Annotated in this window: 46 protein-coding genes and 1 tRNA gene (1 of these 47 running past the window's edge); 24 read left to right on the top strand and 23 right to left on the bottom strand. The window is 56.2% G+C overall.

The features are described 5' to 3' along the window. The 3 genes from VN577_22990 to VN577_22980 all read left to right on the top strand — a co-directional run. Nucleotides 1–198, top strand: the 3' portion of a protein-coding gene (locus VN577_22990; GenBank protein ID HWR17714.1) for a hypothetical protein. The gene continues 513 nt to the left of window position 1, outside the view; the window shows 198 of its 711 coding nt (coding positions 514–711); the start codon falls outside the window, past its left edge; it ends in the stop codon at nt 196–198. A gap of 997 nt (nt 199–1,195) precedes the next feature. Further along, on the top strand, nt 1,196–1,921 hold the full coding sequence (locus VN577_22985) for a sigma-70 family RNA polymerase sigma factor (protein ID HWR17713.1): 726 nt from the start codon (nt 1,196–1,198) through the stop codon (nt 1,919–1,921). Nucleotides 1,922–1,972: 51 nt separating this feature from the next. Beyond that, on the top strand, nt 1,973–3,283 hold the full coding sequence (locus VN577_22980; protein HWR17712.1) for a zf-HC2 domain-containing protein: 1,311 nt from the start codon (nt 1,973–1,975) through the stop codon (nt 3,281–3,283). Here the strand turns inward: VN577_22980 and VN577_22975 are convergent. After that, a complete protein-coding gene (locus tag VN577_22975) occupies nt 3,253–3,432 on the bottom strand; it encodes a hypothetical protein (GenBank protein ID HWR17711.1) in 180 nt (59 codons plus the stop codon). The genes VN577_22980 and VN577_22975 overlap by 31 nt on opposite strands. Before the next feature lie 97 nt (nt 3,433–3,529). Between VN577_22975 and VN577_22970 the strand changes: the two genes are divergently transcribed. The 3 genes from VN577_22970 to VN577_22960 all read left to right on the top strand — a co-directional run bounded on the left by VN577_22970 (nt 3,530) and on the right by VN577_22960 (nt 10,618). Beyond that, the gene (locus VN577_22970; GenBank protein ID HWR17710.1) at nt 3,530–6,610 is read left to right on the top strand and encodes a TonB-dependent receptor; all 3,081 of its coding nucleotides are present in this window, start codon (nt 3,530–3,532) and stop codon (nt 6,608–6,610) included. A gap of 64 nt (nt 6,611–6,674) precedes the next feature. After that, nucleotides 6,675–9,002 carry a prolyl oligopeptidase family serine peptidase gene (locus VN577_22965; GenBank protein HWR17709.1) on the top strand — a complete coding sequence of 776 codons (2,328 nt, stop codon included), beginning with the start codon at nt 6,675–6,677 and terminating at the stop codon, nt 9,000–9,002. Between the two features lie 803 nt (nt 9,003–9,805). After that, the gene (locus VN577_22960) at nt 9,806–10,618 is read left to right on the top strand and encodes a helix-turn-helix transcriptional regulator (protein HWR17708.1); all 813 of its coding nucleotides are present in this window, start codon (nt 9,806–9,808) and stop codon (nt 10,616–10,618) included. 94 nt (nt 10,619–10,712) lie between these two features. On the opposite strand, the gene VN577_22955 is transcribed toward VN577_22960, so the two are convergent. Beyond that, nucleotides 10,713–11,129: a luciferase family protein gene (locus VN577_22955; GenBank protein HWR17707.1), complete on the bottom strand. Its 417-nt coding sequence runs from the start codon at nt 11,127–11,129 to the stop codon at nt 10,713–10,715. Between the two features lie 197 nt (nt 11,130–11,326). Here VN577_22955 and VN577_22950 point away from each other — a divergent pair, with 197 nt between their 5' ends. Then, nucleotides 11,327–12,859: a hypothetical protein gene (locus VN577_22950; GenBank protein ID HWR17706.1), complete on the top strand. Its 1,533-nt coding sequence runs from the start codon at nt 11,327–11,329 to the stop codon at nt 12,857–12,859. Nucleotides 12,860–13,286: 427 nt separating this feature from the next. Here the strand turns inward: VN577_22950 and VN577_22945 are convergent, their stop codons facing one another. From VN577_22945 to VN577_22875, 15 genes are all read right to left on the bottom strand, one after another. Next, complete coding sequence (locus VN577_22945; GenBank protein HWR17705.1) at nt 13,287–13,718, bottom strand: c-type cytochrome; 432 nt, start codon at nt 13,716–13,718, stop codon at nt 13,287–13,289. Between the two features lie 532 nt (nt 13,719–14,250). After that, nucleotides 14,251–15,234 (bottom strand): SMP-30/gluconolactonase/LRE family protein, encoded by a 984-nt coding sequence (locus tag VN577_22940; GenBank protein HWR17704.1) that lies wholly within the window; start codon nt 15,232–15,234, stop codon nt 14,251–14,253. Between the two features lie 59 nt (nt 15,235–15,293). Further along, nucleotides 15,294–15,620, bottom strand: coding sequence for a hypothetical protein (locus tag VN577_22935; protein ID HWR17703.1), 327 nt, complete (start codon nt 15,618–15,620; stop codon nt 15,294–15,296). Beyond that, nucleotides 15,617–16,045: a hypothetical protein gene (locus tag VN577_22930; GenBank protein ID HWR17702.1), complete on the bottom strand. Its 429-nt coding sequence runs from the start codon at nt 16,043–16,045 to the stop codon at nt 15,617–15,619. Before VN577_22930 ends, VN577_22935 begins: the two co-directional genes overlap by 4 nt. Before the next feature lie 92 nt (nt 16,046–16,137). Further along, nucleotides 16,138–17,847 (bottom strand): FAD-dependent oxidoreductase, encoded by a 1,710-nt coding sequence (locus tag VN577_22925; protein HWR17701.1) that lies wholly within the window; start codon nt 17,845–17,847, stop codon nt 16,138–16,140. A 41-nt stretch (nt 17,848–17,888) separates the two neighbouring features. Further along, entirely contained in the window at nt 17,889–18,815 is a 927-nt protein-coding gene (locus VN577_22920) for a cytochrome c (protein HWR17700.1), read from the bottom strand. 76 nt (nt 18,816–18,891) lie between these two features. Further along, complete coding sequence (locus VN577_22915; GenBank protein HWR17699.1) at nt 18,892–22,035, bottom strand: TonB-dependent receptor; 3,144 nt, start codon at nt 22,033–22,035, stop codon at nt 18,892–18,894. Between the two features lie 77 nt (nt 22,036–22,112). After that, a complete protein-coding gene (locus VN577_22910) occupies nt 22,113–23,297 on the bottom strand; it encodes a hypothetical protein (protein HWR17698.1) in 1,185 nt (394 codons plus the stop codon). A gap of 310 nt (nt 23,298–23,607) precedes the next feature. Next, on the bottom strand, nt 23,608–25,008 hold the full coding sequence (locus VN577_22905) for an MFS transporter (GenBank protein ID HWR17697.1): 1,401 nt from the start codon (nt 25,006–25,008) through the stop codon (nt 23,608–23,610). 58 nt (nt 25,009–25,066) lie between these two features. Then, entirely contained in the window at nt 25,067–26,170 is a 1,104-nt protein-coding gene (locus VN577_22900) for a hypothetical protein (protein ID HWR17696.1), read from the bottom strand. Nucleotides 26,171–26,274: 104 nt separating this feature from the next. Then, complete coding sequence (locus VN577_22895; GenBank protein HWR17695.1) at nt 26,275–26,595, bottom strand: cytochrome c; 321 nt, start codon at nt 26,593–26,595, stop codon at nt 26,275–26,277. A 31-nt stretch (nt 26,596–26,626) separates the two neighbouring features. Further along, nucleotides 26,627–27,721 (bottom strand): hypothetical protein, encoded by a 1,095-nt coding sequence (locus VN577_22890; GenBank protein ID HWR17694.1) that lies wholly within the window; start codon nt 27,719–27,721, stop codon nt 26,627–26,629. Nucleotides 27,722–27,750: 29 nt separating this feature from the next. Next, entirely contained in the window at nt 27,751–28,932 is a 1,182-nt protein-coding gene (locus VN577_22885; protein ID HWR17693.1) for a peptidyl-alpha-hydroxyglycine alpha-amidating lyase family protein, read from the bottom strand. 65 nt (nt 28,933–28,997) lie between these two features. Then, on the bottom strand, nt 28,998–30,236 hold the full coding sequence (locus tag VN577_22880) for a substrate-binding domain-containing protein (GenBank protein HWR17692.1): 1,239 nt from the start codon (nt 30,234–30,236) through the stop codon (nt 28,998–29,000). Nucleotides 30,237–30,242: 6 nt separating this feature from the next. Further along, entirely contained in the window at nt 30,243–31,547 is a 1,305-nt protein-coding gene (locus tag VN577_22875) for an MFS transporter (protein HWR17691.1), read from the bottom strand. Between the two features lie 209 nt (nt 31,548–31,756). Here VN577_22875 and VN577_22870 point away from each other — a divergent pair, with 209 nt between their 5' ends. From VN577_22870 to VN577_22830, 9 genes are all read left to right on the top strand, one after another. Then, nucleotides 31,757–32,596: an IclR family transcriptional regulator C-terminal domain-containing protein gene (locus VN577_22870; GenBank protein ID HWR17690.1), complete on the top strand. Its 840-nt coding sequence runs from the start codon at nt 31,757–31,759 to the stop codon at nt 32,594–32,596. Between the two features lie 206 nt (nt 32,597–32,802). Then, on the top strand, nt 32,803–33,660 hold the full coding sequence (locus VN577_22865; GenBank protein ID HWR17689.1) for a CoA transferase subunit A: 858 nt from the start codon (nt 32,803–32,805) through the stop codon (nt 33,658–33,660). Beyond that, the gene (locus VN577_22860; GenBank protein HWR17688.1) at nt 33,653–34,435 is read left to right on the top strand and encodes a CoA-transferase subunit beta; all 783 of its coding nucleotides are present in this window, start codon (nt 33,653–33,655) and stop codon (nt 34,433–34,435) included. Before VN577_22865 ends, VN577_22860 begins: the two co-directional genes overlap by 8 nt. Beyond that, complete coding sequence (gene pcaH / locus VN577_22855; GenBank protein ID HWR17687.1) at nt 34,432–35,160, top strand: protocatechuate 3,4-dioxygenase subunit beta; 729 nt, start codon at nt 34,432–34,434, stop codon at nt 35,158–35,160. The genes VN577_22860 and pcaH overlap by 4 nt, the downstream gene beginning before the upstream one ends. After that, on the top strand, nt 35,157–35,729 hold the full coding sequence (gene pcaG / locus VN577_22850; protein HWR17686.1) for a protocatechuate 3,4-dioxygenase subunit alpha: 573 nt from the start codon (nt 35,157–35,159) through the stop codon (nt 35,727–35,729). The genes pcaH and pcaG overlap by 4 nt, the downstream gene beginning before the upstream one ends. Before the next feature lie 5 nt (nt 35,730–35,734). Next, nucleotides 35,735–37,096: a 3-carboxy-cis,cis-muconate cycloisomerase gene (pcaB, locus tag VN577_22845; GenBank protein ID HWR17685.1), complete on the top strand. Its 1,362-nt coding sequence runs from the start codon at nt 35,735–35,737 to the stop codon at nt 37,094–37,096. After that, the gene (pcaD, locus tag VN577_22840) at nt 37,083–37,871 is read left to right on the top strand and encodes a 3-oxoadipate enol-lactonase (protein ID HWR17684.1); all 789 of its coding nucleotides are present in this window, start codon (nt 37,083–37,085) and stop codon (nt 37,869–37,871) included. Before pcaB ends, pcaD begins: the two co-directional genes overlap by 14 nt. Continuing rightward, nucleotides 37,864–38,238, top strand: a complete 375-nt coding sequence (pcaC, locus tag VN577_22835; protein HWR17683.1) for a 4-carboxymuconolactone decarboxylase — start codon at nt 37,864–37,866, stop codon at nt 38,236–38,238. Before pcaD ends, pcaC begins: the two co-directional genes overlap by 8 nt. Before the next feature lie 395 nt (nt 38,239–38,633). Next, a complete protein-coding gene (locus tag VN577_22830; GenBank protein HWR17682.1) occupies nt 38,634–38,909 on the top strand; it encodes a hypothetical protein in 276 nt (91 codons plus the stop codon). Nucleotides 38,910–39,120: 211 nt separating this feature from the next. Here VN577_22830 and VN577_22825 read toward each other — a convergent pair whose 3' ends face one another. Then, a complete protein-coding gene (locus VN577_22825; GenBank protein ID HWR17681.1) occupies nt 39,121–41,100 on the bottom strand; it encodes a winged helix-turn-helix domain-containing protein in 1,980 nt (659 codons plus the stop codon). A gap of 203 nt (nt 41,101–41,303) precedes the next feature. On the opposite strand from VN577_22825, the gene VN577_22820 reads away from it, so the two are divergent. The 3 genes from VN577_22820 to VN577_22810 all read left to right on the top strand — a co-directional run bounded on the left by VN577_22820 (nt 41,304) and on the right by VN577_22810 (nt 44,042). Continuing rightward, the gene (locus VN577_22820) at nt 41,304–41,873 is read left to right on the top strand and encodes a hypothetical protein (protein ID HWR17680.1); all 570 of its coding nucleotides are present in this window, start codon (nt 41,304–41,306) and stop codon (nt 41,871–41,873) included. 439 nt (nt 41,874–42,312) lie between these two features. Continuing rightward, on the top strand, nt 42,313–42,738 hold the full coding sequence (locus tag VN577_22815) for a helix-turn-helix domain-containing protein (protein ID HWR17679.1): 426 nt from the start codon (nt 42,313–42,315) through the stop codon (nt 42,736–42,738). Nucleotides 42,739–42,767: 29 nt separating this feature from the next. Then, a complete protein-coding gene (locus VN577_22810) occupies nt 42,768–44,042 on the top strand; it encodes a tyrosine-type recombinase/integrase (protein HWR17678.1) in 1,275 nt (424 codons plus the stop codon). A gap of 70 nt (nt 44,043–44,112) precedes the next feature. Here the strand turns inward: VN577_22810 and VN577_22805 are convergent. Continuing rightward, nucleotides 44,113–44,188 (bottom strand) — tRNA-Lys (locus VN577_22805). A 205-nt stretch (nt 44,189–44,393) separates the two neighbouring features. On the opposite strand from VN577_22805, the gene VN577_22800 reads away from it, so the two are divergent. Continuing rightward, a complete protein-coding gene (locus VN577_22800) occupies nt 44,394–46,268 on the top strand; it encodes a glycoside hydrolase family 15 protein (protein ID HWR17677.1) in 1,875 nt (624 codons plus the stop codon). Beyond that, nucleotides 46,265–46,756: a hypothetical protein gene (locus VN577_22795; protein HWR17676.1), complete on the top strand. Its 492-nt coding sequence runs from the start codon at nt 46,265–46,267 to the stop codon at nt 46,754–46,756. Before VN577_22800 ends, VN577_22795 begins: the two co-directional genes overlap by 4 nt. A gap of 3 nt (nt 46,757–46,759) precedes the next feature. Here VN577_22795 and VN577_22790 read toward each other — a convergent pair whose 3' ends face one another. The 4 genes from VN577_22790 to VN577_22775 form a co-directional block, all read right to left on the bottom strand. Next, a complete protein-coding gene (locus tag VN577_22790) occupies nt 46,760–48,172 on the bottom strand; it encodes an amidase (protein ID HWR17675.1) in 1,413 nt (470 codons plus the stop codon). Continuing rightward, nucleotides 48,169–48,537, bottom strand: a complete 369-nt coding sequence (locus tag VN577_22785) for a hypothetical protein (protein HWR17674.1) — start codon at nt 48,535–48,537, stop codon at nt 48,169–48,171. Before VN577_22785 ends, VN577_22790 begins: the two co-directional genes overlap by 4 nt. A gap of 115 nt (nt 48,538–48,652) precedes the next feature. Beyond that, complete coding sequence (locus VN577_22780) at nt 48,653–50,338, bottom strand: carboxypeptidase-like regulatory domain-containing protein (protein ID HWR17673.1); 1,686 nt, start codon at nt 50,336–50,338, stop codon at nt 48,653–48,655. Between the two features lie 44 nt (nt 50,339–50,382). Next, complete coding sequence (locus VN577_22775; GenBank protein ID HWR17672.1) at nt 50,383–52,089, bottom strand: GWxTD domain-containing protein; 1,707 nt, start codon at nt 52,087–52,089, stop codon at nt 50,383–50,385. Nucleotides 52,090–52,505: 416 nt separating this feature from the next. Here VN577_22775 and VN577_22770 point away from each other — a divergent pair, with 416 nt between their 5' ends. The 3 genes from VN577_22770 to VN577_22760 all read left to right on the top strand — a co-directional run bounded on the left by VN577_22770 (nt 52,506) and on the right by VN577_22760 (nt 57,128). Beyond that, nucleotides 52,506–53,900: an efflux RND transporter periplasmic adaptor subunit gene (locus VN577_22770; protein HWR17671.1), complete on the top strand. Its 1,395-nt coding sequence runs from the start codon at nt 52,506–52,508 to the stop codon at nt 53,898–53,900. Nucleotides 53,901–54,027: 127 nt separating this feature from the next. Beyond that, a complete protein-coding gene (locus tag VN577_22765) occupies nt 54,028–54,798 on the top strand; it encodes an ABC transporter ATP-binding protein (GenBank protein ID HWR17670.1) in 771 nt (256 codons plus the stop codon). Between the two features lie 173 nt (nt 54,799–54,971). After that, the gene (locus VN577_22760) at nt 54,972–57,128 is read left to right on the top strand and encodes a hypothetical protein (protein ID HWR17669.1); all 2,157 of its coding nucleotides are present in this window, start codon (nt 54,972–54,974) and stop codon (nt 57,126–57,128) included. The last annotated feature ends 543 nt before the right edge of the window (nt 57,129–57,671 follow it).

Below are 57,671 nucleotides of genomic sequence, written 5' to 3'. Positions count from 1 at the left end.
CTTATCGCGAGCGCGCAGGACATCATGTCCGAGCAGGACATCAAGACTAGTGTAACCCTCAAGGCCAGGCTAAAAGGTATTCTGGAGGAGCTGCGTGGCCTGGCGGCAGCGGAGGCAGAGCTAGCCGGTACGGCTAGAGCTTGTCTTCTGAAATCAGGAATTGGGTGGGTTACCAAACTGGTCAGCGATGTCAACTAGTCCTGCGTACCGGTGTTTTGGCGCACAAAAATTCATGCACCAAACGGGCCAGGGATCATACGTCGCGTTTGGGTTTCCGAGGCGTTCGAGCTTTCAGATAAGAATGTGAGATTAGCTTCCAAGAGGGGGAACGCTTCGCCACAAATATTCGGACCGTTCCTGTTTGCCAGACTGCGCAGCGCCAAGGTCTCGGCCCACACAATTCAGGAATGAGGCGAGGGCGAACTTCGAAATCGATTCGGGGTTCGTGCCTACGGTCTTCTGGATATCGGCGACGAGTCCGTCCGGAACCCCGGCGCCCCGAAAAGAACAGCATGACTTCCTGCTTGGAGCGGCAAAGAAGCGGAATGGTGTCTTTCAGTAGTTGCAGTAATTCCGGAGGGTAGTGAACCTCCGCCCCCTGGTGCCGAAGGTGCTCATTGCTGGTCTCTCCCGAAGTGAGTTAACTCTAGAGACCTCTTAGAAGATTCTCCATCGTGGTGTTCAGGCCGCGGGCGATCACTTGGAGTGTAATTAGCCCCACTTCGCGTTTGCCTAATTCAATATCTGAGATGTGTCCCCGATTTATATCTAGCGCAACTGCCATATCAGTTTGCGTCCAACGCTTTTGGCGTCTGCGTGCTCGGATGCGCTTCCCCAACTGCACCAGAAGAGCGTGATTGCCGCTGGACATGCTCTCATCTTGGGCGTACTATTTTGCCGTTGTGTCTGGCATGCCAGACATTCAGTTCTGTGAACTCATCCGGTAACGATGCCGTACAAAAAGCACGAATGAGACAAAGGGCGTAGCGAGGATTGCGGTAATAAGGTAAGACTGAGTCCGCTCTCAGGGCGAGATTTGGTGTAAGTCATTGAAAACAAAGACTTAATGTGCATCGCAGTGTGCGAGTCGCGGTGACTGCTGCGGATAAAGTCCAGCGACTCAAGGGGTTGCAAGAGCTTAGCAGAAGGAGGTGGAAGACGGTTTATCCCCGGGGATCAGTCCGTCGCGGGCCTTATGGACGTTCCGTTCCCGATTCGCCTCCCTTCCCTGATCTCCCCTGCGGAAGAGCGTCCACTACCGGCAACCGCCGGCGTTGATGATCCCTGCGACCCCGCTGCGAGCACTGGTTCCTCAACGATTTTCTTTCCGCCGACTCTCTCTGAGGCCACGGCTGAACCGTCCTCCGAAATTCTGCTGGCTCGCATCACCGCAGGAGACAAAGAAGCCCTATCCCTGCTCTTTCGGCGCTACGCTCGCATGGTTCGGGGAGTGGCGTACCGCATTCTCGGTGACGCGGCAGAAGCCGACGATATGGTGCAGGAAGTCTTCCTCTGGGTGCACCGTAAGTGCGGGAGTTTCGACCGTTCGCGGAGCCCGGTGCAGTTCTGGATCCTGCAGCGGACCTGCCACTGTGCCATATCCCGCCGCCGTTATCTTGCTTCCCGCCACTTCTATAAGCAAGTCGATCTGGAAGACGTGGCCCACGAGCTGGCCGGACCAGGCGCAAGCGCCGGACGAGGGGGGAATTCGATCGACGAGGTATTGGGAAACGGCGCCCTGGAGAAGCTGTTTGCTGCACTTTCTGAGGGCCAGCGACAAACGCTACGGCTTTATTTCTTCGAGGGGTACAACTTCGAGGAAATTGCGGCGAAACTGAACCAGACGCGGGGAAACGTCAAGCACCACTACTTCCGGGGGCTGGAAAAGCTGAGAAAGCAGATTTTTGGCAGTAAGCCTTAGGGCGATTGAGCAGTATGATTACAACCTACGTGGGTCCCAGGAGCCGGGGCGTTGTCGCACATCGAACCCCATGACGAGTTCCTCGAGCTCTGTGCCGTTGCAACCACAGGCCAGCTAACCGGCGAGGAACAGCAGAAGCTGCGGGAGCATCTCGCGGCCTGCTCTTCGTGTCGCGCGGCCATGCAGCAGTACGAAGCCGTGGTTGGCCACGCGCTCCCTGCCATAGCCGCGCGTGAGATTCCAGAGCATATTGATCCGGGACCCGGCTGGTCGATGGACCGGGCCGAAGCGGCGCTTTTTGCGCGCATCGCGCGCGAAGACGAAGCTTCACGGCCGGCTCAGAAAGAGCGACGGGAAACCGCGCGATCGACTGACACTCCACGCGTGCTTCCTTTCGCGGGCGCCGCCACCTGGAGTCGGGTGTGGACTCTTTATGCTGCTGCAATCCTGCTCTCCGTGGCGCTCGGGATCTGTGCCTATCAGGTTGGCATTCGTCGGGGAGTGAGTACCGCCATCCTTACACCTCCACCGCCCAGCCCGCAACGTAACCTCGCCTTGGAAGAACAGTTGAGCGATGCCGGCCATGAGCGGGCAATTGCGCGCACCCAGATCGAAGAACGCGACCGCCAGATCGCGGAGCTCCGCCGGCAATTGGAGCGGCAGTCGGCTGACATGAGCGTGATGAGGCTGGCGCAGCAGCGGCTGGAGCGGGACTTCAGCGCCGGGAACACTGGCCAGCCGGATCTCATCCGCCAGCGCAACGAGTTGGCGCGGAAGGTCGAAGCGGCGCAGACGAATGCTCAGGCGCTGCAGAACCAACTCGACTCACTGGCAGAGCAGTCCTCCCAGGACGCCGTACAGGCAAAGGCACTGGAAGCCAAAGTCAACTACCTCACGCAACAGTTACATGAGCGCGATGCTGCCCTCGAACAACAGCAGGAGTTGCTGGCGCACGACCGTGATATTCGCGAGCTGATGGGGGCGCGCGATCTGTTGATTACCGAGGTCTACGATGTCGCCCGCACCGGCGAGACGCAGAAGCCTTACGGCCGGGTGTTCTACACCAAGGGCAAGTCGCTGATCTTTTACGCCTACGATCTGGATCAAGCCAGCCTGAAGGCCGCCAGCACCTTTCAGGCCTGGGGACGGCGCGGGCCGGACCACAAGCAGGCCCTCAATCTCGGTATCTTTTATGTCGACAGTGCCACCAAGAAACGCTGGGTATTGAAGTTTGATGACTCCCGAACGCTGGCTCAAATCGATGCGGTGTTCGTGACCGTCGAACCGAACGGCGGAAGCCATAGGCCCAGCGGCAAGTCTCTCCTCTTCGCTTACTTGAAGGTGGATTCGAACCATCCCTGATCATTTTCCGGCGAACCGGCAGTTCTCATCACCCGATTGGGATGCGACAGGATTAGCGGCACGCTGATCGCAGGCTGTACTCCGCCGCCAGTCACCATACGCGCGTTTTTCCGGAATCTGCGAATCGCAATCCCTGCTTCCTTTCTCATGGTTTTTTCGGCCTAGAATCTCGACGTGGTACCACCACGTCCTTTCCTGCGTACTACGAACAGCGCAACGAAATATGTTGCGCACAGGAGAATCAACGTGCGCCCCATCTTGCTTGGCCTTCTCATTGTTCTTGCTTGCGCTGTGCTGTGGTTTCTTCCGCTGCATGCCCAATCCCCGAATGGAACCATCAGTGGGCTCGTGGTGGACCCGACGAATCGAGCGATTGTTGCTGCTGAAATCGTGATCGTTAACGACGCCACCGGGGTGAAGTACCTCAGCCAGACGAATGCCGAAGGCATCTATGTGGTACCGAACCTGTCTCCTGGCCCTTACCGGGTTCAGGTTTCCAAGTCAGGCTTCAAAACGCTGATCAAGCCGGACGTCGTGGTTCAGGTTCAGGATGCACTGGCGATCAACTTTACACTTCCTGTCGGCGCAGCTATCGAGTCGGTGACTGTCGAAGGTGGCGCACCGCTGATGAACACAGAATCGGCGGCCGTCAGCACCGTGATCGACAAGAAGTTCGTCGAGAGCCTGCCTCTGAATGGCCGCAGTTTCAACACCCTGCTGCAACTGACGCCGGGCGTGGTCATCGCTCCCTCGGTTCCGGGCTCACCTGGACAGTTCAGTATTTCCGGCCAGCGGACGACTGCCAATAACTTCTTGGTTGATGGAGTCTCTGCCAATTTCGGCGTTTCTCCCACACTCGCCCTCGGTCAGTCCGGCAGTGGCGCCGGGCAGGCGTTCAGCGTGTTGGGTGGAACCAGCAGTCTGGTGTCAGTAGAGGCTCTCCAGGAATTCCGGGTGGAAACCTCCTCCTTTGCGCCGGAGTTTGGCAAGACGCCGGGAGGCCAGGTATTGCTGACCACCCGCTCCGGTACCAACGACCCCCACGGCGGAGTCTACGAATACTTTCGCAACGATGCCCTCGACGCCAACGATTGGTTTGCCAACGCACTTCCAGGCCGTCCGCATGCGCCGGAGCGGTATAACAACTTTGGCGGGTATTTTGGAGGCCCCCTCTGGAAGAACCACACATTCTTCTTCTTGTCCTATGAGGGAGCGCGCTTGCGCCTGCCTCAGACCAAAATCATTAAGGTGCCGTCGCTGCAGGCGCGCTCCGACGCAAGTCCAGAAGTGGCGCCGTTCTTGAAGGCTTATCCACTGCCCAACGGACCGTCAAGTGGCGCTACCGGGGTCTTCACCGGGGTATTCTCGAATTCGGCCGCCCTCAATGCCGGAAGCATTCGCTTGGATCACCGATGGGGCTCGAAGTGGGCGCTTTTCTCGCGCTACAGCGATGCCCCCTCCGTCGGAATCCAGCGGCAGAACAGTCTCAGCAACCTATATACATCCGAGGTGAACACCCGGACATTGACGGTGGGAGTCGACGTGCTCTTGTCCCCGCGGATGGCAAACTCGTTGCGAGCGAACTACTCTTCCCAAACCTCGAATTTCGTAACCTCGCTGGACTCCTTCGCAGGCGCGGTCCCCTTGCCGGCTTCGGCCATCCTCAACAACTTATCGTCTGCCGACCACGAAGCGGCGTTCATAACCTACGACACTGCCTACTATTCCATAGGTCCGCAGGCACGAAACCTTTCCCGGCAACTCAACTTCAGTGACGACCTTACTCTGATTATGGGAAGCCACCGAATCAAGCTGGGAGGTGATTATCGCGCTCTTTTCCTCAACAGCAAACCGTACCGAGGCTTTGTCGAGGTCGCTGCGCCGACGGTGCAATCTCTGGTAAACACGAATGAAGCCAGCTTATATGTTGCATCCGGTAACTACTCGCAGCTGCTCACGCACTCACTATCGTTGTATGCGCAGGATATGTGGAGAGCCAGCGCGAATCTTGCTGTGACCTATGGGTTGCGCTGGGAACTGAGTCCCGCGCCCGCGGCCCGTGGCGAAACCCGTTTAGCCGCTTGGGAGAATGTGTTCGATGCCGCAAAGATATCGATCGCGCCGCCGGGAACATCGATCTGGCAAACTCGTTACAGAAACTTCGCGCCGCGTATTGGTCTGGCCTACAATCCGACCCACGATCTCGTCTTGCGCGCTGGAGCCGGAATCTTCTATGACCTCGGAATGGGTGCATCTGCTCAATTGGCCACTTCCTATCCCAACATCGCACCAGGCTTCGTTGCCAATGTAGCGCTGCCTCTCTCCGATGCTGGCCAGTATCTGCCTCCGATCACGTTTTCACCGCCCTTCACCTTCGATGTGCTTGCGTTTGATCCAGCGATGAAACTGCCGCGGTCCTACCAATGGAATGCAGCGGTCGAGAAGTCTTTAGCAGGAGAACAGACCGTGTCCATGACCTATGTTGGCCAGGTGGGCAAGAGCCTGCTGCGACAGCAGGTCATGTATCAGCCAAACCCGGATCTTCGCGCCGACTTTCTTCTCACCTACAACGGCGCATGGTCGAAGTATGATGGCTTGCAGCTGCAATACCGGAGACCTATGTCATCAGGGCTCCAGGTCCTCCTCAACTATACCTTTGCTCACTCACGTGACAATAGCTCGAACGATGTCGTCGCCGGCTTGGCCAACACTACCATTTCCGCTGCCGGCGATTCCGCATCCTCTGATTTCGATGTACGGCACAGCTTCTCCGGAGCCCTGACCTTTGATATGCCACAAATTCGCGGACACCGTGTGTTAGCGGCGATCGCCGGCGGCTGGTCGATCAATGCGGTGGTCGTTGCGCGAACTGGATTTCCGTTCAACGCGGCTCTGTATTCGACTTCGCCTGATCCCCGTGGGTATGCTCTTTCTCGGCCGGACTTAGTGTCAGGACAGTCTCCCTGGATTGCCAACTCATCTGCCCCGGGAGGAAAGAGCCTCAATCCGGCAGCTTTCTCTGTTCCAAATACCACGCGGCAAGGCACCGAGCCACGCAATGATATATCGGGTTTCGGCCTTAAGCAGGTGGATTTATCAGTTGCACGCAAGATCCGAGTGACCGACCGCCTCTCAACGCAGGTGCGGGTCGACGCTTTCAACATCTTCAATCATCCCAATTTCGCCAATCCACGAGCAATCCTGGACTACGGGTCGGCCTATCTGAGTTCAACTCAGATGCTGAATCAAGGACTCAGTGGCTTGAACCCGCTGTTCCAACAAGGAGGGCCTCGGTCACTCCAACTGTCTTTAAAACTTACGTTCTGAAGGGCAGAAAGCGGACACGTCTGTTCACTCACCACATCGTCACGTGCACCTCAGGGACTCTCGCATGCCCTCTACTATCTCTGCCCGCTTCCGACTTCCCCTAGTGTTTGGAACTGCCGCTGTGCTGTTGTTGTGGGGGTATGCCTGTTTCGCGCAGGCGGCAGTTCCACTTCCTGTCGAAGTACTCTTGCGTCTCCGCTCCTTTGAAGCCTACGACCCATTTGCGATTTCTGCCGATGGCCGATGGACTGCCTTCGTGGTGAATGAGAAATCTGCGAAGGCTTCTACCATCGGACGCGTACAAACTAACGATAGTGTTCTCAGAGTCCTCGATCTCGAAACCCAGGCTGAAAAGGAATTGGCTCTTCCCGATTCAAGTCCTTCCATGCCAGACTGGTCTCCCGATGGAAGGTATCTGGCCTTCTGCAGTCGGAAGCTCATGCCGGATGCGCCGCCGGTCAGGACCGTCTCCGTATGGGATCGGCTCTTGGGAAAGCACTGGGAACTGGTGCGGGTCGAAGAGTGCATAATCGGCACTTTTCGCTGGGCGCAGGACAGTCGGCACATCTACATACGCACCGGACCGCGACAAGCAACACGAGAGACAGCCGAGCGAAGTGTTGTTCAGACGTTTGCTGACCCGGATGAACGGTCTCGCGCGCCTGAGGGTGTCTCGGTACGACTCTACACCGCGGAAAAAGAAGACTCTGACCAATCCCGTCAAGCCGACCCCTGGGATATAAGCGCGTCTTACGATTTGGTGGACGTGGATGTCCTGCAGGGACATTCCGAGCGCTTGCTGGCCGACGTGCGAATTGGAGCGTTCTGGGTGTCCCCTGACGGCGAACACGTCGCCGTGGCTGTCCGAAAACGGTTTGCCCAGCCCGGTACGCAACAACTCCTCTATGACCTTGCCGTCCTGGACGTTTCCCGCCGCAGTTTTCGCGTGCTCGCCACTGATGTAAAGCTCGGCCCTACACCTTTTACGGTAACCTGGTCTCCCGATGGAAAATTTCTTGCCTGCCGTTCTGCCGGGATGCTGTCCGCAAGCGAGCTCCTAATCATCGATGTGGACGCTAGTCGACGGGTGACCTTTCAGCTCCCGAGTGAGGGGCATGCGCTGAAAGCCGGCTTCGCCGGAAGCGTGGTTCAGTTGCCGCTTTGGGATGAAACGGGTCATTCGGTGCTGGTTGCATCGAAGGAGACAATTTGGAAAGCCTCGGTCGCGGACGGCCGACTGCGGGCGCTCGCACGCTTTCCCGGCAAAGTGGTGGAGACGATACGCAAGGGTAGCAATCTGACTTGGAGCACTGAGCGGGGCTCTGCAATTGTTTTGATTGCTCGCGATGAGAAGACACAAAAGCGATCCTTTCACAAAGTGAACTTGAACAGCGGCGAGCACGTCGAGCTGTTCGCGGGAGAATTTGACGTGGATAGCCCCATCAATATGTTTGCACCAGAGCGGGGAGGTTCCGTGTTCTACGTGGCGGAAAGCTCTGCACGCAGTCGCGATCTTTGGGCGTTTGCTGCCCACGACCGAGAACCGCACTCGGTCACCCACCTGAATCCCGAGCTAAATCGCTATCCGATGGGTTCGAGCCGGATCATCGAGTGGATGGGGATGGATGGACAGCGGCTACGCGGCGCTTTGTTATTGCCTTCAGATTTCCAGTCTGGAAAGAGATACCCGCTGATTGTGGGCGTCTATGGTGGTCACTTCCTCTCCGCGAATTTGCCGACGTTTGGTTTCTCGGGATGTATCAGCCCGATGAATATGCAGCTGTTTGCCACGCGCGGTTATGCGGTGCTTTGCCCGGATGCGCCGCAGTCTGTCGGCACTCCCCTTTTCGACCTTGCCAAAACCGTGTTGCCGGGGGTCAACAAGGTAATTGAGTTGGGAATCGCCGACCCCGATCGGGTTGGCATTATGGGACACAGTTACGGTGGTTACAGTGTCCTCTGCCTTTTGGTGCAGACGAAGCGGTTCAAAGCTGCCGTGGTGAGCAGCGGGTACAGCGATCTCTTCTCTCACTATGCTGCCATGGACAAGCTCGGGAATAGCTTTGGTGTTGCTGCAGACGAAGGCGGACAAGGACTGATGGATGGTACGCCGTGGGCCTTTTATCGCCGATACGCCGAGAATTCGCCTTTCTTGTACCTTAATCGGGTTGAGACTCCTCTCTTGATCCTTCACGGCCTGAACGACGACACGGTCCCTAGTTTTCTGGCTGACCAGATCTTCGTGGGCCTCAGACGGCTTGGAAAAAGAGTTTTCTATGCTCAATACGCCGGAGCAGGACACTCGGCAGAAGCGTGGGGATACGAGAATCACAAGGATTATCTGACTCGGATTCTGGACTGGTTCGTGAAAGCAGTCCCCCCGAACAGCTAGAGAATCCGGCTTTCTCGGGGAGCACCCTCTTTCACAGTGGAGTGCCCCCCGGTTGTTTTACTCATCTGCCTCGTATGGGGGTATGGTCGCATTGGAGTAATGTCTTCGATGTCAAAGCCGAAGACGCGCAGCCAGTCCTCAAACCGGTAACCTGTGATGCGGCTGAGTGCCAGAACCTGTAGATACTCGGTCCAAAGGTCGCAATTTTCAGATCGAAGTACAAATTGTGAGGAAGGAAATAGGGCGAGGAACGACCGTACAGGCGCTCGGACATCCGCGACGCCTTCGAGAGAGTAAGACCTTTATTTGCCAAGATCGATCGAACGCGGGCCACACATCTGCCTTGTTTCGCGAAACCGACTCGGGACACACGGGCAAGCCTCTCGCTGAGTTTTTCCCCCACGGAGACCTGGTCGACCCCGGTTAAACTCAACATCTTCTTCCCAACCGTACGAAACCGTACGAGGGCAATCCTGATCCAAACTCCTCCAGGAGCCTCCTGCACAGCGATGCAAGCTGTATAACCGAGACACGACTCCACCGGCGCAAGTATCTGGGGTCTGCCCGGAGTTGTGACCAACCTGACCACTTGCATCAGAGACCTTGCGGAGATTGAGGCGCATCGGCCACCGCCGATGCCGCCATGGAAGTGGTCGGAATTGCGACCAAAGAGGGGAGAATTTTACCGGGAATGGTGCATTCGACTCAGGTGACCTTCTCATCGAGCTTGTCGCGATATTGAAAATATTCAGAGTCGCCGCGAATGAAGAGCGCGTTTTGCGGTAAGATACGCCCCTTCGAGGATGGCACGTTCGATGTTGCCGACGACATCGAGCCCGGAAGCAGGTCAGTGGCTTCGCGCCCAACGCGAACGTCTGCGCCTTTCCACCCGGGATGTGGAACGGTTGAGCTTCAAGATTGCCCAGGACAAGAACAGTCAGGATTTTTGCATCTCTCACAACTGGCTCACTGAAATTGAAAACGGCAAGTTTACGCCCAACTTCTGCAAGCTTTACAGCCTTTGCGTTATCTATAAATGCGATCTCGACCAGATTCTTGCGTTCTTCGGTTTCCGCCTCCGCGACATCAGCAAAGAACAAAGATCAGTGACCCTGCCGCATACACACCTGCTTGAAACTGCACCCAGAAGCAGCACGGCTACGATGGTGGCACCCGTCGAACTGCGCGCTAAAGTTCAGCTGGAGCACACCAATCTGGTGTCCCGAATGTTTGAAAGCTGGGGCGAAATTCCCCTTCCCCTACTCGAGCAGATGAACTTGCGCAACTCACTGTACGGCTACATCGGCATGGAGGACTACACGCTCTACCCGCATATCCGCCCGGGCTCGTTCGTCCAGATTGACGACCGTCAACGAAAGATCAGGCGAGGGTATTGGCAGAACGAGTTCGATCGGCCGATCTATTTTGTTGAACTGCGCGACAGTTACGTCTGCAGTTGGTGCGAATTGGATGGAAGCCAGTTGATCCTCATTCCCTCCGCCCAATCGCGTGGACAGGCAAGGCATATTCGCTATCCGGGAGATGCAGAGGTTCTCGGCCGCGTCACTGCCGTTACCATGCGGATTGCGGACATGCAGCCCAACGATGCCCACTAGGATCTCAACGGTGGGCAAAGGCGGGCAGCTCGCCTGAACGATGCCCGCGCGGGAACGCGGCAACCCTGCCGCGCCCTTTATGTGGTAGTGAAGATCAAACCGGATTCTCAGCCGAGACGAACTTTTCCAGCAGGGATCGGAAGCGCGGCGCCAAATGTAGTTTCTCGCTTTCGCTCTCTAGCAAGGAACGAGGATCGCTGTCCGTCTTCAACGCATAACGCAGGTACGACAAGCGCATGAGCCACAGGGCGTGCTGAACGTCCCGCTCGCTGCGGATAGCAAAAGTAACCCAACCCGAATTCGGAACCCAGCGGTGCTGTTCAGCAAGCCCCTCCGCCAGAAGCGCATCGCGAACCGAGCGAGGGAATGGAATGTCCAGAACCCCGCCTTGATGCAGATGCCCGACTTCTGCTTTGTCAAACCGGAACTCCTTGGCCTGAAATCGGTGTGGATGAACCGAGATATTCGGCCATGCCGAAACTGCGTCTTCGAACTCCTTTAGGTTTTTCATGAGCCCAAAATTCCAATCAATCGTTTTTTGGATGTTCCCATTCCTCGGTCCGATTCAGCTGAGGTCTCGGAAATTGCAAAGCTAAAGACGTCCGCGTCTCGTGCCTCCATACAGCGCCGATGAAGACCAGTTCCGGGGGCGCGGGTCGCTGCCCTATTCGACCACTCGTTGAATCCGGCCTAGAATGCGTCGACGCTATGGCTGCGCCCATCACTTGCTCGAACCCGGTGTGCTGCGAGCGCGTGGTGAGCGTTCTGCGCCAGGTCGATCCACCCTGTTGTGTGCTTGCGAATCGGGCCAAGGTCCGTCTGCCTCAATTTCTCGCCCCCTATCTAACGCCCGGGGATGAACTCGCGTTTCCTGTCCCTGAGGATCAAGCGAAAGGAGCAGAGATCTACGTCCGCAAGAGAACGGCGTCGACAACTGAGGGTAACCTGTACTTGGCGCCGATTGGATATGTCACGCCGCCCAAAACGGATAAACGCGACCGTTGGTTTGTCTCCGCCGAGGTTCAGCGTGGAGGTCTTGGCATCTCCGGTATTTACCTGCCCTGCCATCTCCTCCGCGAATACTTCTATTGCCTGCCGCAGTCCGGCGGCAAAGCCAAGTACCCCACCTTTTACGAACTTCTTGGTGTTTCACCGGGTTCGTCGCCCGCGGAAATGCGGGTCGCATTCAAGCTGCGCTGCCTGGAACTTCAGTCAGCCGGGTCCGGTGGCAAACTCCGGACCATGCTGGAGCGCGCCTTCAACATCTTGGCCCAGCCCGAGTTGCGGACCTGTTATGACACCTTGTTGCTGGACGCCGAAGCAGCCGCCGTCTTTCCTTACGGCGGCTTTGGATCGCTCTTGGTCAGCGGGGCGCCCTCACATGACGGCGTTACCTTTTTTGCGCGCCGTATCTTGGCGTATCGCCCTAATAGCCGGCCGAGGCGCTTTCATGTCCAATTGCGCAAGTGCGAGTTTTATCAGAACCACGCGCTATGCCGCGACGTGGCACGTCACCTCGAGTTCTGGATCAATCCCGCCGTCGTTCCGCTGGTTTGGGACGCCAGCTGGAACCGCTGGAAGCACCTGCTCGGCGTGAAGATGGAAGTGGAGGGCTGGTTCATTGAAAGCGGGCGTTATCGCAAGCGACTGGGGGAATGGGGCTTGGTGAGCTGGGAGGCGGCACTGCCCAGCCGCTTGCACGTGCGTCTGCCGCCTGGTGCTACCGAGCAAATCGCGCATGCGCACAACACCTATCAACGCTTCGGCCAGTATTCCCGGGCGCTCGATCAGGTCCGGCTGCTTCTGGAGCATCGCGCCGTGGAGAAGACGGATTTGGAACGCATCTGTGTTGGCCTGAAGATTCCCTCCGACTTCGATATCGCGCAGATCAACTGGCGCCCTGATTACGACCCCTTCTTCTATGGTCAACTTTCGCGACGTGCCCGCCGCATCTATCTCTTTCGCGGAGAATACATCTTCGATCTGGAAAAGGCGGTGGCGGTCGAAACTCCACAACTCGGCCACGCCACTTACGTCTTCGCCAAGCCCCGCAACATGGAAAGTTTTCTCCACCTCTACACCCACGTCAGCAAGGAAGACATTCGCCGGAACCAAGAGAACGTCGCCGAGCGGTTGGGCTTTTTGAAGCGGGTGATACACGGAGACAATGCCCGCGCTTGGCTCAAAGACATTAAGCAGCAACTGGGCGAAGCGCTCGACTTTACTTCCGCCGACGAGTAAAACGTAGCTATTCGGAACGGATCGTGTCAGTCAAAGTGCAATCGATGAAATCTTGCCGCGCGTAAATTCTGCACCGGTTTCAGGAAATAGATACCATCCCCGTACCCACATGCCGTGAACGCACGGCTACAGTGCATGGTGCACATTGGCGTCGAGGTCGAACCGTGAGCTGCCAAACCGCGTGACGATAGAAGCTCAGCCGCTGCTGTTGCCGCTAACAGCGCGCGACCTCTATAAGCTACTGGATGTGACGGTGCTGGGCCTTGCCGCGGCATCTGCTCGCACAACTTCCTGCGACTGCTGGAGCGTTTCGTTATTTCCTGACATGAGCAAGTCAGAAAACAAGCCGGGAGTAGCAGAATCGTCGTCCTTGCTCAGTGCTCAGTGGATAGCGGACGTTTCAAACCCCGCTACTCTCGGCGAATCTCTATTTGCTTGAACTGTCGCTCACCTGCAACGAGCGGAGGTACTCCGTAAGGTTGTGAACCCGAAGGTTTGCTTGAGCTTCGTCCCCCATGCCGCTGAAAACGGAGCCCCAGCTTGGCATATCCTTCTTGTTGAGGTGAGAAGTGCTCGTCGGCGTCTTGAGGGTCTTGTTAACAAGTTCAGCCGGGAACTTGCCGCCATGTCGTTTTGAGAGTGTCGTAAGATCTGCCGCCGGTTTCTTCAACGAAGACGCGGCCGCACCCTTGCCTTTGCCGTCCGTACCGTGACAGGACGCGCAGTAGGTCGCAAACATTTGCTTTCCGTCGGTCGCCGGCACCACCTTCGCGGATTTGTACTTCACCGAGGAATCCTGAGCCAGTGCACCGAACGCAAGTGCACTTGCAATCACAAGAACAGCGAAACTTCTCTTCATAAGCTACCCTCCAATCGGTTGCTCACTGATTTGCCTTGCGGAATGAGTCCGGAGTACTTGGTTTGGCTGTATTGCCTAGCGTTTTTACGTAGCTGACCAGTGCATCGATCTCAAATGGCGTTAGCAGCGCGCCAAACGGAGGCATGTTGCTGGATCCGTTGATGATCTGGCTGCGGAGCTTCGCTGGGAGGCTTTTTTGTACCTTCGAAGATCGAAGGTCTGGTGCTCCCAAACTTCGCCCCGTCTTAGTTGGGCTCCCATTCGCCGAGTGACAAGTAGCGCAGGTCGTCTCAAATCTACGCTTGGCCTGGCCGAGACTCGCCGCCGAAGGCTTAACTTCGGTTTCAGTGCCGGTCAGAGACACGGAAACTAAGAGCCCAAGTGCGAGAATTGCGGCGCTATGGATGCACGCGAAAGTGCGACGACGATTCGACTTTGTGGTTCCCTGTACCGCCAAAATTCGGTACCTCCAGATCACTAGAAATGCCAGCACTTGTTAATGCGAAGTCTCTCTGTTGCACATTGCGAAGATCTACGGAGGGCCAATTCCCGCGATCTCGACCGGGAGCCGGAAGAGCCCTGTGCGCGCTGTAATAAAGAGCAGTTTCTTGTCTGACCCTCCGAACGCAAGATTCGTAGCCCGCCCGACTGCAATCGTGCCCAGATGCTTGCCCTCGGGAGAAAGGACCCACACTCCGCCAGGACCAGCACAGTAGACATTTCCTTGTTCATCAACCTTGATGCCATCAGGATGTCCGCTACCGTGAGTGACTTTCTTATCCGGATCCATATGAATGAAAATCCTGCCGTTTTCGATTGTGTCGTCAGGCATGACGTCAAAGCGCCACACCGTCATCTGCGCCGTACTGGCCATGTACAGGTATTTCTCGTCGGGTGAGAATGCGAGACCGTTCGGCCGATTGAGATCTCTTGGAAGAGCAAGCAAACTGAGTTTGCTTCCTTTGAGCATGAGCACTCTTGGCTGGTCTGGATAGACCGTCGGTAGGTCCTCACGTATTTGAGCGCGCCCCGGATCGGTAATGTACAGAGTGCCATTCGATTTGAAGACGAGGTCGTTGGTGGCATTCAAAGGGCGGCCTAGGTAGCCCTCAACAATCAGCGTGCGGCTGCCGTCCTTTTCCAAACGGATTACCTGGCCGGAAGGCGGGCCCATCATGTCGCCATGGGCAGCCCAAACCAACCTTCCATCACTATCCAGGGTGATCCCGTTGGCGTTAGTCTGCTCCAGAAAGGTTGTTACCCGCTCATCCTCAGGGTTCCATTTCAGAATGGTTCCGGCGCTCAGATCGCTGAATAACAAATATCCCCCATCCTCAATCCAAACCGGGCCCTCGATGCGTGGTGGAGCTTCGGTCACCTTGAACGTCGCATCTCTCGTAACGATCCGGTCCAAGGCAGGATCGTGCCTATCGATACGCCCTTGCTTCTTTTCCTGAGCGAGGCAAGACAGCGCCACCAGGATGACCACGATTCCGGATACGTGCCGTCTCACCATTGCCGTCTTAACCTAAAGCCCTGCTCGCAAGTGCAACTTTCTCCCGAATCAATACATAGTCACCAAAGATTGAAACGATACCCATAAACGACAGCTAGAAATGGAACCGCTATGAGCGGGATGATCCACACCCAAGCGGATGACACTGACCACTTCACTCGGTCGATGAATGGCGTGCAAAGCAGACACACGAGCAACGCCCCCAGTGTGCCCATCACAATCCAGCCGTAGTAATACATGCCGGGCTGAGGTTGATTGGGGTCGAGTGCAAGTCGCCAAACGTGTGACTTCGGGTAATACACGAGATATCGCATACGCAGGAAGAAGACGAGCGAATATACGACGGCGAAGGAAACCGTGAAGATCGGGAGAAGGCGTGGGCTCATACGCCGACCCCAGCCAGATTATTCACGACGTGTCCTACTAGGAACGCCCACCAGACGATCACGGTGAGCACAAGTGTTAGTGCTCGTCGTGGAACGACTGCTTCCGACGGAGCTACTTTGCGCCAGTAATACCAGTAGCCCGGTAAGATTCCGAGACCGATCGCGACGAATTGTTCCTTGATATCGAAAATACCGACCATCAACTGTCCCCGGCGCAAGGCTACGATTAGGTCATGTGAACCGATGCGGTAGTTGGGGTAAATGATTAGTCCCATGACGACAGTTAAGAGGTAGAGAACGATGATGGCGCTGGTATACCCGGCAGGACGCACACGTCGAAGGCTAGCGACAAACGAATTCTGACCTGCTCGGGACGGGACACAGACCGCTAGCGCCTGATGAGTAATCGCCCCAAGAAGTGCCACTGCCAATAATCCATGAACAATCAATAAAAGTGTGATCATCATCAACAATCTGAGACCGCAAGTGGCCACTTTAGCCACGGCATGTCACGCCATTACGCCGAGGACTTCTCCGCGGCCGCATGGATGCCTGCCATCCGCCCATAAAACGAGTAGATACCGAGAGTTCCGTGCCCGCGGTAACGGCCTAGGTAGTGTGCGCATTCACCAGCCGCATACAGGCGAGGAATAACTCTTTCGTCATCGATCGAGCCCACTTTGCCCTCGTCATGCAGTCCCGCGCGATCGAGTACTTGCCCACGCGTATTCACACGAATACCGTTCCGGCAAGTGTGTTTGAGAATCGCCAACTTTGCTGCGTAGAAGGGCCCTCGAACTATCTTGCTCGACAGCACCGGCCTGCCAAAATCGGTGTCTTTCCCACTATCAACAAACCCGTTGTACCGAGACACTGTAGCGTCCAGTCCGGATGCATCGACCATCATGATCGAGGCGAGTTCGCGCAGTGTCCCAGCCGTGGCGACCATGCCCGGGTATAAAGCGATGCCCGACTTTGGGTCTGGATTACTAATCTCATCAAGGTGGCGGGTCCAGCCGAGTGCAGCAGCACCGTCGCCATCAGTCACGGCCCACACGTTCCGTGGCCGCTCTTTCAGATTTAGATAAGATTGGAAAAATGGATGTTCAGGAACGCTATGTAACTTGATGCTGAACTTTGGATTCTTCGGAGAGGGATTTTCTTCCTTGCCCAGCATCTCGTTCAGGTAGCGATTCCCATCGCTCTTGACTAAGACGACCTTCTGAAAATCCGGGATCTTCAGGCCGGTGTGGATACTGGGAACTGTGTCGAAATTCTGGGGCTCCCATATTTGGTACACACGCGAGCCCCAGCGCGGGACCAGATATGGGCCGAATGCCATGTTGCTCAACTCGGCGCCCACATCGGACGCTGCAATATGTCCTTCGCCGAGGCAAAGCCGATAAGGCCAACAGTCGGGATAGATATCGTCAGTGAGACGTGGATCCTCGGCTAATCCCATTCGCAGGTTTCCCGACCAGCCGCCCGTGGTGACCACAACCGCTCGTTTCGCTCTGATCGCGAGCGGTTTACCTTCACTCTCAGCAGCAACACCGATAACGGGACCGCTCCCCTCCGATCTCAACAAGCGAGTCATCTTGTGCTTCAACAAGATCGAAACGCCACGCTGTTCCGCGGCTCTGAGCAGCATCAACATCATTCCGAGACCGCCGGTGTGCGGGCCGCCTGGATAGTCCGGAGATGCCGCGATTTTATGACCTCTGGACTTGCCATTGCCGATACGATCCGCATTCGATGTGGACTGGAATTGGTCGGCGAACCTGATTCCCTTCTGTTCCAGCCAGAGAATATGTTCCGCTCCCCCTTCGGAATACTTACGAATGAGTTCCGGGACAGCGGTCCATTCGCTGTCTGCCATCATGTCTTCGTACAGCCATTCTGGCTTGTCTTCGATGCCATTCCGCTTCTGCACATGCGTGGCAGCCACAGTCATGTGGCCTCCGGACAATTTTCCGCAGCCCGCCGGAACAGCATCTTTCTCCAAGACCACCACCTTTGCTCCGGCGGTGGCGGCTTCGATCGCTGCGCATGTGCCCGCGATACCGGAGCCGATGACGACGACGTCAGCAACCATGTTCCATTTTCGGGGAATGCCGGCGGCTTCTGCTGAAGTATTCGCGAATGCCGCACCGGTGGCTACTGCCGCGGTTGTGACTGCAGTGCCCTTGAGGAACGATCGCCGTGTCGGCTGCTTGGGTTTACTCATCTATATTTCTCCGTTCGCAGTCCACGCCCGACAGCTTTACCCTAGCGGACGCCTTGGAGCGAAACTCCGTTCCCTAGGCCATCCTTCTTCAGACTCATCTTCAACATCTGCTTAGGATCCGTCGGCAGCTCTCTTGCGCCGGTCGGATATCCGTTTTCGCTCAGGACAAACGCAGTCAAGTCCACATACTGCTGATCAGAGAGACTGCCAGGATTCTCCACGGGCATTGTTGCCTTGAGCTTGCCATGAAATGCAGCCACACTGCCGTTCTCCCAATGCAGCCGAAAGAACGGGCCGGTGAGTGGCGGACAATATTCGCCATCGTTGAGCGCTTCACCATGGCAGTCTGCGCAGTAGGTTGCGTAGGCTTCTTTACCGCGTTCGACCTGCTCCGAAGTGAATGACGGATGCACGGATACGGTAGTAGCATCCGTGGTATGCGGCCCCGGCGTTGCCGCCATGATCTTCTTGCGCAGTGCAAAAACCTCAGACGAGCTCATCTTCTTCGCACGCGCTGCGGCTATCTCTGAGGGCTGAACTGGGTGAAAATCAGCCGGAAGCAGCTGGTCATTGCCCCACGCCGTGAATATGTAATTCAGAACTGCTGCGAGCTGCTTGTCATCGAGGAGAGCCCACCCTGGCATTCCGCCGTCAAACGCTTCTCCCTGCACAACGATTGGCCCTTCCACTCCATACAAGGCCATTCGAAGCAGATAGTCACGCCCTTCTGGCTTCGCGAAAGCTTCTGGTACGTGGCCAGCAAGAGGAGGAAATGCACTCGATATTCCTTTGCCGTTCTTCTGGTGACATGCACTGCATCTTGCGCCATACACTTGCTCGCCCTCTCCCGAATTGCCTTTGGGAGCGGCCGGCTGCCCGGATGGGGTCGAAGGGCCCTGCGCTTTGGTCGAAATAAACGGAATAAGCCCCAATACGATTGCCAGAGTTGCCAGTGGAAGTTTCTGCATGCCCGTCGTCTTTATTATTAGGTTATTGGAGCGACCGAGGTTTGCTGCGCGCGGCCGCTCCTTAGGTAACAAATCTCTAGAAGCCTATACGCAGGCCAAACTGAAGCTGTCGGGCACTGGTCGTCGTGTACGTGATTACGCCAGCCGATGGGCTGGGTGTTCCATTACCTGCCAAGCCGACCGTGTTGGGGAGGCCGAAATTAGCGTGGTTGAACACGTTGAACATTTCCGCTTTGAATGTCACTTCCGCCCGCTCACCCAAATCAAACGTCTTTCCCAACGCAAGATCGAGATTGGTTAGCCCCGGACCAATGACGGTGTTCCGACCTAGCTTTCCGTAGGTTCCGGCAGCCGGACGAGAAAATGCGCACGGATCAAACCAGTTCTGTGGAGTACCCAGTTGGACTGGACTCCCATCGGGGTTTGTCAGACACGACGATGTGCCACTCGTGGGATTGTTGCTGGCTCCCGCGTTCAGGTTCGGACGCTCGGAGAGGAACTGAGCTCCGTCACGAGAAACAGCGCTGGTGAGGCGAACCGTAAACGGCTGACCCGACGTAATCTGAGCGATTCCATCGATGCTCCATCCGTTAACCAACGCACCCAGGCCGGTAGAGTTAACTTTCCACGGCAAAGGATAGCTGAAGTTGAACCCCAGCGCGTGCGTCTGGTCGAAGTCCGAGCGGCCCCAATCTGCTCGGATGTCGTATGGATTCTGCACCAACTGCGGAGAGCGACGACTGTCGGCACCGCTGATGGTGGAGTTGATATCGAGCGATTTCGAGTAGGTGTAGAAGATCTGGCCTGTCAATCCACTGGATGTCTGCTTACGCAAAGTAATCTGACCGGCGTTGTAACTCGACGTACCGTTCATTTGCAGGTGAAGGATTGACGAGAAATTGGGATTTATCTTGGGAGTAGCGGACGGGTAGAACACTTCTCCGTTCACAAATGTTGGGTTCGGAGTGTTCGCTTCGCGGCTAGTCTGAAGGTGGTAGCCACGGTTTCCGATGTACGCAACCTGAAGGACCGTGTCCTTAGTGAGCTGCTGTTGGATGGACAGGTTGTACTGATGAGTGGTCGGGGTGTCCTGTGGCCCAAACAGCGTGGTCGCGGAGGCTCCTGCTGTCAGACTGCCTGAGGCGTCCGGAAACGGCGGGTTGTTGGTGATGAATCTGCCATAGAACGGAGGGAGAGAAAGGTTCAGCGAGTAGACCCATGGCAGGATGAGATTGTGGTACATGCCATAGGCGGCTCGTACAACCGTCGACCCACTCTCGTTAACGCTCCACGCCAGACCAACGCGCGGTTCCAGGTTCTTCTTCCCGGTACTGAACAGCCTGTCCGTAACTACCATTGCAGGAGCAGTGAGAGAAGGAAGAGTCGATGTCTGTCCTCTCCCATCGATCGGATCGGTTGAGATTTCCCACCGCAAGCCAAGATTCAACGTCAAGCGAGAATTGACCGCGAAATCATCTTGACCATACAAGGCGACGATGTTCTGCCGCCAGTTCCAGGTCGGGAGGGCGCCCAACGGAGCCGAAACCGTTAACCGGTTTGAGATTCCCTGCAGCATGTTGGCGAACGACGTGAACTGATAACCGCCTCGCACAAAGTTCCCGAGGGCCAGATTATCTTGGACGCGCTCGAAATTGAACCCTGTCTTCAACGTATGCTTCCCAGCGATGTAAGTGAAGTCGTCACTCCACTGGAAAACGTTGTAGGCCCAGATTCTCTCTGCTGTGCCCTGGCTGGGTGAGCCAAGGAACGTAATGGCTGCAGAAGCCGAAGCACCACCGATAATCAAGCCGCCCAGCTTCTGACCAGGGACGAAGGACAGGGAATCAGGCACACCGATCAAAGCCGGATCCCACAGGCTGTATGACCGATTGAAAGCGAAACGGAAATTGTTTACGGCTTTGCTGCTCAGGATGCTCGTCGCTTGTAACGTGCCATAGTGCCTGCGGCCTACCTGTGCCAGAGCACGATGCGGGAGTTCACCGGGTTCATTGGTGTTGTCCTTATCGTAGGTATAGCGACCAAACAAGCTGGTGCCCGAGGTCAGCTGGTGATCAAGCCGAACCATGAAATTATCCTGGTTAGTAGTGACTGTAGGATTGGTCCGATACTCGCCAAATCCATCACCGAAATCTCTTCCGTTCGGCAACGGATACAAGTCGAGATAGGGCTGCATCACGGGGTTCACCGTCACGTTTCCACTGGGCAGAATTCCCTGCTTGGCCGCCGCGGTGGGAACGATCGCAACCTGCGTTCGCGAGAGACCCTGCCGCAGCCCTTCATATCCACCAAAGAAGAAGGTTTTGTTTTTGACAATAGGCCCTCCGATCACTCCACCAAATTGACCTCGACGAAACGGTGGCGGACCGGTTTCGGGATCGAAATAGTTGCGTGCGTCGAAGGCGCTGTTGCGAATGTATCCGAAAGCGGTGCCATGAAGGTCGTTGGTTCCAGAGCGGGTTACCGCTGTGGTTACGGAACCACTTGCGCGGCCATACTCCGCCTTGAACGAACTGCTCAGGATCTTGAACTCTTGGATTGTTTCAACCCCCAAGTTCGTTCCGGCAGCGCCGCCGGGCGTGCCATTACCCTGGTCGTTGATGTCGGTCCCGTCCAGCAGGAACGCGTTCGAGGTACTACGTTGTCCTTGCACGGAAAAGCGTTTCCCCGTACCAAAGGACTGCGCGGCTGTGAGCTCGCCCGGAGACGTGGAGACGACCCCTGGCTGAAGCAGCCCGAGTTGGTCCCAGCTCCGTCCGTTCAAGGGCAGCGACCGCATCGTGCGAGCATCAACGAGCGACCCCAAGCTTGCGGTCGTCGATTCCACGAGTGGAGCTTCGCCCATTACTTCGACGTTTTGCTCAACTGACCCCACCCCAAGGGACACGTCAACCACGGCCTCTCGTCCGACCGTCAGCACGATGCCGCTCCGGGTGACTCCACGCAGCCCCTGATGTTTTGCCGTAACCCGATAGCTGCCGAGGCCAAGCGAAGGAGCAGAATAGCGCCCCGTACTATCAGTTAGGAGAGTACGAGAGATGCCGGTTTCCTCGTTAAGAACAACAACGCTGACGCCGGGCAAGGCCGCGCCGGTACTGTCGGTCACGGTACCTGAAATGGTGCCAGTGCTCACCTGTGCGGACGCGAGCGCAGAAAACATGATCATCAGCATTCCAACGAGAAAGAGGTTGCGTGTCTTCATGGACGAACTCCGCTCTTTGTTAATCTCTGTCAAGAAAGTGTCACTGCTACAGCAAGGGAAACATTCGCTCGCTTGAGCTACCTCTTTGCTTCGGACTTGCCTTTCATACTCGTCTTCACTGGCTTACCGCTGGAGAGCTCTGCCGGCAACGCCAATGTCCAAACATGGTCGGGCTGTTTGCCGACTGGGATTCGAGCCACTTCTTTTAGGCTCTTGACGTCGATGGCCTGCACAACTCCAGCAGCCGCGCAGGGGACATAAACCGTCTTACTGTCGGGAGTCCAGGTGACCCAACCCGGATCGCTGCCATTGGCAGGAGGCGTTGCGCTTTCGATCGTGGGTGCTGGTACGTACCCAACGAATTTCAAGTCTGGCAAGGTGTAAAAGAAGACAGCGTTCGATCCCCTACTGACCACAGCAAACATCTTTCCGTTAGGAGAAACTGCCGCGCCATGTGTCGGAATGCGATTCCTGCGGGTCAGGGGTGGCCCAAGCTTAAACCCGCTTGGTTGTTCGGGAAGCTGGACTCGAGATACTTCCTTCTTCGCCGCGAAATCCACAACCGCAAATTCTCGAACCGGATTGAAGATCTCGACGACGTATAGGCGGTCCGTAGAACCATCAGGGGCAACTCCGATTCCAACGGTAGCGACGCGGCCCTTGAATGGAAGTGTCCACAGCGGCTCAAACGTCTTGGCATCGGTCACCACTAAAGTCTGCCCCGAGCCGGAAACGAAATATTTGCCGTCTTCCGTCGTGTAGCAATCGTGCCCTTCCGTGAACCCACTCAGAGTCTTGAGGACTTTCAGTGAACTGGTATCAACCACGTCCAGGCCGCCGCCCCCCAAGGTAGGATTAACAAGCCCTCGCTCGTCTCTTGCGGCACCGATGCAAACGAGCAGTCGCTTTCCGTCTTTGGTAATGGTCGGCACGTTTGCGCGACGGCCGCTCAACGCAGACTTCCTGAGAATTTTTCCCGTCTGGGTGTCGATTACGTACAGGTTCTCGTCGTCCACTTCGCTGGTTACGTAAGCAAGCTTTCCATCAGGAGAAAACGTAACTCCGTGCGGCTTTCCGATTCCGTCTATCGTTTGAACAACTTTGTTCGTAGCAGTATCAATGACGTGAATGCTGTCTTTTCCCTCACTGCCGTTGTTAAGCACCCAGATCCTTGTGGTACCCGCCGCCAACGGCATTGCCAGAAGAAGGAGGACGGCATAAGCCAACGCGCGAGACTGATTCCGCGTAAACACCCGTTTCATCGATTTACCCCACTGCGGTTTCGTCGAACGAAAGAAAATCACTCAACGATGTTGTGCGTGATTTTGTATTCTTCCCGTTGATGAGTGTCAAGTAATTGTTGACGATTATCGCAATTACTGTGCGTTTATCGCACATTGATAATTCGCTGCACGCGCTTCTACCCTCATAAGCTGACTTTTTGGCTTACGACGACGGCCGGTTAGTGCGCCAACGACCGTCTTCGTGCGAATAACGCACGCGAGAAAGTAGGTTGAAAGCAGCCTGAATCTCGGGGGCAGAATCGCACACTTTCCGCGCAGACCCGGTGATTTAGTGGGACTTGCCATCCATTACTGACGGAAGGTGATGCCGGATTGCCGCTAAGGCCGCGAGCACTAAGAGCATGGTCAGGCCCAACATAGCTAGGTATCCAGACGGCCCCAGAGAGGCTATTGCAGCGGCTCCCGCAAAACTGCTGGTTACGGCACCCAGTCTCCCAAACATGGCCGCCGTAGCAGTACCCGTCGCTCTCACACTGGTGGAATAAACGTAAGCACAGAGGGCGAACATGGTGCTCTGCACGGCGTTCACGAAAAGGCCGTGTACGCCCAGGCCGAAGATCAATAGCATGCTGTGATCTCGAAAGCCCAGCTGGGTAAGCATCAATGCGCTGATCGCTCCAGCAAGGCAACACAGCAGCAGCGGGATGCGAGAGCCGTATCGTGCAATGGCCATAGCACACAGCAAGGCGCCCAGGACGCCGCCCGCGTTATACGCAGTCAGTCCTGCTGAAGCAACCGCTGTGCTCAGCCCCGACGACACGAGCATGGTCGGAAGCCAACTGAACGCACTGTAGATCGTCAGCATCGACAGAAAGAAGGCGGACCAAAGTGCAACGGAATCGCGTCGGTAATCGGGCGCAAGTAGAGAGGAAAGGCCATAGTGTTGCTCTCGCACCTGTTCGGCTTCATCGCAATAGACGGCTTCTGCTGGCGGCCTAACGCCAAAGCGGCCCAGTATCGACGAAAGCTCTGCCCAGCGCTCTCGGCGGCGCGCCAGGAATCGCGGAGATTCGGGTAAGTTGAACATCAAAAGAATCGCCATAAAAACCGGGAACGCACCGCCAACCAGAAACAGTGGACGCCATCCCGAGTGAGGTAACACATAACCCGAGAAAAGCCCCGCCAACATGCCTCCCAATGGCACACAAACAATGGTGGCGGTAATTGCGACGGTGCGACGGCGTCGCGGCGCAAACTCCGCCACGAAGGTAGTGGCCGTTGGGAGCGCTCCTCCAAGGCCCAATCCCGCGAAGAATCTAAGCATGCCGATTACAAACAGATTGGGTGCAAGCCCCACCACAGAGGTTGCGATGCCAAACATCAATACACTGCCGACTAGAGCCACTCGCCTGCCAAACCGATCGCCAATGATTCCTGCGCACGCACTCCCAATACCCATGCCCAGCAATCCAGCGGCGACCACGGGGGCAAAAGTGGATCGAGCGACACTCCATTCCTGCGCAATCACCGGGATAGCAAAACCGATCAGTTGCCCGTCAAAGCCGTCCATGATGACAGCCGCCGCCGCAAGTAGCGCTACAGTTTTCTGGAATCTCGTGAAGGGTCCGTCATCGATGATACGTCCGATATCGAGGCGCACCGCGCCCGGAGACTCGGCCGAGTTTCCAACGATATCATTCGAATTAACCGCAAGGTTATGGATTCGCATCTTGTTTTCGTTCACCCCAGCGAGCACTGAAATCCGAATGGCCACGAACCCCGTCGCACTATTTCTTCTTCTTTGGCAGCTTCAACGTAAAGACGTGATCTGGTTGTTCGCCAACTGGGATCTCTGCAATTGGGACCATCTTTTTTGCATCGATCGCCGTCACTGTATTTAACATTGCGTTGGAGATGTAGACCGTTTTGCCATCCGGTGTGAACGTAATCCAGCCGGGGTCACCTCCATCCGCTCCGTCGGGCGCGTTCTTCAAACGAGGCGTGGGAACAAAGTTGATCACTTTCAAGTCAGGCAGCGAATACACAAACACGCCATTCGCTCCGCGACTTACGACCCATAGTGTCTTTCCATCGGGCGAGACTTCATTTCCATGAGTTGGAATGCGGTTTCGTCGCCTAAGTTTTTCCCCGAGAGTAACTCCGCTCGGTTCGTCGGGAAGTTGAATTCTGGCCACTTCCTTGCGCTGGGCAAAATCAATGACCGCAAATCCCCGGAAATCCGTGAGGTTCGAAAATAACCTGCGTGTAGAACCATCTGGATTGAGTTCTTGGGCGGTTGTAGTTACTCCCTTGTCGAATGTCACTTCCCATAGAGGCTCTTCTGTCTTTACGTCGATAACCTCAAGAAACTTGCCGCCTAGCGTACTTGCAAGCACGTACTTGCCGTCGGGAGTGATGTAACAGTCATGCATCCCGCCGCGGCGAGGGATACTCTTGGTTCGCTTCATGGTCTTCGTATCCACGACATCTACGAAACCACCGCGTTGGGACTGCATGTGTCCATACGCGTCTCTCAGTCCATTGATGCAGATAAAGAGCTTGCCTCCGTCTCGGGTAATCGCTGGCAGGTTGGCAGTTCCCTTGCTCAGTTCGTCAAGCTTGCGCAGTGTCTTTCCGCTGCTCGTATCTACCTCATAGAGCGCATTCTCCGACTCGCTGGTAATGTAAGTGCGTCTTCCGTCAGGAGAAAAAGCTGCCCCGTGCGGATCAGGGATACCCTCGATGATCTGCACGACTTTGTTCGTAGAAGGATCAATCACATGGATGTTTGTTCCCTTATTGTTCAAAACGTAGATTCGGCCGGAATCCGCACCAAATAGGGCAGACAGCAAGAACAATATGATGCAACTAACCTGGATACACTTCGCCATGATGTGGTTTCACCCCTGCAGTTCAAATCGACGGTTCAACACAAACTCGACGAGCACAATCGGTGAGCGGACAACGATGGTGTCTGTCGAATGCCAAGTGAACGTTATAGCGTCTTGAGATACGCCAGCAGATCCCGCATCTCCTCGGGAGTAATCGCATTCCTGTAGCCAGGCATCAGCCTGCTACCTTGGCGGATCCAGCGCTCGACATTTTTGTCGTTGACAGGCGTGCCATCCAACAACGCCCTTTGCTTGTAGAGCCCCGCGAAACCTGGGCCCGCCCTCGCCTTCGTTGAATTCGCATAGTGGCAGACGTCGCACGTGGAGTCAAACAGGCGCTTCCCGCGAGTCGCGTCTCCCTTCTGCGAACATGCGCCAAGCAGGAGCGAGAAAGCGAACATGAAAAGTAGGCCAATGGCTTTCATGCAATTGCGACGTCCCCTGTGGCTCCGCTGTTCATTTCTGGTTGACGGTTACCCGAACAAGTTGATTCGCCTTGGGCAGGGCGAACCAGACGGAACCATCGTTGTTCGCGTAAAGTTGTTCGATCTGCTTGGCATTCTGGACCGTCCACATTTGAAATCGCTTGGTTTCCGTATCGAAGCGAACCAGGTGACCAGTTCCCGCTTCCGAATACCAAATCACCTTGCCGGCATTCGTAATTGCGCTCGGACTGCTAGTTGGTCCACCTGGCGACGCCCATTCGTCAAAGGTACCCGTCTCAGGATTGAAGCAGCCAATATAGCCACGCGCATTGTCCGTAAACCAGATTCGATCGTCTGGAGTGATGGTCAAATTCATCACTCCGCTCTTACGACTTGGAAGCTTATGCTCCGTGATTTTCATCGTGACGGGGTGGATGCTCAGTAGTTTGGGAGCGCCGAGATCCGAAAAGAAGGGCGTGCCTTTCGAAGTTACCGCGAGACTGTACGGATTCGAACTACGCCCGGGTACTGCCGCTAGCTTGATCTCGCTCGTGAAGAGATTCACAAACCCGACTTTGCTTCCCTGCGGGTACTGAGGAGGCTTGGGCTTCATGATGGTGAACCAGATGACCCCGTTTGGATCAAAGCTGAGGTCATGAAGAAGCATCTTGCCGCCCTGAATGCGCAATTCGCGGAGTTCGCGGGCATGGGAGTCGTACTCCGCGATGAAACCGCCGGTATGCGAACTGAAGAACAATCGACTCTGAACACCGCTGCCCGCGTGCTCAACCAATCGATACGGATCCGATTCGGGGCGCAGACGGATCTCTTCAAACTTCTGCGTCTTGGGATCGAATCTTCCGAGCGCATTTACCCCGGGAGCTGAAAACCACACAGAACCGTCGCGTCTGCTCACGAAAAGGTCCTGCGGAAGCGAATTCGGTTTCGGCAGGTCCCAATGTTTTATTGAAATCTCCCCGCTGCTTGCGACTGACTGAACCGAACCCTCACCCTGCTGCGCGGCTGAACTAGACGTCGCTTCCCCGACGGCCATTGTGCTGGATAGAAATAGTGTTACAAGCAACATCAGGCCGCCCGGGATGTAACCGACTTTGCGTGGACTCAAGCGACTAGCCTCCATCGATTCTTAACTCGCTATTTCTTCACGAAAACTCTCAGGTTCATGGTTCGAGCATCGGCGAGGAAAACCCGGCCTTGTGCGTCAACCGTGATCCGTTCGGTCAGTGTCGTGGGTCCCTCCGGCCCCATATCGGGCGGAATGAACGCTCTCACAATCCCATCCAGCACGCTGCCAATACGCACCCCTTGGGAGAACTCAGTGTTATGGAGTCCAACATCTGGAACGCGTGGTATCCGCTTCACACAATCGGCGCACTTCGGGGGATCATCGACGGAGTATTTCCAGTCCCACAGGTCGTAGTTGGAGTCGCTGTCAACCACATACAGGTGGTCATCTTTGTCTATGTAAAGTCCGCAAGCTTTGCCGAATTGCTTCCACTCTTCCAGGAAATTGCCGTCTGGGTCGAAGATCTGAACGCGATTGTTTCCTCGGTCGGCGATAAAGATCCGGCCCTTTGAATCCAGTGCCACGCCATGCGGCATGTCGAACTCACCGGGGCCTCTTCCCTCTTTTCCAAACACCCGGAGCAGTTTGCCTTCTTTGGAGAAGCGCATCACACGCATGCGCGAACGCTCTGAAGTGGACGTGTTGCCGTAGAACTCACCTCCGCCCAGCGCGATCGCAGCATGACCGTCCGCGACAATGATGTCTCCGTTCGGAGCTACGACGACATCAGTGGGGCCAACAAAGTTTTCTGGGCGTCCCCCTAGCACTCCCTTCTCACCTAATGTCAGAAGGACTTTGCCATCGGGACTCAGCTTGAACACCTGGTTACCAATCCCGTTCTTCACGCCGCAATCAGCAACCCAGATGTTATCCTCATGATCAACGTAGAGGCTATGCGGGAACACGAAAAGTCCGGTACCGATGCTCTTGATGAAGTTGCCGTTGGAATCGAACTGTAGAATCGGCGGCACCTGCATGGAATTGACACAACTGGTCTCCATGCAACGGTCAAGCACCCACACATTGCCTTTGCTGTCGGTGCCCACGCCGAATACGTGTCCCCAAATCCTATCGTCAGGAAGCTTGGCCCAGTCTTTGATTTCTCGATAGGGATTTGGAGCGATGCTTCCCTTGAATGTCGGATTTGTAGCCGAAGCAGACTGCTGACCACTGGCTGGTACCGCCTTCGAGGCCTCTTGGGCTGCCACAGTCAAACTGAAAGTACCGAGTAGAAGAACGATAAGTCTCATAGCGATTCTCTATTTCCCTATTTCGAACGATTTTTCATCGGCCTGATCCATTTGGAGTGCTGAAGTTATTTCAGCGCGGCAGCGCCTGTTTCTGCGCAATGCCCATCCTGCCGGTTCGTGCCACCGGAAATGCCTATGCCACCTACCACTCTACCGTCCACAACTAGCGGCACACCGCCGTCGACCGGAACGGCACCGCGGAGACCGAGTACACGTAGTCCGATACCTTGCGAGGCAAGCTCATCTTCAAACCATTTTGTCGGACGTTTGAAAAGCACCGTGGAACGTGCTTTGTCGATTGCGATCTGTACGCTCGCTGTTTGTGTACCCTCTACCTTCTCGAAATACACCAACTCTCCCCCAACATCCGTAACGGCGATCGCCATACGCCAGTTGTTCTTGTTCGCCTCCGCCACCGCTGCTGCAGCAGCCTTCTTCGCATTCTCCACGCTTATGGGTGCCCCGTAAGGAATCGTTAATTGTGGATTCGGGCGTGTGACTTCTTTCGGCAAACTCGGTGAGGGCAAGCAGGCAATTGGGTCGAGAGCCGCCTCCTTGATTAACTCACAGGCTGCGGGCGATGCTAGATAGTGAATAAACACGCGAGCAGATTCTGGCGCGGTACTCCTTTTAGCTATCCCAGCTGAGAAGACCGTCGTCTTCTGCAACTCTTCGGGTATCGGACCTACAATCGTTATGCCGCTTATAGGTATCAGTTCGCTCATCTGCTGAAATCCAAGATCAGCCTCACCGCGAGCTACGACCATTCCAACTGGCTCCGCCTGAATCTGTCGACTTTTCGCAGCCATTTCCTTCTCGATGCCCAGTCTTTTGTAAAGATCGTTCTTTATGTACTCGCCGCTCGCACTATCTGAATATGCAACCGACCTTGCTCGCAAAAGTGTCTGCCGGAAAGCCTCAACCGAACTGATGTCGGGCTTGGCTGCTCCAGCGCGCACTGCCATTCCGATTCTTGAGCGCGCAAGATCGGTCGTGCTGCCATCGATCACCTCTCCGTTTTTGACCAGTGCATCGAGCGATTCACGCACCATGATGATCACGTCCGCAGTTTCTCCGCGATGCAGACGGCTTGGGATCGCAGTGGGACTGCTTCCCATAGATGGACCGGATATCGTCTCGAACCTTATCCCGTGCTCACTCGAGTACTGTGCCATCAACTGCCGGTACGCAGCGGAAAATCCTCCCGATGTCATGACTTTGATCTCCTGCGCATGCCCAGCTATCGCAGCCAGGCAGAACACCAGCAGCACGTATCGTGATTTTCTTTCGAAATAGAAATGCATCTTCTCTCAGTTCTCAGCCACCGCAGCTTTGACCGGCAATTTCCAGGTGTTCTTCTTCTGTCGTGATCTCGCGAAAAATGTCGCCACGAGTGCCATTACAGCCGCTACTGACAGCCAAAGCCCTGGTACCGCACGGTTGCCCGTTATCTCGATCAGGTACGTACTTATGGCAGGAGTGAATCCGCCGAACACTGCGGTGGCCATGCTATACGCGAGCGAGAAGCCCATGGTACGAACTTCGATCGGGATGATTTCCGTCATGAAGACGATCATGGCTGCGTTGTAAGTGCCGTAGATGAAGGAAAACCACAGCTCCACCCCAAGCAACCTGGCGACAGACGGATCTGCGACAAGCCACAGCATCGCGGGGTAGGCGGTGACGATCATCAGCGCCGTCGAGGCAATCAGGAGCGGATAACGGCCGATACGGTCGGAGATAGCTCCCATGATTGGCAGCCAAAACAAATTCGATAGGCCCACACAAAACGTGATGAACAGACTGTCACGGTTCGAGAACTTGAGGACGGAGCTGCCAAATGTAGGGGTATACGCAGTGATCATGTAAAACGAAACCGTCATCATCGTGAACATCATCATCCCGATGATTACGAGCCGCCGGTTGGCATACAGCGAGCGCACGATTTCTCCTAGATGCGGATGGTGCTTGCGCGCCCTGAATTCATCCGATTCCTGTAAAGAGCGCCGGAGCCGCAACAGCACGGGTACGATGAGACAGCCGATCAATAACGGCACTCTCCAGCCCCACCGATTCATCTCCTCAAGCGACAGTGTCGAACTCAGCACAATTCCGATCAGAGCTGCAAACATGACGGCAACCTGCTGGCTCGCCGACTGCCAGCTCACGTAAAAGCCCTTGTTGCCAGGGGTCGCAATCTCCGATAAATAAACTGACACTCCGCCCATCTCCATTCCGGCGGAGAAGCCCTGCAAGAGTCGCCCAATCAGGACTAACAGTGGTGCGATCAACCCGATGCTGGCATAGCCAGGAATGCATGCGATAAGGAGAATCCCCACGGACATGAGTGAGAGACTCAAGATCAGCCCGGCACGACGTCCGTGCTTGTCCGTATAAGCTCCGAGTACGACAGCGCCGACCGGCCGCATCAGGAAGCCCACTCCGAACGTCATTAGCGACAACATCAGAGACGCGAACGGATCACCACTTGGAAAGAAGGCTCTTCCAATCGCGGCGGCGTAGTAGCCGAAGACCATGAAGTCGTACATCTCGAGGAAGTTGCCGCTCGCGACCCGTACCACGGCCTTGACCTTTTCTTTTCGGTTCGTAGACATACCGCCTAATTGACCCTTCTTCGAATCGATCCTGCACCCACCCCAGGTTTCCAGACCGGCTTCGTCGCCGTGGCCCCACATGCGGCCAGTTTGTGACCGCATACAGCGTGTATCATCGCGAAAAGATCGCTGTCAACGATTATCGAAATACTTGGCCGTTTACCGCACACCTTGTGCTATATTCCTGTGGGCGTAGGAGGATGAGCGGAATGCCAAGAAGAAGCGAATCGATCCAAACAGAAAAGAGAGCCGCTTCAGAAGAGAATCATGATTCGCCCGAAAACGGCGCCAAGGAAGTCGATGGCGATTTCATGACATCGCTTGCGCGAGGTCTGTCGGTCATCCAGGCTTTCTCGCAGCACAAGCGCCAGCTCACCGTCTCCCAGATCAGCATCCTTACCGGCATCTCGCGTGCCGCGGTGCGCCGCTGCCTTCATACCCTATCTAAACTCGGATTCGCCGGCACGCACGATCAACAGCACTATTACCTGCGCCCAAAGGTACTTTCACTTGGCCAAGCGTATTTCTCGTCAACCCCACTCGGAAAAGTCGCTCAACCGGTACTCGATCACCTCAGCACAGAGTTGTCAGAATCATGTTCGGTGGCCACCCTGGAAGATTTCGAAGTCTTCTACATTGCCAGAGCTGCGGTTTCGCGGATCATCGCCATCGATCTTCGGGTCGGCAGTCGCTTGCCTGCCTACTGCACCTCAATGGGGAGAGTTCTACTTGCTTATCTGCGCCCCGAGGAAGTGGACGCGTACCTCGCGCGCGGACCATTTCCCCCGCGAACTGACCGAACCGTCGTCTCCGTCGCTAAACTTAAGCACGTTCTGGAGACGGTAAGACGCAACGAGTATGCCTTGGTCGATCAGGAACTCGAGGTCGGACTTCGCTCACTTGCGGTTCCCATTCGAGCCTCTTCCGGAGAGGTGGTGGCTGCATTGAACGTCGGATGCCACGCCCAGCGCACAAGTGTCCGCGAAATGCAGACCGCCTTTTTACCTCTCCTCCGGCGCGCCGCAACGGAGATCGGCAACCTGATATAGGTGTAAGCAGGATCTTCTAACTTTTAACCTCGATACCTGTTCCGTCGTCAATCACGGCTGCCGTCTTGCCTACCCGTCGATGAGTTGATTCAACTCCTTTGACGCGTGCCCATTTACAGAGTCAAATTTTGTGCGTTTATCGCACATGTGTTCGTTATTCGCGTTGACATCCACGTGTGCCTAAATTAACTTTTCAGAACTTTCGCATGCTTGGGGCAACTACTCTTCGGGAAGCCATAGCGGCCGTCGTCAAAGACGGAATGTCGATCGCCATGGAAGGGTTCACCCACCTCATCCCGTTCGCCGCGGGACATGAGATCATCCGTCAACGTCGACGCAATCTCACGCTGATCCGAATGACCCCGGATCTGATTTACGACCAGATGATCGGTATGGGCTGTGCGCGGAAGCTCGAATTCTCTTGGGGAGGAAATCCCGGCGTTGGTTCCCTTCATCGCTTCCGTGACGCCGTCGAAAACGGATGGCCATCTCCGCTTGAGATCAGCGAACACAGCCATGCAGATATGGCAGCCCGTTATCAGGCCGGAGCTTCTGGCCTGCCGTTCGCGGTAATGCGAGGGTACGTGGGGTCCGACCTTCCGCGATTCAACTCAAATATTCGTACGGTTACTTGCCCCTTCACGGGCGAAGTATTAACGGCTACTCCCGCGCTCCGGCCGGATGTTGCCATCCTTCATGCGCTGAAAGCCGACCGCAGGGGCAACGTCTTCATTGAAGGCATCGTCGGCATTCAAAAAGAGGCGGCTCTTGCGGCAAAAACGGTCATCGTGACCGTTGAGGAGATTGTCGACGCACTCGCTGTGCCGCCCAATTCCTTCGTTCTGCCTTCCTGGGTGATTTCGCATGTTTGCCTCGTACCCCAAGGCGCATTTCCTTCTTATGCGCACGGGTATTACCAGCGGAATAACGCCTTCTTTATAGCTTGGGACAAAGTCTCACGCAATCGCGAATCTTTTCTCACGTGGATGGATCGGCACGTTCTAGCGACCGACAACTTCGAAGAGTTCCGCGAAAGCCTTATGTCAGATGCCGCTTATGCATGAAGTTCGCTACACTCCAGACGAGTTGATGACCATTGCCGCTGCACGTCGACTGAAGAACGGTGCAGTGTGTTTCGTTGGCATTGGGATTCCGAGCGCTGCTGCCAATCTCGCACGGGTCACCCATGCTCCCGATGTTGTGTTGGTCTATGAATCTGGAACGATAGGCGCGAAGCCAAATGTTCTGCCACTCTCAATCGGTGACGGTGAATTAGCACAGACGGCTGACACAGTGGTCTCCATCCCGGAGATATTCCGCTACTGGTTACAGGGTGGAAGAATCGACGTCGGGTTTCTGGGAGCGGCGCAAATCGACAAGTACGCGAACCTGAACAGTACGGTGATCGGGCCGTACGACGCCCCAAAGGTTCGTTTGCCCGGTGCTGGCGGCGCTCCAGAGATTGCCTCCGGCGCAAGAGAGCTTTGCGTTGTGATGTCCCAGACCAGCCGCGCCTTCGTTAGTAAAATCGACTTTGTTACCTCCTCAGGGCTGGCGTTTGAGGGTAGTGAAAACGCTGGTCGCAAGTACCGACCGCGAACTGTGATTACCGATCTCGGCATTCTGGAGAATGATCCACAAACTGGCGAGTTGTGGCTAACCGGTATTCACCCGGGTATTACTGTCGATCGTGTATGTGCTGCAACTGGTTGGGATCTGCAGGTCAGAGGTACACTCACAATCACACCGGAACCGACTAGCTCCGAACTAAGCGCCTTGCGGGACCTCAAACAAAGGACTGCCATCGCGCATCGGAGCAGCAGCCAGGAGGTCACATGAAAGCGACTCCAGCATTGGGATCACCAACTCCCGGGGCATTTCGCTATCCGGCCACAGGAACGCATCCGGAGTACTTGCACCCGCCCTATGTTTCGTCGGTAAATCGCTCTCCACGGATGCCACTGATTCGGATTCCGCAAACAATCAGCGAGATTACCGGTCCGAGCATCCCGGAGAGCGTCCATCCAAGGGTGGCGGACCTTACACGGCAGCACAAGGGGGAGCCCCTCGGGGCACGAATCATTGTGGGCGGGCGCGTCGTCGACGAAGATGGCAGACCGCAACGAAACTCACTGGTGGAAATATGGCAGGCGAATGCAGCTGGCCGCTATCTCCACCGTAACGACCAGCATAACGCGCCTCTCGATCCAAACTTCACCGGTCGCGGCCACACCTATACCGATGAAGATGGATATTACAGATTCGTAACGATTCGACCTGGGGAATATCCCTGGCAAAACCACTACAACGCATGGCGCCCCGCGCATATCCATTTTTCGCTGTTTGGTCCCGCGTTTGCGACACGCCTGGTCACACAAATGTACTTCCCCGGCGATCCCCTGCTACCTCTCGATCCTGTCTACAATTCCACCGCGGATGAGCAAGCTCGCACTCGGCTGATTTCGAAGTTTGATCTGGACACTACTGTTCCAGGTGAGGCGTTGGGATTCCGCTTTGATATCGTCCTTCGTGGACGGAATGAAACCCCCATGGAGGAGCAATGAGTTCGAGCGAGAACAGGCTACCTGCCACGCCATCTCAGACTGTCGGACCGTATTTCAGCATTGGCCTTCAGCCGCTCTTCCGCTCCGACATTGCATCCGACAATTGCTCCGGACACCCAATCACGATCGAAGGCCGGGTTCTGGATTCGCAAGGACAACCCGTGCCTGATGCCATGCTGGAGATATGGCAAGCAGGTCCAGAGGGCCGTTATTCTGGATTCATTCCCAAAGCTACAACTGGACCCTGTGGTTTCGGGAGGATTGCGACCAACGATGATGGTGAATTCCGTTTCACGACTATCAAGCCTGGAATCGTTGCTGACCCCAGTGGAGCAAGGCATGCACCGCATCTCAACATAACGGTTTTTATGCGCGGCCTGCTGCGCCACCTGTTTACTCGCCTGTACTTCGCCGGCGAACCTGCAAACGAGCACGACCCGGTGCTCCAGTGGGTGCCGGCCGAACGTCGTCAAACCCTGATGGCTGCTGCTGCGAACAGTGAAACTTCAGCGCTCCAGTGGAACATTATCCTTCAAGGCAAGCACGAGACTGTTTTCTTCGAGTGGTAACCGGTATGAGGCTCCTAAACGCGCTGTTTCGATCCCACGATGCGGAGCAGATTTTGACCGATGAGTCTCTGCTCAGACGTATGCTCGAAGTCGAAGGGGCACTTGCGTCGGCGCAAGCTGATCTTGGACTCATCCCTACCTCCGCTGCCCACAGCATTCAGGCGTGCTGCAAAGTCGAAAATCTCGATATCCCAGCTTTAGAGAATTCGGCGAGATTTAGCGGCAACTTGGCTATTCCCCTCATTAAGCAATTGACTGCCGCAGTTGCTCGCTCGGACTCGGAGGCAGCCAAGTTCGTCCACTTGGGCGCGACCAGCCAGGACATCATCGATACGGCAGTAGCTCTTCAAACACGCGATGTTATCTCTATTATCCTGCGCCACGTCGAAGCAGCCTGTGATTCTCTCCGGGCGCTTACGATCAAACACCGATCAACGGTCATGCCCGCACGCACGTGGTTGCAACATGCAGTTCCGACCACATTCGGACTGAAAACAGCTTACGCGCTTAGCGCCTTACACGAGTGCGCTTCAAAACTGCGCGGATCTCTTAAGTGTGCTTCGACGCTTCAGTTCGGAGGGGCTGCGGGAACCTTGGCAGCTTTTGGGTCGAAGGGCCCTCGTGTGGCTGAAATGATGGCAGCAAAGCTCACGCTTCAATTGCCGAACCATCCTTGGCATAGCTATCGAGGGCGCATCGCCGAGACCGCCACTACTCTGGCATTGTTGTGTGGCACCCTTGGAAAGATCGCTCAGGACATCGCGCTGATGACCCAAACGGAAATCAGTGAGCTCTCCGAGGCAAGTGCAGCAGGTACAGGGGTCTCTTCCACCATGCCGCAGAAGCACAATCCCGTAGCTTCCGCCGCGATCATTGCGAACTGTCTGCGAATTCCCGGATTGGTCAGCACAATTCTGGCGGCGATGATGCAGGAACACGAACGTGGCCTGGGCGGTTGGCATGCGGAATGGGAAACTCTTCCCGAAATCCTAAGCCTCACTGCGGGTGCTGCTGAGCGGATGTCTGAATTGCTCTCCGGCCTTGAGGTCCACGCAGACCGGATGCGGGCGAACTTAGAGATCACCAACGGATTGATCTACGCCGAGACGCTCTCCATCTCACTTGCCGCGAAGATTGGCAAAACTGAAGCACTCGAACTTGTTAAGCGGGCGACAGAAGTCTCTCAACACACTGGACGCCACCTGAAAGACACAATTCGAGAAATTCCGGGTCTTGCTGATCATCTCTCCGCCAATGATGTTGAGGTTCTGTTCTGCCCCGATAACTACCTCGGTGCTAGCCAGGAGTTTATCGACAATATCTTGCGTCAGTGCGCCACACTCGAGGCGGCAAATGCCGTTCGCTGAGCTTGGGGATATACGGGTGCGATACAGGTGGGACGGTCCCAATGATGCACCTGTGCTCGTCTTTTCAAATTCGCTCGGTACTGACTTGGAAATGTGGGACCTGCAGGTTGAGCGCCTTGCGGGCGGTTACCGCATATTGCGTTACGACACACGTGGCCACGGCGAGACCAGTGTCACGCCCGGGCCTTATACGATCGAGCAACTTGGACGCGATGTACTTTCCCTTATCGACGAGTTGGGAATCGACAGGTGTCACTTTTGTGGACTAAGCATGGGTGGCCAGATCGGGCTGTGGCTTGGAATCAATGCTCCTGACCGGCTCAAGAGCTTAGTCGTAGCGAACAGTGGGACAGCCATTGGCACTCCGACAGGGTGGAACGAGCGCATCTCGAGGGCGAAGAGTGAAGGCATGCATTCGGTGGCAAAGGATGTTGCGGAAAGATGGTTCACTCCTCAGTTTCGCTATGATCATCCTGACATGGTTAAGCGTATCGTTAACATGCTTGAATCAACCTCCGCTGAAGGATATGCCAATTGTTGCGCAGCGGTACGCGATTGTAGCCTGACAAACGAGATTACGCGGATTTCGATACCTACTTTACTCATAGCTGGAGAATTTGATCCAGCAACGCCTCCGGCGCTCAGCACTTCAATAGCGGCAGCTGTAAAAGCATCACGTTACGAGTGTCTGCCGGCTGCTCACCTTTCAAATGTCGAGTGTGCCGATCAATTCACCGTTACTCTCAGGTCTTTCATAGAGGCTCAGAATGGATAAAGACGATACCTATTCACGCGGAATGCACGTACGCCGGGCCGTCTTGGGCGACGCACATGTCGATCGCGCCACCGCTCAAGCCACGGAACTCGATCGGGATTTTCAGGAGTTTCTAACGAAGTACGCCTGGGGCGAGATCTGGAGCCGTGAAGGCCTGCCCACCTCAACCCGACGCCTTCTGACGCTTGCCATGCTGGTCTCTCTCAATCGGGAAGAAGAGTTTCGGATGCATGTGCGTGCGGCGCTTGATGCTGGAGTTACTACGGAGGAGATCAAAGAGGTGCTTTTGCATACTGCGATCTACTGCGGCCTTCCCGCTGCCAACGCCGCCTTCAAAGCGGCTCGAGAGATAATTGCGAGTACGTGAGCTACAAAAGCTCGGAAATCGATAACGCCCGTCCGCCCTCAGATTTCATCCCTCTTCTTCCGAAGCCGCTCCTTAAACTATGGGATCGCGGGTCATTGCGCCGTCGACCATTCGCCAAATACCGAGCGGGTTGCATTGCGAAGCTCATCGGGAAGTAAGTACTCTGGAAATCCTTGAAGCATACCGGGCGAGCGAATCGGAAGATTGCCTGCGAACCGCATGCAGTTGAAGATTGTGCCGGCGACGATCATGCCTTGCGCGGATTAGACAGCGCGCGTCATGGGTGTTGATTCAAAGACCCAACTTTACAATCGTATACATTATCCATTCTCGGAAGTAGTGACGCTGCTCACATTCTCACAGAGCAGGCTCGCCCCAGGAACGAGACTCAATTGATGTGTGCCGACATTCATCAGATCAGGCTCTTAAGCACCGTAAAAACCGAGAAACAGGACAAACCCCGGACTGTGCAGTTCTACATCTGTTCTTTCGATTCGTTGTTGAAGTACGAGCCTCTGGCCGAGGGTCGCCTCAGCCACATCGATGAGCGGGCTGTGCAGAAATTTACGGTGTGGGCTTTTGCGTTACCCAACTTCAAGCAGGCCACTTCGATCTCATCCGCGCGCCTTACGGATGACTTCAGGGTTGCCCCTAATCCGGCTGGAACGTGACGGTCGGAAACGATGATCCCGCAGATTTGCCATTAGCCGCCAGGACCAAGGGGATGTCTCGTGCTGACTGCCACGAACCGGATCCCAGTGAATTTCCGCCAGCAAGTCCACGGGATGTGCGCTATCTCAGAACGCCTTAGTCCCCTTTACAATCAGAAGTCAAAGTTCTTTGGGATCGCTACACCATCCAGCCGCACCTTCCATGCGGGCTTTACTTCGCCGCCCTGGATTTAGTTTCCGGAGTTTGAACGAAGCCGCATCGCGACAGCAGTGCATGAAAACGGTGATCGCTCCGATAGCGGTCCCACTTGGAATCGACAGGAAGGAATATCAGGTGGATGTCTCGCGCGGCATATGCCTTCTCAAGCCAGGCGAAGACGGCTTCCGGCTCGCCGAGGCCGGCGTACACGAGAGCTATCGCGTATGGTGGAACGTACATTTCGCGCGAACGCGACAAAAGCGATTGAAGTATCGCCCGCGCCTCCTTCGTTCTCTTAGTCTTCGCCAGCACGTACCCCTTCAGCGAGGGCACCTTGCTGTTGCCGGCTGAAAACTGTGCTGCTTCCTCCAGGGCTGCCAGGGCGAGTTGATTCTCGTTCAAGGCCTCATATGCCTGTGCGAGTTGGAGGTACCCGATCCAGAGGGTCGAATCGAGCATTATCGCTTGCCTGGCGTGCCGTGTAGCTTCCACATAGTCTCGCCCCTGGAATGCAGTCTGGGCCGACAATGCGTGATTCAACCCGTCTAAAGGATCCAGTTCCCTCGCGCGGCGCATCTCTGATTCCGCCTCGCTCGCTCGTCCCATTTGCGACAAAGCGTGCCCCAGCAGTCGGTGCGCTGCAGCATTGCTCGGATCGAGATTGATCGCCTGTCGGAATGCTGTCTCTGAAGCTTTCCAGTCCCATACCAGCATCCAATTCACGTAACCCGCCGCCAACTGCGTTTCCGGTAGATTCTCGTTTGCCTGCACCGCTCTTGCCGAAGCCTCGCGGACCTGCGGCAATACCTGCAGCGGATCCGCATCGCTATTAATGGGACTTCCGCCGTAGGTCATCGCCAGCGCAGCCCAGGCGAGCGCATAATTCGCGTCAAGTGCGATCGCACGATTGTAGTGTTGCACCGCAAGCCTGTTCGCCTCCGGAGTTCGACGGCTGACCAGATAGCGCGCCCTAAGGTACTCATCAAAGGCCTCTGCGTTCTGGGTCTGTCTGCGCGCAAGCCCACTTGAATCTCCAGCCAGACGGAACCGGACCTGGTGCGCGATGGCCGTGCTTAATTCCTGCTCTAAGCCAAGCAGGCTCTTCAGTTCGCGTTCGTAAGACTGCGACCAGACATGCTCTTGATCCCCCACACGGATTAAGGTCGTCGTCACGCGCATGCGTGTTCCCTCTGCGCGAATCGAGCTTTCCACCAAATAATCGACCGAAAGTTCGCGCCCGATTTCAGAAACAGTCTTGGTAGTCCCCCTATATCGTGAGGTGCGGCCCCTAACACTGAGATGGTCGGGATCGACCTGCGCGAGCGATGCTCCCGTTTCCGCTGTAAAGCCGTCGGCAAGGTACTGCAATTCTGGGTCTTTGCCTAAGTTCTCAAACGGCAGCACGGCAATAGTTGCGCGTGATGCCGGAACTATTGACCGTCTCCATGTCTGCGAACCAGCAACTATCGCCGCCGCCAAGAGGACAAGCAGCGCGGCGAGCATCAGTTTTTTCTGCAGATTCCATCGACGCTCCGAACCGGAGACTTCGATGTGCGATGACGTCAAAATGCGGGAGTTTTCCTGTCGAGCCTCCTTGCTCCTCCCGCTTCCTTCTATAGAGGAAGAGGTTGTGACCGGAGCCTGTGCTGCCGTGGAAACCAATTCCACGGTCGCGATGAACCGATATCCTTTCCCTGGAACCGTTTCCACGAACGCGGGAGTATCGGCCGAATCGCGCAACGCCTGCCTGATCTTGCTGATGGCTGTATTGATGCCGGTCTCGGCATCAACAAACACGTCCTTGCCCCATAACCGCTCAATGATTTCGTTGCGGGAAACGAGCTGACCGCGACTTTCTACCAACAGGATCAGCAGGTCCATCGGTTGTTTGCCGAGCTTCAGCCTACGACCTTCGTGCCGCACGCAATACGCGCCAACATCAAGCTCGAAATCGCCGAATCGGAATGTAACCCGCGCAGCAGAGGCGTGCATTGCAGCTCACCGGCCCCACAAAAGTGCGACAAGAATAGCAGTATCAGGCACTTAGACATCCAGAAAAATTCCAGAGGTTTTCCAGACGCAATCTATGGTCAGGTTTGCGAGGTGCTTGCATTCTCTCGGCGGGCTGGTCCATGCAGATGACACTTTTGAACCGCGCTGCCGCCCGAATTCCAAACTCGAAGGAGAAGAACCCCATGAAACCTAAAACGTCCAACACGCGTGGCGCTTTCAGTCTCGCGCTGCTTATGATCCTCGCGGTTGCCGCACCTATATTGACCAGCGCGCCCGCGTTCGCCCAGTCCCAGGCAGATTCCTCGAACCCCCTAGTCGGACTATGGATTGTGCAGGTTACATTGACCGACTGCGCGACCGGAGACCCCTTGCCGGGCGCACCATTCACATCGCTGGTGACGTTCAACCACGCCGGCACAGTGGCCGAAAGTACTGGCGCCCTTGGCTTTGCACCTGGCCAGCGCAGCACCGGACATGGCACATGGACGCATATTGGAGGCCGGACTTACCTTCAGAGAATGATGGCTTTGATCAACTTCGCTACCCCGCCGAACCTCCCAAGCACTCCGGGCTTCAATCCTGCGCTGCCGATTGGTCCCGGATTCTTCGCAGGTACTTCGATCGTGAATCACAAGTTCACCCTAATCGACGCCGACCATGCCAGCTCGTATGGTACCAACGAGTTCTTCAAAACAAATGGCGAGTCGTACCGGTCCGGTTGCTCCACGGCTGTTGCCGTACGATTCAAGTAGTACCGGGCCTCGAGGCGTCGCCGCACAAGCGACGCCTTCCTTGATTCTGTGCTTTTTCCGGCTGCTGCCTTCTGGCGTCTCGCGGAGTCTCATTCGCCTAGACGAGCGGAAGGCGCGCCTGTTGCGGTTTTGTAGTTGCGATCGCGAAGTAAGCTTCTATTCCAAACACAGATTTTTCCGCTGTGCCAAGTTTCAGGTGACGAACGCCTTTGCCGAGTGATGCGAGCCGACTCTGCCGTGCTGTCCGACTCGGGCACTAAAAGTGCAATCGGTCGAATATTCGCGGATGCTGGCAGCACGACGTCCTACGTGGCCGTCGGCAGAGCAGCGAGGCACACACTATCGTCGCGAGGGCATCCAGCCGACAACGTCAGTGCCTTCGAACAATTGTTCTTGGATCTCTCGCGTTTGACCCAGGTAGTTTTCCGCGCTAACAACAATGTCTAAGAGCGCCTCCCTGTCCGACTCTTGCCCGGTAACCGGCGCTGCAGAAGATGACGCCGCGGGCGCGACGGAGGCGGAACAAGGGTTACAGCAAGGGGTGACGAACGTGGCCAAACAAATCAGCAGTGCCGTTAAGCAGTTCCCGATTCGCGACGTTAAGCAGTTTTCGACTCCCGGGTTGGTGAACGCGCTCGAAAGGTCCGCAGTCCCGAGCACGCGCACACTTGAGGAACTGCTCGACATCAATCGGGCCGCAAAGGTGCTCGGCATAAGGCCTAAAACGCTGCGCCACCACATTCTTCGCCGCCATATCGATTACGTCAAAATCGGCGGCCGTGTGCTTTTCCGTCCGGATACCCTTTGGGAATTCATCGAGCGCAACACGATTCGCGCTCGACAAGAGCGTCCTCCTGTAAAATAGCGACGCTTTGACTCTGGAAAGAAGGAGCAATGAAGGTCTTCAGACCGAATGGCACGAGCTTCTGGCATTACGAGTTCGTGCTGAATGGCAAACGGTATCACAAGAGCACCAAGATGAGGAACGAACGGGAGGCGCTCAAAGTCGCGAACGCAGCATTCACGGCTTTGGTAAAGGGCGAAGCGGGTATCGCAGAGCCGAAGCCAGTTCCGACACTGCGCGCATTCCGTGAGGACTTCTTAACCGCCGTAAAGGCCGAGAAACACGACAAACCCCGGACCGTGCAGTTCTACACCTATTCATTCGATTCGTTGTTGAAGTACGACTCTCTTGCCGAGGCTCGCCTCAGCAGCATCGATGAGCGGCTTGTGCAGAAATTTACCGTCTGGGCGCTTGCGCGCGAGTGCGCGCGGGACAAAGAGCGGACTACCAGCGTAGCGACGGTCAACCGGTGGCGCGCCACCCTGCGCAAGGCGCTCCGTATGGCACGTCGCTGGGAACTAATCAGGAGCGTGCCCGAAATTCCGCGCCTCAAGGGCGAACGGGAACGGTCCTTCGTGTTCACGGAAGCGCTTCGCAAGAAATATGACGAAGTGGCGCCCGAACCACTCAACAGTTTCGTCCAACTTTCATGTGAGATTGGCATCTGCGAAGGCGAGATCATCGAGCTTCTGAAAGCTGATGTTCATATGAGTAACAAGGCGGACGAGTGGGGTCACTACGGGTACCTGCGAATTCGGAACGGTAAGACCGAGTTCCGCAAGCGCACGTTGCCGGTAACCAGTCGTGCCAGGCAGATTCTCAGGACGTGGATAACGAAATCGAAAGGTGATCGCGTCTTCACCCGCGAGGATCGCGTGAGTCCAGTCTCGGCTTATACCCTGATTCAGCAGCAGGAGCGTATGCGACAGCTACTGAACCTGCCCTGGGATGCATGTGTTCACAGCGCCCGCCACACGGCGCTGACGAATCTCGGCCTCACCGGGGCCGATCCCTTCACACTCCAGCGAGTCGCTGGACACGCCAACATCTCGACGACTCGGAAATACGTTCATCCGACGCCGCGAGCGATGGCCGATGCATTCCACAAGAAAGTGCAAAGCGAGCAACGCGACCGACGTGCCGCTCGTCGCAAGCGAACCAACCCGAAGCCGCCGGAGCGCGTTGTACCGGCTGCGCCGACGCTGGGTCCGGTGGCAGGTGGAAAGGTGCAGCGCAGCGAGCGACGCAGAACTTCGGGACCCCACCGAAAAACTTCGGGACTTTTGCGGGACCCCGGACTACTGAGCGTTGCTTTGGGTGACTGAAAAAGGCGACCGGTAAAAAGCAAGAACTGGCCGCAAATACGCGAAAACATTGGCTTGCAAGAGGATGAGGTGGTGAGCGCGGAAGGAATCGAACCTTCAACCTACTGATTAAGAGTCAGTTGCTCTGCCAGTTGAGCTACGCGCCCACTTTCGACCGTACAGCCTTCATCTGTGTGGAACGACCTGGAACATCAAGACTGGGCGCCAGGAGCTGTCGGTGTGAAGCGTCCAAATCAGTGTACACAAGCCTCTCGGAGCACGCAACCTGATGTCACTTCAACATCCTCCATCTCCATACAACTCCGGATGCTTCCCTAACTTCCATCAAGTATGGGCCCTTCGTCCACGCAAATGCCGAACGCGCCGTCGTCGTCATCAGCGCACAATTGGCCCAGTATCGGAGACTACGCCCTCATCGGCGACAGCCGTTCTGCCGCGCTCGTCCTGAAATCCGGTGCAATCGAGTGGCTCTGTTGGCCGCGGTTCGATAGTGCAGCAATCTTCGCAGCCCTTCTCGACCGCCGAATCGGGGGAAGCTGGGCAATCACTCCCATCGATCCGAACTCACAGGTTATTCGCCGTTATGTTGCGCAAACCTCGGTACTCGAAACTACTTTCAACACCGAAAGTGGAACGCTCGTCCTCACCGACTTCATGCCTGCCGCCGACGAGCATCGGAAGCTTTCGCGCCTTACGCCGGATCGCGAAATCATCCGTATCGCCGAATGTACCCGCGGAGAAGTAGAACTCGATTTCGCGTTTCACCCTCGCGCAAATTACGGAGAAAGCGATGTCACCCTCCGGCAATCCGGAAAGCTCGGGATCCGGTTCGAAGTCGGGCGTGGGGTGTACTGGCTTCGAACGAATCTCCCTCTGGATCTTCAGCCTCACTCCGCTTTCTCGCGCGTGAAGCTTAAGCGCGGAGAACGCATTGAGGCTTCCCTCACCTACTCCGAAGAATCACCCGTTGTTCTTCCGATCCTCGGCGAACGCACCAACCAGGTTTTGAACGAAACCGTCGAGTGGTGGCAACGCTGGAGCTCACGTATTCGTTACGACGGTGCGCATCGGGACGACATCGTCCGCAGTGCCATCACCTTGAAACTGCTGACCTATGCTCCCTCTGGCGCGGTCATTGCTGCGCCAACCACTTCCCTGCCTGAGCAGATCGGTGGCTCTCTCAACTGGGATTACCGTTACTGCTGGCTGCGTGACGCATCCATGACCGCTCGCGCTTTTCTGGGACTGGGCTTGTACGAGGAAGCCGACTCGTTCATCGGATGGCTGATGAACGCAACTCATCTCACTCAACCCGAGCTCCGTGTCCTCTATACCGTCTTCGGAAACGACCATGTCCGCGAGCGCGAGCTCGATCACCTCAGCGGATACCGCAACTCACGTCCTGTGCGAATCGGTAATGCTGCTCATAATCAACTCCAGCTCGACGTCTACGGTGAGGTGCTCGATGCGGCGGCTCAGTACGCGTTCCATCGCGGTTCGTTCGACCGTTCCACGCAAGCTGCTCTCATCAAAATCGGCCGATATGTCGCTTCCCATTGGAATCAACCCGACGAAGGTATCTGGGAGCCACGCGGAGGCCGCCGCAATCACACTCATTCTCGGGTTCTGTGCTGGACAGCTCTCGATCGCCTCGTCACTTTGTCCGAACGAGGAAATATTCCCCATACCTCCAGAGACCTCTTCCGTCGTGAACGGAACCGTATTGCCGATGAGATCCGTACCTTCGCCTGGCACCCCAAGCGCAACTCTTACGTCAGCACGCTCGGCGGCAATGATGTCGACGCTGCTCTGCTGCTGATGTCGTATTACGGCTTCGAATCCGCGGATTCTTCCCGCATGCAGGCGACCTATCGCGCCATTCGCAACGACCTCCGCTCTGGCGATCATCTCCTCTACCGCTACGCCAGCGGACCCACCGAAGGTGCTTTCGGCATCTGTAGTTTTTGGGAGACTGACTTCCTTGCTCTTGGGGGAGGTTCGCTCCATGAGGCACAGAACTTAATGGACGATCTGCTCAAATATCAGAATGATGTCGGTCTTTATGCCGAAGAAATCGACCCTCGATCGGGCGAGCCTCTTGGGAACTTCCCGCAGGCCTTCACGCACATCGGATTGATTAGTGCTGCTCTGTCGTTGAATGAACGGGTCAAGGGCGCTCGTCAACTCGCGCACCGCAAGGAATCCACGCAAAGGCAGGCGGCATGAACTGGGAAAGCTGGATGCTCTGGGGGTTCGTCTCTACGCTGCTCATGACCACCATGGAATTCGGCGGTCAGGCCCTCAGTTTCACCCGCGTTGACTTTCCTTACATGCTCGGCACCATCTTCACTCCCGACCGTGAACGCGCGAAGGTCTATGGCTTCTTCGTTCATCTCTTCAACGGATGGGCGTTCTCTCTGCTCTACGTCCTGGCTTTTGAATCTTGGCACCAGGTCTCCTGGTGGAGGGGCGCCCTCATCGGCGTTGTCCATGCAGCTTTTGTTTTGCTCGTCGTCATGTCCATCATGCCCGGAATTCACCCTCGCATGGCAAGTGAGCAAAACGGCCCCACCGCGAATCGCCAGTTGGAGCCTCCTGGAATCCTCGGTCTCAACTACGGAATCCGCACTCCTGTCTCCATGCTCCTGTCGCACGTCGTATTCGGGATCGTCCTCGGGTCTTTTTACCAGCTCGGAATCCACGGCCACCCGTGATCTTCACGCTCCGAGCGGCGGATGCTTTTTATGCCACTGCGTATTCTGCTGGAAGAGCTTCGCAGCCCTCAGCACTTTCTCGTCTTCGAGCACCCGGCCCACAAACTGTATTCCAATGGGAAGCTTCTGATCGGTAAAGCCACAGGGGACGCTTATCGCCGGCAGCCCGCACAGGTTTCCCAATCCGCCCACCGGATCCGGGAAGGAAAGGCCTGTTTCCAGATTTGTGTCCAGCGTAGAGGCACCCATGGGAAGCGAGGGTGAAGTGATCACATCGAAGTTGCCGAACAGATCGTCAGCCTTTAACTGAAACACGCTTCGTATTTGCATCGCCCTCAGGAAGTCGTCTCCCGGTATCGTCGTGCTGACGTAGGCTCCGACTTTCCCTAACGGATCGTTGATCTCACTGATCCGCCCGGACTCAATGAGCTCCCGAAATGCCGCCGCGCCTTCCACCGATATGATTACGCCGGCGGCGGTTTCGAATGGCCCCTCCGGAAGTTCCACTTCCGCGACTGTCGCGCCAGCCCGACGCATGACTGCAACGGCCTCGTCAAACTGTCGCTTTACGTCCGCTCCGGGATTGAAGTCACCGAAGGGCTTCTTCACCACACCGAGTCGCAGCGGCCTCGAATTGCCGGTCGTCGTTTTCGCAAACTGTGCTTGCTCATTCGGAAGACTCCCCTTGTCTCTGCGGTCGTATCCTGAGATCGCCTGCAGGATGATCTCGCAGTCCTCCGCGCTTCGTGCCATGGGGCCGATCTTGTCCATCGAGTACGACAATGCCATTGCGCCGTAACGGCTCACCCGGCCAAACGTCGGACGCAATCCAGCAATTCCGCAGAATGCCGAGGGGCAAATGATTGATCCCCAGGTTTCCGTGCCGATGGCAAATGCCGCCAACGCACCCGCAACGATAGCTCCCGAGCCGCTCGATGACCCGCAAGTCCAGCACCCTGTATTCCACGGGTTCTTCGCCGGTCCTGTCGCAGACGCAGATGCGAATCGGTACCCCATTCCGCCCGCTAGTTCGATCATCGCAGCCTTGCCAATAAGGATTGCTCCCGCCTCGTTCAGCTTCTCGATCACCCTCGCGGCGAAATCGAATTTCTGATTGGCAAAAGGCTTTGCGCCCCATGTTGTCGGATACCCCGGAACCGCGAGCAAATCCTTCGCAGCATACGGGATTCCGTGCAACGGCCCGCGATACTTCCCCGCATCAATCTCTTTCTCCGCTTCACCTGCTTGCTTCAAAGCAAGATCGCGCGTCAGTGTCGCGTAGGCATTCAGCCGCGGCCCCAGTTTCTCGCTGCGCTCAAGATAGGCTTTCGTCAAGTCAACCGGGGAGAGTTTCTTCTCGCGGATTTGTTGCCCCAACTCCGTCACCGACTGGTACAGAATCTCTTCGCCGATCATCGCCTCACCTCCCCGCGATACGGCTGGAATACTGTGGCCGGCTCATCGCCGTTTCCCACTTGGAAGGCCCGCAGTTTGTCCAAACCCGACTGCTGCTGATTCACCAGCCTGCGGATTTCCTGCTTCTGCTCCGCCGTGAAGCGGCCACCGTATTTCTTCATCAGCAAGTCATAAGTGGCATCGGCTTCGCCTTGGCTGGCAGGAGAAAGCTTTGGCCCGGCTGTTGCCTTCTCTTCTTTCGTTGCTTCCGGTGCTGGCTTCTCTTGTTCAGAAAACAGCTTTGCCGGCAATGTAATCGCAGCCGTACCTAGGGCAGCGGTCTTCGCAAACTCTCGGCGCGATAATTTTTGGCTAGACGGCTTCATAGGTCCTCAAAGTCGCTCAGAGATGAGCACGCGAGATTACTCGGGAAACAAGCACGGCGTCAATCAACAGAAAAACCTCGCCGTGGCGAGGTTCAATGTCACACACAAATGTCGCTTAGAAAACGAATGCCAGGCCGCCACGGATACTGCGGGCCGCTTGCACCAGGTACAGAGTCTGGCCATCCGGGCCGACGACCGGTCTGTAACCCTGGGCGAGAAGGTTGCGCAGATCTACCAGTGCCTCGAGTTTTCCGGGCATGAAGTTGGTTCCCGGCAACGGCTGTCGCAGGAACACATTCAGGTAAGGGTCTGTCTGCCCCGGACCGGAATTGAACAGGTCCACCGTTGAAATGGCGTTTCCGCTTGTCCACTTATAGGAAGTAAGCCATTGGGTCTTGGAACGCGGGATCGTGCCGCTTACCTTTCCCGCTACCGAGTGCCGCAGTTGCGAATCCAGGCTCGACCGTAGGTCTGCGATGGACACATTGCTGCCGTCCAATTCCAGAACCCCACCAAATGCATAGTTCATGGTCGCGGTGATTCCATTCGAGAGTCTCCGCTCCACCACCACGCGCATTCCGTTTGTATTCAGGTCGCCACCGCTATACGCAAAGGTCCCGGAATATACATCGGGAAGGATGTCTTCCATCGCCTGCTGCACATCGCCCACCCCGGTCAGGGCGGAATTCCTCATGCTGTCATGGAAGTACGCCACCTGCACAGCAGTGTTTCCGTGACGCTTGGAAAGCGACAGTTCCTGGTGGCGGCCTCGCTCAATCAGGGAACGAGTTCCCAGCAGACTCATTCGTGGTCCGGACTCACTCAAATCTGCCGGCGCCGTATCGAATCCCTTCCAGCGCCTCGTGTTCGGCACCGAAGTCGCGTATTGGTACTCCATCACCGTGTCGGGCGAAAGGTGTACTCCCACCGACCCGAACGGTCGAAACGCATTCACCCGGCCAAGGAATTGCACCGACTGGAACTCGCTTCCAACACGTACATCCACGAAATCGCCAAACGTGAAGTTATCCGATGCCGAGAATGACAGCGCATCCAGCGCGGCGTCTTGCAGCGCCGATGTCGGCGACATCGCAAATCGCCTTACTGTCAGTGAGATTTCGGGGCGCGAGCCATCGGGCATGCGATGTACATAAGACGTCCGCAGGACAGTTCCATTCGCACCCGGACCATATCCCACATCGCCATCCAGCGAGAGCATACCGGTCTGGAACAACGAGTGTTCCACGTTGAACCGCGTACTCATCTCGTTCGTCCCGCCAAAGGCGTCGCCGTCGGATCCCGCCACGAATGCCACGGAAGCCCGGAACTCGCGATCGTTTCCATTGGCAATCACCAGTGGTTCGCCATTCTTGACTCGCAGGATCGGACGATTCGCCGCGGAGCGTAGTGTCCACTTCCAGTCGTCATCATCCGATGTCCCCTGCTTTGTCGGCAGGAACCGGATTGCATCACTCAGTGTGTTTAATGTCAGATTTACAACGAGGTTCGCGCCTGATCTCAGGCTCACACTCTCTCGTAACGTAGGAAGAAATGATGGCGCGCTTACCTTGACGTCGTAGGTGCCGGGGATTAACTGCGCCAGCGTGTAAAAACCTTTCGTATCCGTAAATCCAGTCGCTACGTGCGATGTGCCGCGCGCGAACACCTCCACCATCGCGCCCATTTGGGGCACTCCGGAAGCATTCTTCACCACGCCGGAGATCGTACCTTGGCTGGCGTAAGCAGGCACACCTAGTGCGACTGCTATCACCAGCATCAGCGATCCGACTTTTCGGCCCATAGGTTCCACCCCCACTTGATGGATTGGGGACCCGTTCTTGCGCCTTACTCGACTGCGAACTTCGCCGTCGGAGTGATTACCTGCTTCGACACGTTGTCGTTCACCTTGATCGTAATCTGATAGATGCCGGGTTCAAGGCTCGCGAGCGGCAGGCTCTTCTCCAACGTGATTTGCTCGCCCACATTTCCGAGCTGGGCGGTGTTCTCGACCATGTGCACGACCTGTTTCTTACTGCCCAGGTTCATGATGTCGTATTCGATGTTTGCCGACGGCCGCTTGGTCTGCTCATCCATCGACAGACCATAAACCTGCATCCAGAAGTTCGCCTTCTGGCCGCGCTTGAACACAGCCGGTTTGCCGTCGGCGCTCTCCACCCTTGGGCGAACCTTCGTAGCTCCGATCACGAAGTTGCCTGTATTCACTGCTTTACTAGCCACCTTCTCCATTTGGTCGGCCACGATCAGGGAAGAAGATGCCAGCTTATCCTCGGCGAATTCCGGAACTCGGATGCCCTTCGACCACGTCCCCATCCGGTCGCCATTTACGTCTTTAAGCACCAGGTCCAGCCGGTACATACCCGGCTTCAGCGGCAGCGCCTTCCAGTACAACGAGCTTCTTTCCGTAGCCGCCTGCAGCAACTCCGCCGGGGAATCCACCTGCACGATGTCTTCGAAGGTCTGCGCCACGCGCCCGGTCAGGGTTGTCACACGTCCGAAGATGTTCACCGTCCCGCGGGCAACTCCCTCTTTCGTCACGAACGTGATGTCCCGGTTCTTCATCTGCAGCGTCACCGGAACCAGCACGGTATCCGACGTGACCTTCACGAAATCGAACCTGACATCGAACGGCATCAGGTTCACCGTGATCTTGTGGCTGACGATCTCTTCCAGGTCTTTGAACTTCACCGCCGGTGCACGGTTCAACTTCGCGAAGAGCTCAAGCCGATCGAACTGCTTCATCTGGCTGTTGTTGCCCATCGGACCTTCGCCAAGTCTCTCCATGCCGCCGTTTGAGAACCGGTCCGCGCGGCTCCTCATTCCCATGGATTCATAAAGCGTGTCGCCGGCGCCGGGCACATGCAGCAGCGCATCCTTTTCGCTACGGTCCATGGTCATGTGGTAGTCGTTGCACATGCAGGTATCGACGAATTCGATAATGACTTCCTGCTCCTGGATGGCCTCGATGTACCGATAGCGCCACGTTTCAAATGGATACGTCGAGGTCTGTCCGCCGCCCTCTTCCATCGGCCGGTTGTAGATGCCACCCGACGGGTGCGATTCGATCTGGTCCGGCGGACCATACATGATGTACATGCGTCCGCGGTCCGTCTTCCATCCCGGAATGCCTGCCGCGAAATGTTCGTTCGCGTAGGTGATGCGCCGGTAGTGCTCTTCCTTGAACTCGTTCTCCACCGTATCCGGAGTGGGATCGCGACGTACCCAGAACTGCTCGATGAAGTTGTCGCGTTCTTCGTCGTTCGACAGCTTTTTGAACGCTTCCTTTTCTTCGTCGCTGATGATCCAGCGGACGTCCTCATCCAGCCACTTCTTATACGTCTTGCCGAGCTCTTTCTTAAGCGCCTTCTCTTGCTCCTGGCGTTGCTTCTCGCTAATCGGGCGCTTCAGCGGGTCCACTTCCGTGCCCTGTCCGGAATTGCCACCGGTCTTGTCCTGTGCGGACACCACCGTCCCGAACATCAGGGTGGCCGAAAGAATGAGTAAAAGGAATGCCCTACCAAAACGTTGCAACATCGAAATAGACCTCACTGAGAGACACCTAGCGCGTGTACTGGAATTGTATGTACTTGTCATTCTGGAATCAAGGCTGGATGCCACTGCGGCACACCTCTGCACCACCCTTAACCCGCTTACTTGCATGAAGTTCCGACAGTTTACCCCTATATTCCGCAATTCGTCCCAGATCGGGACTATCTCCCCCTCTAGGCTTGGCATTCGAGCGTTGCCGGATTGGCTATAATAAATCGTACTCTCGTCCGTCATTAATAGTTGGGAGAGCCCGCCGCTCGTTCCAAAATCCGTCACCGACCAATTAGTCGCGTGGATCTCGCGAACTTTTCCGGTACGATGTGCGTATTAATACCAAGGACGGATGTAGGTCCTTTTGCGCTTAAGCAGGCATAGACCCGCGCGCTTACTGCAGAGGCAACGTGAAGAATCGAAAGAAACTTATATTCGGACTCGTAATTCTTATCATCCTGGTAGGCGTAGTAGCTTTCACCGTTCTGAGGAGCGGCAAAAATGTGACTACCGTTCAAACCGATAAGGTCACCAAACAGGATTTGAGTTCCACCGTCAGCGCTTCCGGCGAGATCAAGCCCAAAACTTACGTCAACGTTGGTGCCAACGCCTTCGGCCGCATCACCCGTCTCTTCGTGAAAGAAGGCGATCGGGTCAAGCGCGGCCAGATGCTGGCCCAGTTGGAAAACGTTCAGCCTGGCGCTGATGTTGCTGCAAACCGGGCCGCTCTCGATGTCGCTCGTACCGACGCCACCGCCCAGGCAGCCGCTCTCAAGACTGCCCAGGCCGACCTCGAACGTGCCAGCGCCGATCTCGAACGCGCCAAGCTCGACTATCAGCGTGCGGAAGGTCTGTACGGATCTAAGCTGATCGCCAAAGCCGAGTACGACGCCAAGAAAGCCGCCTACGATTCCGCCGTCGCCCAGGCCGAACAGGCCCGCGCGCGCATCGCACAGGCGAATGCCCAACTTGATTCATCGCAGCGTCGCATTTCTCAGGCTAGCGCCACCCTGGTTCGCGCCAACGACGTTCTCAAGAAAACCGAATACGCTGCTCCCTTCGACGGCGTCATCACCAACCTTCCCGTTCGCGAGGGTGAGACCGTAGTCGTCGGCATTCAGAATTCGCCCGGCAGCACCCTGATGACTCTTGCCGACATGTCCGTTATCACCGCCGAAGTTAAAGTGGACGAAACCGACATCGTCAACGTTCGTCTCGGACAACCGGCGGAAGTCACCATTGACGCCATGCCCAAGAAGGTCTTTCACGGGACCGTAAGCGAAATCGGCAACAACGCCGTCGTTCGTTCCACCGGTGTCTCCACTTCTCAGTCCAACATCGCCAGCCAGGAAGCGAAAGACTTCAAAGTCGTCGTGACTCTGACCGATCCGCCGGAGAACCTCCGTCCCGGGCTCTCCACCACCGCCAAGATCACCACTGCGACCAAGAAGAACGCCATGAGCATCCCCATCCAGGCGCTCACGGTTCGGCAGCGTGGCGATCTGGAAGAGAAAACCAAGGGCAAGAAAGACAAGGATGCCGTTCAGGCCGCGGCTCCTGCTTCGCAAGCCACTGCCAACCCGAAAGACGAGTTGCAGGGTGTTTTCGTGATTCGTGACAAGAAAGCCGTCTTCGTTCCGGTTGAGACCGGCATCGCCGGCACCACCGACATCGAAGTTACCAGTGGACTCAAAGAGGGCGACGAGATCATCACCGGCAGCTACAAGGTCCTTCGTACGCTGAAGAACGGGGCTACTGTGAAGATCGACAACTCCGCTCCGAAGAAGGAAGAAGAAAAGTCGTAACCTTCCGGGCGCCCGCCCGTCAAAAGACTAGGGCGGGCTGAACGGCCCGCCTGTTCGACTTTTTGGATTTCGGGAACCAACAGCAAGTTTCCGGCGTAATAAAAGGGTAAGACGTTTGGAGAACCGCATGGCCACCACGCAACTCAGCAATATCAATGACACTGAACCGCAAGCTCCTCCTGAGAGCTGCATGATCTGCACCGAGGACCTCTGGAAAACCTACGACATGGGTTCCGAGCAGCAGGTGCACGCGTTACGTGGTGTGAACGTCCGCATCGAGCGCAACGAGTACGTCGCCATCATGGGCCCTTCCGGATCCGGCAAGTCCACCCTGATGAACCTGATCGGCTGCCTTGATACGCCCAGCCAGGGCCGCTATTGGCTCAACGGACAACTCGTCAGCGAACTCGACGACGACGAACTCGCGCGCATCCGTAACAAGGAAATCGGTTTCGTCTTCCAGACCTTCAACCTGCTCCCTCGCGCCAGTGCTCTGCATAACGTCGAGCTTCCCTTGATCTACGCCGGCATCTCTCCGGAAGAGCGTCTTGAACGTGCGAAGAAATCGCTCGAAGCCGTTGGCATGGGCTCACGCATGAATCACAAGCCCAACGAGCTCTCCGGTGGACAGCGCCAGCGTGTTGCTATCGCGCGCGCCCTCGTGAACACGCCCTCCATCATCCTCGCCGACGAACCGACCGGTAACCTCGATTCGCAAACCGGCCTTGAAATCATGGCTCTTTTCGATCGCCTGCACGGACAGGGCAACACCATCGTCCTCGTTACCCACGAGCACGACATCTCCGAGTACGCGCATCGTGTCATTCACATTAAGGACGGTCAGGTTTACAAAGACGACCGCGGCACCAAGAAGCGCGGCATCGGCTTCGATCAGTAGCCGAATTCCCTCTTCACAACGACCCCGCTTTCGAGCGGGGTTTCTGTTTCTGCCATCTTCTTCAGTGCAAGTTCGGGAAAGTTCCTCGTTCTATTTTCGTAACTGACTGAGTATTTCTGCCGTTAACTCAGCAGCTCGCGATATCATTCGCGTTCACCCGAAGGAGGCCCTTGATGCGTATTCTGGCCGTTATCCTTTCTTTTGCTCTTGTCGCATCCGCCCAACCCAAACCCACAACCACTGAAGACGCCACCCCTGGGCACCTGCCCGTCAAGCGCGTTGTCCTTTACAAGAATGGTGTCGGCTACTTCGAGCACGTCGGCCGCGTTCGCGGCACGCAGGACGTCAACATCGACTTCACCACTTCGCAACTCGATGACGTCCTCAAGTCCCTCACCATCGTCGACCTCGGCGAAGGACGCGTTACCGGAGTTCGCTATAACTCCACCGCGCCGCTCGACCAGCGGCTTCGCGGGCTCCGCCTCCCTCTTGGCGAACAGCCCACCCGCGAGCAGTTGCTTAACGCCCTGCGGGGCGCTCGCGTCGAAGTCCGCAATGGCAGCGCAAGTGCAATCGGCAAGATCCTGAGCGTTGAGACCCGCGAGCGAAAGAACTCCCGTACCGACGAAACCATCCAGACTACCGAACTCGCACTCATCACCGACTCCGGCGAACTGCGCACCTTCGAGATCAATCCCGGCACAACCGTCCGCATCGCCGAAGCCGATCTCGCCCGTGAACTCAATCGCTACCTCGGCATGGTCAGTTCCAGCCGCGCGAAAGACGTCCGCCGCATGACCATCTCCGCCACCGGCACCGGAGATCGCGACCTCTTCGTCAGCTACATCAGCGAAGTACCAATCTGGAAGACCACCTACCGTATCGTGATCCCCACCGACTCATCCCGGCTGCCGCTACTGCAAGGCTGGGCAGTCGTGGACAATACCATCGGCGAGGACTGGAAAGACGTGAAACTGTCCCTCGTCGCCGGAGCGCCACAGTCATTCGTGCAAAACCTTTCGACGCCTTACTATGCACGTCGGCCAGTAATCGGATTGCCGCAGACGGCACAACTTGCTCCGCAAACGCACCAGGCTACCGTTGAACTGTCTGAATCACATGTCGACAGTCTGGTAAGTCCCAAAGGGATTGTCGGCGGTGTGCCAGGTGGTGTCCGCGGCGGCAGCATTGGCGGGATGATAGGGAGTGGTTCCGGTGCCGGAATCGGCGCTGGCAGGGGTTTTACCGCACCGTCAGCTCCACCGCCTCCTCCTGCTCCGGGAACCAACGAATTCAACGTCGCCAAAAACAGCTACATGGAATCCCAATTCGAATCCGCTTCCGGACGCGAGATTGGCGAACTCTTCTCTTACGACCTCAAGCAGCCCATCACCATTGGCAAAGATCAGTCCGCACTCGTTCCCATCGTGCAGGCCCGCATTGAGGCGCAGAAAGTCACGCTCTGGAACGAACGGGAACGCACTCCGCGCAACGCTCTCTGGATGCGCAATACCAGCGGCGCCACGCTCGACTCAGGCAGCTTCAGCATCGTCGAAGGCAATAGCTTCGCCGGGGAAGGCTTACTTGAGCCGATCAAGCCCGACGAGCGCCGCCTGCTCTCGTACGCCGGAGACTCCTCCATCCGCATCACTTCGCAGGACGAATCCGATCCCCAGCCCATCTCCCGCGTTCGTATCGTCCGCGGGTTGATGACCGTTACCCGTCAGGAGCGCGCGAAGAAGACCTTCACCATCCACAATTCCGACAAGGAAGCCCGCAATGTCGTCATCGAACACCCCGCTCGCCAGGGATGGAAGTTCATTGACGGCATTAAGCCCGAAGAGAGCACCGAGTCGCTGCACCGATTCCTCGTCAAGGTCGAGCCAAACTCCAACGCCAAGCTCGAAATCGCCGAGTTTCATCCCCTGGAAACGCGCGTGTATCTCACCAACCTGACCTCCGACGACGTGATTCTTTACTCGCGTCAGCGCGTGCTCAAACCCGAGATCGAAACCGCTTTCCGCAAGATCCTCGACCAGAAGAACCAGATCGCTGGCTTCGACCAGCAGATCAGTCTTCGGGAACAGGAGGTCAACTCCATCAGCGCCGATCAGGACCGCGTTCGCGAAAATATGAAGGCCCTGAAAGGCAGCGCCGAAGAGAAGTCCCTGCTCCAGCGTTATGCAACACAACTCAACTCGCAGGAAGACCGCCTGATCGCCCTTCGGAAGGAAGTCGACTCCATCCGCTCCCAGCGCGAACAGGCCAACAAGGAACTGACCCGAACGCTCATGGACATCAGCTTCGACGAGGAATTTGCAGGCCAGTAAAACCTTGCGAGCACCCCATCCTTTCGCCCTGAGATTTTGGGTGTCAGGATGGGGTGCCGAACAATTGCGTTAGCCTCGACTTGCACACGCATCACTTGCGCTCATGTTCTTTCCCAATTCAGGAAAAACCGTGTCAAGGGGGTCAACGCCTTCAAAAACTCGTAAGTTCCTGATTTAACGGCAAATATAATTTCTTGAATGTTGGCATAGTGCCCCCTTCCAAATTGCTATCCTGAAAATGTAGGTGGTGAAGACAAATTTTGTTTTTGTTTTGTCATTCTGAGTTCTGAGGCGAAGCCGAAGAACCTCTGTACTTGGGTTTTGGGGGGTTGTCATTCTGAGTTCTGAGGCGTAGCCGAAGAACCTCTGTACTTGGGTTTTTTGGGTTTGTCATTCTGACCCTGACGCTGAAACGAAGTGAAGCGGAAGGGGAAGAATCCCTATCGCCACCACCGACTCGCTAGGAGAAGAGCCTTTGCCGACAACCAACGACCAACGACTAACGACTGGCTTTTTCTAACTCCTTTGTTCTCATATATGCGC

Source organism: Terriglobales bacterium (assembly GCA_035561515.1).
In the GTDB taxonomy this organism is placed as follows: Bacteria; Acidobacteriota; Terriglobia; order Terriglobales; family Acidobacteriaceae; genus DATMXP01.
The sequence above is the reverse complement of the archived record's forward strand: the minus strand, read 5'-3'. Positions and strand labels throughout refer to the sequence as shown.

Bases quoted from the DNA above. Each gene is read 5' to 3' on its own strand.
- VN577_22985 (HWR17713.1), top strand. From the start codon at position 1,196: ATGGACGTTCCGTTCCCGATTCGCCTCCCTTCCCTGATCTCCCCTGCG.
- VN577_22975 (HWR17711.1), bottom strand. From the start codon at position 3,432: ATGAGAAAGGAAGCAGGGATTGCGATTCGCAGATTCCGGAAAAACGCG.
- VN577_22965 (HWR17709.1), top strand. From the start codon at position 6,675: ATGCCCTCTACTATCTCTGCCCGCTTCCGACTTCCCCTAGTGTTTGGA.
- VN577_22960 (HWR17708.1), top strand. From the start codon at position 9,806: ATGGCACGTTCGATGTTGCCGACGACATCGAGCCCGGAAGCAGGTCAG.
- VN577_22955 (HWR17707.1), bottom strand. From the start codon at position 11,129: ATGAAAAACCTAAAGGAGTTCGAAGACGCAGTTTCGGCATGGCCGAAT.
- VN577_22950 (HWR17706.1), top strand. From the start codon at position 11,327: ATGGCTGCGCCCATCACTTGCTCGAACCCGGTGTGCTGCGAGCGCGTG.
- VN577_22945 (HWR17705.1), bottom strand. From the start codon at position 13,718: ATGAAGAGAAGTTTCGCTGTTCTTGTGATTGCAAGTGCACTTGCGTTC.
- VN577_22940 (HWR17704.1), bottom strand. From the start codon at position 15,234: ATGGTGAGACGGCACGTATCCGGAATCGTGGTCATCCTGGTGGCGCTG.
- VN577_22935 (HWR17703.1), bottom strand. From the start codon at position 15,620: ATGAGCCCACGCCTTCTCCCGATCTTCACGGTTTCCTTCGCCGTCGTA.
- VN577_22925 (HWR17701.1), bottom strand. From the start codon at position 17,847: ATGAGTAAACCCAAGCAGCCGACACGGCGATCGTTCCTCAAGGGCACT.
- VN577_22920 (HWR17700.1), bottom strand. From the start codon at position 18,815: ATGCAGAAACTTCCACTGGCAACTCTGGCAATCGTATTGGGGCTTATT.
- VN577_22915 (HWR17699.1), bottom strand. From the start codon at position 22,035: ATGAAGACACGCAACCTCTTTCTCGTTGGAATGCTGATGATCATGTTT.
- VN577_22910 (HWR17698.1), bottom strand. From the start codon at position 23,297: ATGAAACGGGTGTTTACGCGGAATCAGTCTCGCGCGTTGGCTTATGCC.
- VN577_22905 (HWR17697.1), bottom strand. From the start codon at position 25,008: ATGCGAATCCATAACCTTGCGGTTAATTCGAATGATATCGTTGGAAAC.
- VN577_22900 (HWR17696.1), bottom strand. From the start codon at position 26,170: ATGGCGAAGTGTATCCAGGTTAGTTGCATCATATTGTTCTTGCTGTCT.
- VN577_22895 (HWR17695.1), bottom strand. From the start codon at position 26,595: ATGAAAGCCATTGGCCTACTTTTCATGTTCGCTTTCTCGCTCCTGCTT.
- VN577_22885 (HWR17693.1), bottom strand. From the start codon at position 28,932: ATGAGACTTATCGTTCTTCTACTCGGTACTTTCAGTTTGACTGTGGCA.
- VN577_22880 (HWR17692.1), bottom strand. From the start codon at position 30,236: ATGCATTTCTATTTCGAAAGAAAATCACGATACGTGCTGCTGGTGTTC.
- VN577_22875 (HWR17691.1), bottom strand. From the start codon at position 31,547: ATGTCTACGAACCGAAAAGAAAAGGTCAAGGCCGTGGTACGGGTCGCG.
- VN577_22870 (HWR17690.1), top strand. From the start codon at position 31,757: ATGCCAAGAAGAAGCGAATCGATCCAAACAGAAAAGAGAGCCGCTTCA.
- VN577_22865 (HWR17689.1), top strand. From the start codon at position 32,803: ATGCTTGGGGCAACTACTCTTCGGGAAGCCATAGCGGCCGTCGTCAAA.
- VN577_22860 (HWR17688.1), top strand. From the start codon at position 33,653: ATGCATGAAGTTCGCTACACTCCAGACGAGTTGATGACCATTGCCGCT.
- pcaH (HWR17687.1), top strand. From the start codon at position 34,432: ATGAAAGCGACTCCAGCATTGGGATCACCAACTCCCGGGGCATTTCGC.
- pcaG (HWR17686.1), top strand. From the start codon at position 35,157: ATGAGTTCGAGCGAGAACAGGCTACCTGCCACGCCATCTCAGACTGTC.
- pcaB (HWR17685.1), top strand. From the start codon at position 35,735: ATGAGGCTCCTAAACGCGCTGTTTCGATCCCACGATGCGGAGCAGATT.
- pcaD (HWR17684.1), top strand. From the start codon at position 37,083: ATGCCGTTCGCTGAGCTTGGGGATATACGGGTGCGATACAGGTGGGAC.
- pcaC (HWR17683.1), top strand. From the start codon at position 37,864: ATGGATAAAGACGATACCTATTCACGCGGAATGCACGTACGCCGGGCC.
- VN577_22830 (HWR17682.1), top strand. From the start codon at position 38,634: ATGTGTGCCGACATTCATCAGATCAGGCTCTTAAGCACCGTAAAAACC.
- VN577_22825 (HWR17681.1), bottom strand. From the start codon at position 41,100: ATGCACGCCTCTGCTGCGCGGGTTACATTCCGATTCGGCGATTTCGAG.
- VN577_22820 (HWR17680.1), top strand. From the start codon at position 41,304: ATGAAACCTAAAACGTCCAACACGCGTGGCGCTTTCAGTCTCGCGCTG.
- VN577_22815 (HWR17679.1), top strand. From the start codon at position 42,313: ATGTCTAAGAGCGCCTCCCTGTCCGACTCTTGCCCGGTAACCGGCGCT.
- VN577_22810 (HWR17678.1), top strand. From the start codon at position 42,768: ATGAAGGTCTTCAGACCGAATGGCACGAGCTTCTGGCATTACGAGTTC.
- VN577_22800 (HWR17677.1), top strand. From the start codon at position 44,394: ATGCCGAACGCGCCGTCGTCGTCATCAGCGCACAATTGGCCCAGTATC.
- VN577_22795 (HWR17676.1), top strand. From the start codon at position 46,265: ATGAACTGGGAAAGCTGGATGCTCTGGGGGTTCGTCTCTACGCTGCTC.
- VN577_22790 (HWR17675.1), bottom strand. From the start codon at position 48,172: ATGATCGGCGAAGAGATTCTGTACCAGTCGGTGACGGAGTTGGGGCAA.
- VN577_22785 (HWR17674.1), bottom strand. From the start codon at position 48,537: ATGAAGCCGTCTAGCCAAAAATTATCGCGCCGAGAGTTTGCGAAGACC.
- VN577_22780 (HWR17673.1), bottom strand. From the start codon at position 50,338: ATGGGCCGAAAAGTCGGATCGCTGATGCTGGTGATAGCAGTCGCACTA.
- VN577_22775 (HWR17672.1), bottom strand. From the start codon at position 52,089: ATGTTGCAACGTTTTGGTAGGGCATTCCTTTTACTCATTCTTTCGGCC.
- VN577_22765 (HWR17670.1), top strand. From the start codon at position 54,028: ATGGCCACCACGCAACTCAGCAATATCAATGACACTGAACCGCAAGCT.
- VN577_22760 (HWR17669.1), top strand. From the start codon at position 54,972: ATGCGTATTCTGGCCGTTATCCTTTCTTTTGCTCTTGTCGCATCCGCC.